The sequence below is a fragment of the Mesorhizobium sp. M0954 genome, assembly GCF_040319155.1.
Lineage (GTDB): Bacteria > Pseudomonadota > Alphaproteobacteria > Rhizobiales > Rhizobiaceae > Mesorhizobium.
The window spans coordinates 396,370-451,236 of record NZ_JAMYNR010000001.1 but is presented as its reverse complement, the minus strand read 5'-3'; the positions used below and the strand labels follow the sequence as shown (position 1 = coordinate 451,236).

Genomic DNA, 54,867 nt, shown 5'->3' with positions numbered 1-54,867 from the left:
GATTACGGGGTGACGCTGTCCGGTCCCGTCGGCGTAAACTACAAGGCGATCAAGGCGCGCAAGGACAAGGTCTCCAACGGCGCCCGCGGCAATCTCGAAGACTGGATTGCCGGCATGGACAAATGCACGCTCTATCGCGGCCATGCGCGCTTCGTAAGCGCCAACACGGTGCGCGTCGGCGACGATCTGCTGAGCGCCGAAAAGATATTCCTCAACACCGGCGGGCGCGCCTCGGTGCCCGACCTGCCTGGCATCGACGGCATTTCTTACCTGACCAATTCCTCGATGATGGATCTCGACGTGCTGCCGCGCCATCTCATCGTTGTCGGCGGCAGCTATGTCTCGCTCGAATTCGCGCAGATGTTCCGCCGCTTCGGTTCCGAAGTCACGGTCATCGAAAAAAGCCCGCGCCTGATCGGTCGCGAGGACGAGGATGTCTCGGACGCCATTTTGTCGATCCTCGAAAACGAAGCCATTGCCGTCCATCTCGGCGCCGACGACATCCGCTTCGCCAGGCGAGGCAACGAAATCGCCGTGACCTTCTCGCCAGGCAAGGCGGCTGCGGTCGGCTCGCATGTGCTGCTGGCGCTCGGCCGCACGCCAAACACCGACGATCTCGGCCTCGACAAAGCCGGCGTCGAGGTCGACAAACGCGGCTTCATCGTCGTCGACGACCAGTTGCGCACCAGCGTGCCCGGCATCTGGGCAATGGGCGACTGCAACGGCAAGGGCGCCTTCACCCACACCTCGTACAACGATTACGAGATCGTCGCCGCCAACCTGCTCGACAACGATCCGCGCAAGGTCAGCGACCGCATCGAGGCCTATGCGCTCTATATCGACCCACCACTCGGCCGCTGCGGCATGACCGAAGCCGCGGTAAGGAAATCCGGCCGCCGCGCCCTGGTCGGCCAGCGGCCAATGACCCGCGTCAGCCGTGCCGTCGAAAAAGGTGAGACGCAAGGCTTCATGAAGATCCTGGTCGATGCCGACACCAAGGAGATCCTCGGTTGTTCGGTGCTCGGCCCGGGCGGCGACGAGGCGGTGCACTGCGTGCTCGACCTGATGTATGCCAAGGCGCCGGTCAGCACGCTGGCGCGCGCCGTGCACATCCACCCGAACGTCTCGGAGCTTCTGCCGACCATCGCCCAGGAACTCAAGCCGCTGGTGTAACGGCCGGGTAGAATCGTGCGCCCATAGCGGCAGCGACTGGACCAATCGACAGCCCAGCGGCAAAAGGGCATGTGTTCCGCCTCTTCTCCCGGAGGCATCCCATGCAGAAGTCCATCGAACGCGTCGCCGGCGACAGCGAAGGCGTTTCCTACGAATTCCCCGTTTTCCGCTTCGCCGGAACGGACAAGACGGCGCCTTCCGCCTATCTGCAGGCGGCACTTCATGCCGGCGAATTGCCGGGTGTCGTCGCCATCGACACGCTGATGCCGATGCTCAGCAAGGCGGAAGCCGAAGGCCGCATCACCGGCAACATGACCATCGTGCCCTGGGCCAATCCGATCGGCCGCGCGCAATATCTCTACGGCGACCATCAGGGCCGCTTTCATCTGGGCACGCGCACCAATTTCAACCGTGGCTTTCCGCGGCTCGCCGCGCCCGACCTCACGCTGCTGCCGGCGCACGGCACGGTCGACCAGCGGCTGAAGACGCGGCTGCTGCAGCTCTCCATTGGCCACGACATCGTGCTCGACCTGCATTGCGACGATGAAGGCCTCGCCTATCTCTACGTCCACACCAGCCTGTGGCCGGCCATGGCGGATTGTGCAGCGGCCATGGGCGTCGATGCGGTGATGCTGTGGGACGAAGACCCCGACGGCACCTTCGAAGGCGCTTCGATCATGCCGTATCAGAATGTCCCGGCCGACGTGGCGCGCCTCCACCGGCGCGTCGCCACCACCGTCGAATATCGCGGCATACTCGATGTCGACGGCGCCCTCGCCGGCGCCGATGCCGAAGGGCTCTATCGGCTGCTGGTGGCGCGCGGCGTAATCCAGGACCAGGCGCTGCGCGCGCCTGGCAGCTTCGTTGGGCTCGTCGCGCCGCTCGAAAACATCGAGATGATGCCGGCGCCCCGCTCGGGCGCGATCCTCTACGACGTGAAGCCGGGCGACCGCGTCACCAAGGGTGCGCGCCTTGCCACCATCGTCCACGCGCCCGGCGATCCCGACGGCCGCACGGAAGTGTTGGCGCCGCAGGCGGGCCTCATCCTGACGCGGCGTTCCCGCCGCATCATCCGCGCCGGCGAAGACCTCTTGAAGCTGGTCGGCGACGGGACGAGCGCCGATGCAAGGTCGGGAACGCTGGAGGACTGACGCACCCCGCCAGGCTACCCCGAAATCGCCTGTCGCGCCCTGGCCTCCAGCCATTCGGCCATCTGCCGGTACGGCACCGGACCATGGCTCACGCGGGCGACGCCGAGTTCGGCAAGCCTCTGGCGCGGCGGCACATGCGCCAGGGCAACACAGAGTCTAGGCAGGACTGCCGGTCTTGGCCATGTGCTGGGTTGCGAAAGCGGCAGCCACCCCACAGACTTTCAAACCTGTTGCGCATACCGCTTTTCGCGGCTATGGATTTCGCCATGAACATGCGCTCGATCAAGACCATTTGGTGGTGGGCTCGCTGACAGCGGCCTGTTCGAACGCGTTCGCGTGACAATAGAGGGTGGCCGCAGCGGAATGTCCGGGCGGCCATTTGTTTTTTCAAGCCATTCCCGGGTCCGTTGCCCCAAAGACGCTGATGGAGACGGCAATGACGACGAAAATTCTGGAGAATGGCGCCGAGCGCTTCGTCACGGCGGGTGGCGTGGCGATTACCCGCCAGCGCCATGACCGGCCTTACGAGGGGGCGATCGACGGCTATGTCGATGGCCTGAATTCGCGCCGCGGCGCCGTGTTTTCCTCGAATTACGAATATCCCGGCCGCTATACGCGCTGGGACACCGCCATCATCGATCCGCCGCTGGTGATCTCGGCACACGGCCGCGCCATGCGCATCGAGGCCTTGAACAGCCGTGGCCAGGTGCTTTTGCCGGTGATCGGCAAGGCGCTTGCCGGTCTTGACGACGTAACGATCGCGGAGACAACGCAGAAACTCATCCGCCTCGAGGTCGCCAAGCCCGGCCGTGTCTTCACCGAGGAGGAACGCAGCCGCGTACCCTCCGTCTTCACCGTGCTGCGCGCCATCACGGCTTTGTTCAAGACCGAGGAAGACGCCAATCTCGGCCTCTATGGCGCCTTCGGCTATGACCTCGCCTTCCAGTTCGATCCGGTCGACTACAAGCTCGAGCGCAAGCCAAGCCAGCGCGATCTCGTGCTGTTCCTGCCCGACGAGATCCTCGTCGTCGACCACTATTCGACCAAGGCCTGGACCGACCGCTACGACTATTCCGGCGATGGCTTCTCGACCGAAGGCCTGCCGCGCGACGAAATCGTCGAGCCGTTCAGGACCGCCGACCGCATCCCGCCGCGCGGCGACCACGAGCCCGGCGAATATGCCAAGCTGGTGCGCAAGGCGATGAAGAGCTTCGAGCGCGGCGACCTGTTCGAAGTGGTGCCGGGGCAGATGTTCTACGAACGCTGCGAAACCCAGCCCTCCGAGATTTCCCGCAAGCTGAAGAGCATCAACCCTTCGCCCTATTCCTTCTTCATCAATCTCGGCGAGGGCGAATATCTGATCGGCGCCTCGCCGGAAATGTTCGTGCGCGTCAACGGCCGCCGCGTCGAGACCTGCCCGATCTCCGGTACCATCAAGCGCGGTGACGACGCCATCTCCGACAGCGAGCAGATCCTGAAGCTGCTCAATTCGAAGAAGGACGAATCCGAACTCACCATGTGCTCGGACGTCGACCGCAACGACAAGTCGAGGGTCTGTGAGCCGGGCTCGGTGCGCGTCATCGGCCGCCGCCAGATCGAAATGTACTCCCGCCTGATCCACACCGTCGACCACATCGAGGGGCGGCTGCGCGAAGGCATGGACGCCTTCGACGCCTTTCTGTCGCATGCCTGGGCGGTCACCGTCACCGGCGCGCCGAAATTATGGGCCATGCGCTTCATCGAGCAGAACGAGAAGAGCCCGCGCGCCTGGTATGGCGGGGCGATCGGCATGGTCAATTTCAACGGTGACATGAACACCGGCCTGACGCTTCGCACCATTCGCATCAAGGACGGCATCGCCGAGGTGCGCGCCGGCGCCACGCTGCTCTTCGACAGCATTCCCGAGGAAGAAGAAGCCGAAACCGAACTGAAGGCATCCGCCATGCTCTCCGCCATCCGCGACGCCAAATCAGGCAATGCCGCCAGCACCGAACGCAGCACCGCGCGTGTCGGCGACGGCGTCAACATCCTGCTGGTCGACCACGAGGACTCCTTCGTCCATACGCTCGCCAACTATTTCCGCCAGACCGGCGCCAATGTCTCGACGGTGCGCACACCAGTGCCGGACGAGATCTTCGACCGGCTGAAGCCAAACCTGGTCGTGCTCTCGCCCGGCCCCGGCACGCCGAAGGACTTCGACTGCGCCGCCACCATCAAGCGGGCCCGTGCGCGCGACCTGCCGATCTTCGGCGTCTGCCTCGGGCTGCAGGCGCTGGCCGAGGCCTATGGCGGCGAGCTGCGCCAACTGCACATCCCGATGCATGGCAAGCCGTCGCGCATCCGCGTGTCGAAGCCGGGCATCATCTTCTCCGGCCTGCCCAAGGAGGTGACGGTCGGCCGCTATCATTCGATCTTTGCAGATCCGGTGCGGCTGCCCGATGGTTTTGTCGTCACCGCCGAGACCGAGGACGGCATCATCATGGCCTTCGAGCACCGCAAGGAGCCGATCGCCGCAGTGCAGTTCCACCCGGAGTCGATCATGACGCTCGGCCACAATGCCGGCATGCGCATCATCGAGAACATCGTCGCGCACCTGCCGCGCAAGGCCAAGGAAAAGGCCGCTTAATTCGAGGGCTCAGTGTTGGGATCTTTTCCCCAGTGACCGCGGCGGAAATCAAAGCCGCCGCCAGGCAGAAGGTCGCCAGCCTCGCCTTCTGGTCGATCGTCGTCGCCTGCGTCGTGCTCGGCCTGAAGCTGGTGGCCTGGTACGTCACCGGTTCGGTCGCGCTTTATTCGGACGCGCTGGAATCGATCGTCAACGTCATTGCCTCTGCCGCCGCCTATTGGGCGATCCAGGTCAGCTACAAGCCAGCCGACCAGGACCATCCGTTCGGTCACCACAAGGCCGAGTATTTCTCGGCCGTCCTCGAAGGCGTGCTGATCGTGCTTGCCGCCTTGCTGATCCTCAACGAGGTCTGGTGGTCCTGGCAGCATCCCGCCCTGCTGGAAAAGCCATGGACCGGCCTTGCCGTCAATGGCGTCGCAACGGTCATCAACGCCGTCTGGGCCTTGACGCTGATCCGCACCGGCCGAAGCGAAAAATCGCCGGCTCTCGTTGCCGACGGCAGGCACATCATGACCGACGTGGCGACCTCGCTCGGTGTGTTCATCGGCCTGGTCGGCGCCGTGCTGACCGGCTGGCAGGTTCTCGATCCGGCTCTTGCGGTAATCGTGGCGCTGAACATCCTGTGGCAGGGCTGGCACGTCATCGGCTCGTCGATGAACGGGCTGATGGACCGCGCCGTCGACACCCAGGAACATATCCGCATACGCGACATCATCTCGGCCAATTGCAAGGGCGCGCTCGAGGTCCACGACCTGAAGACGCGCATCGCCGGCCGCGCCACCTTCATCGAGTTCCACCTGGTCGTCGACGCCGACATGTCGGTCGGCGCCAGCCACGTCATCTGCGACCGCATCGAGGACGCGCTGCAGGCCGAAATCCCTTCCGTGCGGGTCATCATCCATGTCGAACCCGACGACGAAGCGAAACTGCCCAAAGGCACGACAGCCGTGCCGTTCGCGTGAGGCGATAGCGGGACGCCGCCATCCAAAACCTTGAGGTCGGCGGGACAGCACCCCCTCTGTCCCGCCGGCATCGCGTCTCTGAACTGCTACAGCCCGCAGGCAGCCTGCGGCATCGGCTCCAGCCGGTAGACCTTGTCGTCGGAGCTGGTGTCGCCTTCCGCCACTTTCGAGCACAGATCGATGATCGGCAGGCCGCTGTTCGGGTTGGCCAGCATCATCGTGCCGTTGGCGCCGCGGCGAAGGAAGACCTCCCTTTGCGCGATGTCACAGGACGCAGCACCCGTCTTCGCGCTCGCCGCGCAGCGCCACTGGTCGCCCTCGCCCTGACAATTATAGACCTGCGTGACCTTGGCCGATTTCTGCCGCGTGGTAACCGAAACGGCGATATCGGCGCCGCTTGGCCAATTGGCCGGATCGCCCTCCTTGGCGAAAGACGCCAGCTCGACCGCTCCGCGGAAAACCCTGATCGACTGGGTCAGCTGGTCGGGATGCGAGCCGAGATGCCCGGCGTCGTAGTCGCGTCCGTAGCAGAAGGGCTGGTCCGGCTTCAGCCGCTCGCGCAATGGCGGGCCAAGTGCCGGGTCGATCGGGTCGATGCGCGCGAACTCCGCCTTGCAGGTGGCGGCCGGCATCGGGTCGAGCCTGAAGCCGGTATCGTCCTTGCCCAGCGCCTGCCTTTCGTACTCCGCCTTGCCGAGCTCGTCTTCCGAGCCGGCGTCGAGATAGAGGTCGGGCTGCACGTCCGAGACGATCAGCCGGCCTTTGTCGTCGACCTTCAGCGAAGCCATGGTGCGGTCGCAGTCCATGCCGCAACGGATCGGGCCGGTCTTGCCGTCCTCCGACTCATGACTGCACCAGCCTCCAAGCCATTCAGGCGCCTTGGCGCCGCGCACCGTCGTCGCCATGAAGCCATTGTAGGAGGAATCGACGCCGGTGCTTGGCTCCTCGTTCGGCCGGCTGACCGGATCGCGGCCGTAATAGAAGAAGATGCGCGTCACCTTCTGCTGCGGATGCGACTTGAGATGCGCGGCGTCATAGACGCGGCCGAAGCAGGCGTCCTTGCCGTCGGGGCTGAGCTCGGTGAGTTTGAGCCTGTCATCGGCGAAAGCAGAGCCGGCGACGGCAGCAAGCAAGGCAACCCCAACTCCGGCGCCCATCACGATCCTTGATATCATGCTGGCTCCCCCTGCCCCGACAAGACGTCGCTTCAATTTATGCTAGGATCGAGGCCGAGGCCACGCAATTTGCGCCGGCCGGATAAATGGAGATAAAGCCATGCGACGCCGCGATATTTTCCGCGTCGGTCTTGCCGGGGCCGCCGGGCTTTTCGGGCTGCGCCCCACCAAGGCGGTAGCCATTGAAGTCAAGGCCGTCGAAGAGGAAAGGCAAAAGGTCGCCTATCACCTCAGCGATCTCGACAAGGTCAATTTCGTGCTCGGCAACATCAAGAACCACTTCGAAGGCACCGACGGCAAGGTCGACATCGCGCTTGTCGTGCACGGCCCGGCACTTGCCGCCTTCAAGTCGAAGGGCATATCGGCCGCCATTTCCGGGCGGTTCGCCGGCCTTGTCCAGGATGGGCTCAGCCCGCACGCCTGCGCCAACACCATGCACGGCATGGATATCGGCCTGGCCGACCTGCTCGACGGCTTCCATGCAGCCGACAGGGGCGGCGTCGTCAAGCTCGCCGAATTGCAACGCCAGGGCTACGCCTATCTCAGGCCATAGGGCAATTCCAGGAAAAGCGTGAAACGGTTTTCCGTCCGGAATTGCGTCAAGACAAAGAGGGAGCGGTTCGCCGTTTCCGTGAAACGGTGAACCGCTCTAGACTTTTACGGACTTGAACGCGAGGACTGCGAAGGCTTACGAAGAGCAGGCAGAGTCCCCGGAGGAATAGACGTGCCAGCCACCACCACCCTTGTCAGCCCCTCTCTGGTCATCCCCGACCTTGCCGGAAAGGCGGTCCTGGTCACCGGCGCCTCGACCGGCATCGGCGCGGCGCTTGCACTTGCCTATGCCGCGCAGAAATGCCGCGTCGCGCTGCATTACAATTCGAGCCGCGCGGCTGCCGAAAACCTGGCCGCGACCATTCGCAACGGCGGCGGCGACGTGTTCCTCGCCCAGGGCGATTTCTCGATCCCCGCCGATGTCGAGCGCGTCGTCGAGGACAGTGCGCAACATTTCGGCCGGCTCGACGGCCTCGTCAACAATGCCGGCGGCATGCTCGGCCGCGTGGCCTATGCCGAGCAGACCGAGGCGCATTACGACGCGGTGATGGACCTCAACGCGCGTTCCGTGCTGACAGCTTCGCGCAAGGCAATCCCATGGCTGAAGCGGCAGGGTGGCTTCATCGTCAACACCTCCTCGATCGCCGCGCGCAACGGCGCCGGTGGCGGCGCCGGCCTTTACGGCTCGGCCAAGGCCTTCGTCTCCAACGTCACGCGCGGCATGGCCAAGGAGCTGATCGGGTTCAACATCCGCGTCAACGCGGTGGCGCCCGGCACGATCGCGACACCTTTCCACGAGCGCTACTCGACCGACGACCAGATGAAGGGCATGATCGCCACCATCCCGCAGGGCCGCGCCGGCACCGCCGAGGACTGCGTTGGCGCCTATCTGTTCCTCTCCTCCGATCTGTTGAGCGGCTACATCACCGGCCAGGTGATCGAGGTGAATGGCGGGCAGTTGATGCCGTAGACGGCGAACTGCATACTCCTGGTTGCGTCATCTCAACGGAGCAAAGCGAATGTACGGACTGATCGGCAAGATGCGGGCGATGCGCGGCCAGCGTGACGCAATGATGGATATCCTGCTCGCCAGCACCGGCGCCATGCCCGGCTGCCTGAACTACATCATCGCCACCGACCCGGCCGATGCCGACGCGATCTGGGTGACCGAAGTGTGGACCGACGCCGAAAGCCACAAGGCTTCGCTGCAGCTGCCCGAAGTCCAGGCGGCAATCGCCAAGGCACGGCCGATCATCGCCGGCTTCGAGTTCCAGGTGGAGACGCATCCTGTTGGCGGGTTCGGGTTGCCGGCGGTGAAGGCGGGATAGAGGGAGAGGCCTATGGGACAGCGCCCCCTCTGGCCTGCCGGCCATCTCCCCCTCAAGTGGGGAGATTGGCAGCTTCGCCGACAGCGCTCTTTTTTGGAGATTGGCGAAGGCCGACGTGACATCCAATCTCCCCACTAGAGGGAGAGGCCGGCAGGCCAGAGGGGGGCGCGAAGGATCGCTGCGGATGGTTGGTGCCATTACCACCCAAGCCCTTTTCCGCGCAAAAAGGGTTCGCATTTTTTCGCGACCGGTCTAAGAGCCCATCTATGGATTCTTCCCCGAACCCGCCGGCCATCGAGCACCTGGCGCGGATCCACAAGGCCTGGCAGTGGCCCGTCCTGGTGGTGGTCTCGGTGCTGTTTGCCGGCGCGCTGGAGCTCGCCGCCCTGCCCGCCGCGCTCTTGATCGGACCGATGCTGGCGGCCATAGCTGCCGGCACCAACGGCGCCACGGTGCGTGTGCCGCGGGTTCTGTTCGGCTCAGCCCAGGCGGTCGTCGGCTGCCTGGTCGCCAGTTCCATCTCGGCCGATATCTTTCCCGTCTTCTACAGGGAATGGCCGCTGTTCCTTGGCGTCGTGATGGCGACGGTCGCGGCATCCAGCCTGCTCGGCTGGCTGATCAGCCGCTGGCGCATCCTGCCCGGCACCACCGCGGTCTGGGGCTCGTCGCCGGGCGCCGCCACCGCCATGGTGCTGATGGCCGGTGCCTTCGGCGCCGACCAGCGCCTCGTCGCCTTTATGCTGTATCTGCGCGTCATCTGCGTCTCGATGACGGCAGCCCTGGTGGCCAAGCTCTGGGTCGACACCTCGGGCATCGAGGTGCCGGGCATCGTCTGGTTTCCGCCGATCGACCCGCAAGGCTTGGCCGCAACATTCGGCGTGGCGCTGGTTGGCGGCCTCGCCGGAAAGCTTTTCCGGCTGCCGTCGCCGTTATTCCTCGGCACCTTCATTTTCGGCACCGTGATCCATCTCGGGCTCGGCGTGACCATGCAGTTGCCGCCCTGGCTGCTTGCCTTGAGCTATACGATGATCGGCTGGAGCATCGGCCTGAATTTCACCAGGGCCATTCTGCGCCACGCGGCCCGCGCGCTGCCGCAGATCGTCGGCTCGATCATTGCCCTGATCGTCTTTTGCGGCGGCCTCGCCTTCCTGATCAGCCGCCTGCTCGGCATCAATCCGCTGACCGCCTATCTGGCAACCAGCCCCGGCGGCATGGACAGCGTCGCCATCATCGCCGCCGCCGCACAGCATGTCGACATCTCCTTCGTCATGGCGCTGCAATCGGCACGCTTCCTGATCGTGCTTCTGGTCGGCCCAAGCGTGGCGCGGCTGGTGGCGAGAAGCCTCAAACCATAGCAGCTCGCCTCTCCCTGATTGGCAGCTGGTTTTCCTGAAACCGGTCGCACTTTGCTGTCGCCGACCGTATCGGGCCAGCACCCGCACGAGCTCAAAAAATAACTTGACTCAAATACTCAGATTTGAGAGCCCCTTCCGTCAATGTACGGAAGAGTGGAGACGAGTTGATGCGGAAACGGACGATGACATGGCTCCTGGGGTTATCACTGCCGGGCAGCGTTGCCCTGCTCGGCCTGTCCGGGCCGGCTCACGCCCAGGATCAGGGCGGCGTCACGGTTCTCAACAAGATCGAGGTCGATGCCGAGAGCGACGAGATCCTCGTGCAGGACGGCTATGTCGCCCAGAAGGACCGCATCGGCACCAAGACCGATACGCCGATGGTCAAGATTCCGCAAGCCGTTTCGGTTGTGACGCAAAAGCAGATCGAGGACCAGAAGCCACGCACGCTGAACGAATCCCTCGGCTATGTCGCAAGCGCCAATCCCAACAGCTTCGGCTTCGACACCCGCTACGACGCCTTCTTCCTGCGCGGCTTCCAGGCCTTTTACAACGGCATGTTCCGCGACGGGCTGCGCCAGTACAACGGCCCCTCGGCCTGGTTCAAGACCGAGCCCTACGGCATCGAGGGCGTCACCATCCTGAAGGGTCCGGCCTCCTCGCTTTACGGCATCAGCGGTCCGGGCGGCATCGTCAATCTGGTCACCAAGCGCCCCAAGGAAGAACAGTTCCGCGAAATCGAAATGCTGCTCGGCGCACACAATCGCTTCCAGGCCGCACTCGACGCTTCCGGCCCGGTGAACGACGACGGCAGCATCCTCTACCGCTTCACCAGCCTCGGCCGCACCAGCGATACCGACCTGCCCGGTTATCCCGACGACAAGATCTATCTGGCGCCGGCAGTCACCTTCAAGCCGGATGAGGACACCAAGCTGACCATCCTCGGCGAATATTCGAAATCCGTCACCGGCGGCACCGCTGCCTTCTACAATTCAGGCGGCGCTCTGACGAACCTCTACGAGGGCGATCCCGCCTGGAACGACTTCGACCAGACCCAGGGCCGCATCGGCTACGAGTTCGAGCACCGTTTCAACGACGTGCTGACGGTCCGGCAGAACCTTCGCTACAGCGCCGTCGACAGCGACATCGAATATAGCGGTCATTACCCGGACGGCGTGGATCTGAAACGCTATTGGGGTCACTACACCGAGACCATGAAGAACTTCGTCGTCGACAACATGGCGCAGTTCGAATTCGATACCGGCCAGGTCAGGCATACGGCGGTAGCCGGCATCGACTACGCCTGGTCGAATTATGACGCCGGCAGCGGTATCTCCTACGTTTCCGTCGGTGACATCAAGGCCGCTCCGGTTCCTTACTCTGGCGGGCAGGAGATGAACCAGCTCGGCGCTTATCTGCATGACCAGATGGAGTGGAACGATTTCACCCTGTTCGCCAGCGGTCGCTACGACTGGGCCGACACCACCTCGACCGCCGCCGACTTCACCAGGTCCAAGCAGGACGACAGTGCCCTTTCCGGCCGGCTCGGCCTGTCCTACCAGACCGAATGGGGCATCACGCCCTATGTCAACTATTCGACGTCGTTCTCGCCCAATATCGGCTTCGTCTATGACGATGTCAGCAGTCCGATCGGTCGCGTCGCCCGTCCGACCATCGCGACGCAAAAGGAAATCGGCGTCAAATACGAGTTTGCCGATTACAACGCCGCCGTCAGCGCCGCTCTGTTCGACATCGACCAGAAGGATGGCGTCGTCTTCGACGCCTCGACCGGGATCAACAAGCAGCGCCAGCTCGACCTGAACTCGCGCGGCGTCGAACTGGAAGCCAGCGCCTCGCTCGACAACGGCCTCAGCATACTCGCCTCCTACACCTATCTGCGCGTGAAAATCGAACGCGGCGCCACGGGAACCGCAGGCAAGGAACTGTCGGCGACGCCAAATCACATCCTGTCGCTCTGGGGGCAGTACCAGTTCGAGGACGGCACGCTGCAGGGGCTCGGGCTGGGCAGCGGCGTTCGCGTTGCCGGCTCGAGCTATGGCGACGACACCAACACCTTCAAGAACGACGCGCGCGCCTTCGTCGACGCCTCGCTCTCCTACGATTTCGGCTACCGCAACCCCAAGCTCGAGGGCGTGAAGCTGCAGGTCAACGCCAAGAACCTGTTCGACACTCAAAAACCCATCTGCTCGGCCGGCTATTGCTACCGCGACGAGGGCCGCTCGCTGTTCGCCAGCCTGCGCTACCGCTTCTGATGTCGATCGCCGTTTCCAGCCGGGCATCGACGCCTGCCGCGATCGTCCTGGCGATCGGCGGGCTCTACGTCGCGCAGAGTGTGATCGGCGGCATCACCTGGGCGGGGCTGCCGGCGGTGATGCGCGACCAGGGCCTGCCGCTCGACCGGATCGGCCTGGTTTCGCTGATCGCGCTGCCCTGGGCGCTCAAGTTTCTATGGGCGCCGGCCGTCGAGCGCTATCGGCTGCCGCCGGTCGGCAAGAACCGCACCGGCACGATCGTCGCCGCCGGTGGACTTGCGTCCATCGCCGGGCTGTGGGCCGTCGGCGCGCTCGGCCCGGAGGCCTGGTGGCCGGTCCTGGCCTGCCTGACCATCGTCGCCTTCGCCGCCTCGACGGTCGACATTGCCTGCGATGGTTTCGCCGTGCAGAGCCTGGCCAGGGAAAACCACGGTTGGGGCAATGCCGCGCAGGTCGGCGGCGCCTATCTCGGCTCGGCCATCGGCGCCGGCCTGTTTCTGCTTCTGGTCGACGCTTATGGCTGGCGCATCGCCGTTTGGGCGATGGCCTTGCTGCTCCTGCCGCTCGGCCTCCCCTTCCTGCTCGGCGCGGCCGGCCGCGCGCGCGAGGAGACGCGCGAGCATGTTCCCAGCCTCCTCGACGCGTTGAAGCGTCCCGAAATTCGGCGCGGCCTGGCAGCGTCGGCCATCTATGTCCTGGCCCAGAAGGCGGCACTCGCCATGCTCGGACCATTCCTGATCGACGCCGGGCTCGACCTCTCGATGGTCGGACTTGTCAACGGCGTCGGCAGCATGTTCGTCGGCCTGGCTGCCGCACTCGCCGGCGGCGCTCTCGTCAAATGGTTCGGCCCGCGCAACGTGCTCGTCCTGGCGCTTTTCCTGCAGGCCGGATCGCTGTTCTTCCTTTCGGTCTTCGATTTTCTTGGTGGCTTCTCGACCACCGCTTTGATGGCCATCGCGGTGCTCAGCTCGTCCGGCTTCATGGCTCTCGGTTTCGTCGCGCTTTACGCGCAGTTCATGCGCTGGTCAGATCCAAGACAGGCGGGCGTCGACTTCACGCTGTTCCAGTGCATGGACGCACTGATGAGCATGGCCGGCGGGATCGCGGCCGGCTACGCCGCGCAGTATTTCGGCTATGGCGCGTTCTTCGCAGGCGCCGGCCTCGTCGCGCTTCTGGCCGCACCGGCGATCGCCTTCGTATCCGACCGCGGCTGACCGCGGAGCATCGTCGCGCGCTATTCTTCGCTGCCGTCCGCCGCTTGCGCCCCGCGGCGCCAGTAGGCGGTGACCAGGTGCCGGTCGCGCGGCACACCCCATTCCTTGCGGACGATCCTGCGGATCTCGCGGAAATCGCCGAACTCGCATCCGGCCCAGACATAGAGATTGTCGGCAAGCGCGGTCCGGCTCCGCTGCTGCAGCACCGCCGGTAACAGCCTGGCTGTACCGGCCTCGCGCCCATGCCGATAGAACCAGGTGACGGCAACGGCCTCGCCCGCGGCCAGCGGCATCCGATCGTCGGGACCATCGACCTCGATGAACGCTTCGGCGCGGGTTGACGGCGAAAGCTGCTCCAGGATCCTGCCGATCGCCGGAAGCGCGGTGTCGTCGCCGAGCAGCAGCAGGTTTTGCGCCTCGGGCACGCCGCCTCCGCCCGGTCCGATCATGCCGATGATCTCGCCGGCAACTGCCTTTTCGGCGAAAGCGGCCGCCGGCGTCTCCATACCGGGGTGGAGGACGAAATCGACATCCAGCCAGCCGCTTGCGGCGTCCAGTGCCCGGATCGTGTAGACCCGCACGACGAGCGCGTCCTTGCCCGACGGCCAGACCATCAGGCCGTCGGCGCCCATCGACGGCCACACCGGCAGCCTGCCGCGCGGCGGCAGCAGCAGCCGCACATGCAGGCCGCCACGGCCAAAGCGGCCGAGATCGTTGCCGGTGAAGCGGACGCGCTGCATATGCGGAGAAATCCGCGTCGAGGACAGCACCGTGATCTCGCGGAAGAACACCGGCGTGCCGGCATCGCTGCCGTCGCCCTGCCAGGCGATGCCCCTGGTCGTGCCGAGATGTTGCGAAAAATGGCCGGCGACCGCCATCTTCATGTAGGACAGGCAGGCTTCATCCTCGGCCGCGACGCGGATCAGCACGTTGTCGTCACCGAGCGTCGCCTTCAACGAGCCGTAATGCGTGCGAAATTCCCAATGATCGGCAAGGCCGGTATCGATCTCGGATTCGCCATGCTCGGCGCGCAGCCTGTCCATCACCGACCGGATGGCGGCACCGCTGATCCGGGTTTGCGCACTCAATTGCTCCATCGCTAAGCCTTTCGATGCCGTTGAATTCGAGATCGCCCTGGACGTCGGCGCCTTTGCGGCATGCCACAGCCGGCCTGGCGTTTCCACTAAAAGATGATAAACATAGTCATGTTTTTGGCATCAAGCCAATGAGTCCCGCGCGAGCAACGGCGGCCGTGGCGGCGAGGTGGCCTAAAGGGCCCTCAAAATATCCTTCAGCTGATCACCAGGCTGGAGATGCGGTTGCCGTCCACGGTGAATGCCATGTCGCCCTCGCCGTTGAAGCCGTTGCCTGTGACAGCGATGCGCACCTTGTAGGTATCGCCCGCCGGTTCGATACGAATGATGCTAAGTTTGGACTGCACGCCGATATTGTCCGACTGGTTCCAGCGCGCAATCTGCTCGCGGCCCTTGAAGGACCGGCCCCAGTCGCTCAGGAAGGCATCGGGCGTGAACGTCTCGAGGAAAGCTTTGGTGTCGCCGGCGTTGGTAGCTTCGACAAAGCGGCGGATGGCATCGGGCGTGGTCATTTCCTTCCTCCAGGTGGCCTAATCCAGCCGGTGCATCAGGTCGTCGTCCAGCCAGCGAGCGAAGAAATAGACCAGTTGCTTGTGCCACCACGGCCAGTCATGGGCGGCATCGCCGCCCCAGTAGTCGACCCAGGCCGGAATCGACTTGTCACGCAGGATCTGTTCCAGCGCCTGCGTATCGGCCAGCATCCGTTCCTCCCAGGCACCCTGCCCGCAGCAGAAGATCAGCCGCAGCGCCTTCAGCCTGCCAAGCAGCCCCGGATCGACGATACCCGGCAGGTAGTCGAGCGGCGAGTTGAAGAAAATCTGTCCGTCGAGCGCATTGCCGAAGAAATCGTGGGTCGAGTAAACCCCCGACAGCGCGATGACGCCGCTGGCCAGTTCCGGAAAGCGGAAGACGAAATTCGACGAATGGTAGCCGCCCATCGAGCAGCCGCAAAACAGCGGCTTCAGCGTACGCCCGCCATTGGCCTCGGCTGCGACAGACAGGAGTTCCGGCAGCGCCTCCTCGCGCACATAGCGGAAATACGCTTCATGCCGGGCGATGCGATGGGCCGGCTCGGCATGGCGGTCGAAGAAGGATTCCGCATCGATGCCGTCCAGCGTGAACAACTGGATGCGACCGGTGTCGACGAACTCGGCGAGAGCCGAGACGGCGCCGGAATCCTCGAACTGGTAGAACCGCCCTTGCGAAGTCGGGAACACAACCACGGGTCGGCCGGCATGGCCGTAGCGCTTGTATTCCATGTCGCGGCCGAGGTTGCGGCCAAAACCCTTGTGGTAGGAAACGTCCATCGCCTCACGCCTTTTCCGCATGGATGTAGTCGACCGCCCGGCGCAGCGCCTTCGGGTCGGTGGAGCGCAGCTGATAGGCGTAGTTTCCCATGGCGCGGCTGAAAACCTCCTCGATGGCGTGATGATGGACGATCATGCCGCCATGGGCGGCCAGCACGTCGGCATGGCTGTGCACATAGTTGAGGTGCCGCTTGCGGCTGGCATAGGCGGTGAAATACTTGCCCCTGTAAGGGCCGCCGGCGGCGTCCTTGACCACCATGTCGGCCCATGCGGCATAAACATCGATATCGAAGGTGTAATTGATGGCATCGGTCATCCAGGCGCCAGGCGGCCGCATGTTGACCTCCAGCGCGATGACCCTGTCGTCCCTGGTTTCGAACAGCTCGATGTGGAAGAAGCGCTCGCGCACGTCGAACGCCTTGAGGATTTTCCTGCCGGCCTCCTCGACCGCCCGGCTGATCTCGGGAAAACAGACATAGCTCATATGGCGGTCGCGGTTGACCACCTCCATGACGCTCTGGTCGTAGCGGTGGCTGGCGGCCAGCACCACCTCGCCGTCGCGGTTGACCAGCCCGTCATAGGTCACCACCAGCCCTTCGATGAATTGCTCCATGACGAAGCTGACGCCTTCCGGCTTGTCCCTGAAGAAGCTGTCGAGTTCGCCGGCGTTGGAGATTTTGAAAGTGTTCGAGGCGCCAGAGCCCGAATCCGGCTTCACCACCACGGGATAGCCGACACGGCGGATGAAGGTCATGGCGCCGGCGCGGTCGGAGCACTTGCGTTGCGGGATGGTTTCGACGCCGCTCTTGCGGAAGAACGCCCGCATGCGGCTCTTGCGTTTCAAATTCTTCACGAAGTCGAGCTTGGTGCCGAAGATGTTGAAGTCGGTGCGGATATTGGCTTCCAGCTCCAGCCAATGCTCGTTGAGCGATTCGAACCGGTCGACGCGGCCCCATTTGTGGATGAAATGGCCGATCGCCCGGAACACCGGCTCGTACTCCTCCATGTCGTCGATGCGGTAATATTCCGAAAGGGCTGCCTTCAATTTGCCGTCCAGCGCATCGAACGGCGCGTCGCCAATGCCGAGCACGGTGGCGCCGGCCTTCTTCAGCCGGTCGCAGAAATCGGCGCCATTGGCTGGAAAATGCGGCGAGAAGAACACGAAGTTCATGGACGATCCCTCCCGGCGGCGAGCCATTACACCCCCGCCGACAATCGACTCTGGCGCATTTGCCGGGCTCGGGGAAGAGCAACTGGATCAGGTGAGCGGCTGGGTCCGCGAAAGGTGACGCCAAAACCGTGAAATAAAAAACCCGCCACGACAGCGGGTCCTCGGCGCCAGTCAGCACCATACCCAAATTACTAGCATAGCTGCCGGCACAAAGCAAGAACAAAGTTGCTATAATCAGGAAAAATCGCTTCATGTCGGCGCCGCGCCTTCATTGCAGCTTGGGTTCCTCTCCCCCGTTTCGCGACGGCGAGGAACCCAGGTCTTGCGAGGCTGGAATAAGCAGCTTCACCCATCTCCCATGCCCCCACTTGCCTCGCTTTGCCCGCTCCTGTATGAAAACCGCATGAGCCCGCGCGCCACCTCTTTTGCGTCTCGTCCGACCGGCATTGCCGGCCAGACCGTCCGCGCGTTTGCCTCCACCCTGCTGCTTCTCGGCCTTATCGGCGATCGCCGGGTTCGCTGAAGGAGCGCCCGGCGGTCGAATTCGCCGCTCACGCGCACGCTCCTTGGCCAGTCACAAAATTGGCACGTCACATCAAGCGAACGAAATTCTGGTAAAGGCGCCGCTCGCCACCAATCCGCCTGAAGCTGGATCCGCGAGCCGCCGGGAGAAAAGACGATGAACGCACGAGAAGATATCCGTCTGAATGTAGAGGAAACCGCCAAGCCCGCGAGGGGCATGCCGGACGCTGCCCGCAAGTACCAGCCCTATCCGACCGTCGGTCTTGCCGATCGCACCTGGCCTTCGAAAGTGATCGACAAGGCGCCGATCTGGTGCTCGGTCGACCTGCGCGACGGCAACCAGGCGCTGATCGATCCGATGGGCCAGGAACGCAAGGCGCGCATGTTCGCCCTGCTGCTCGACATGGGCTTCAAGGAGATCGAGATCGGCTTCCCGTCGGCCTCGCAGACCGACTTCGATTTCGCCCGCTGGTGCATCGAACAAGGCAACGTGCCCGCCGACGTCTCGCTGCAGGTGCTGGTGCAGTGCCGGCCCGAACTGATCACCCGCACTTTCGAGGCGCTGAAGGGCGCCACCAATCCGATCGTCCATTTCTATAACTCGACCAGCGAGCTGCAGCGCCGCGTCGTCTTCGAGAAGGACGTCGCCGGCATCAAGCGCATCGCCACCGACGCGGCCAAGATGATCACCGACATGGCGGCCAAGGCCGGCGGCGGCTACCGTTTCGAATATTCGCCGGAGAGCTTTACCGGCACCGAGCTCGAAGTGGCGCTGGAGATCTGCAACGCCGTCACCGAGATCGTCAAGCCGACGGCGGAGAACAAGCTGATCATCAACCTGCCCTCCACGGTCGAGATGTCGACGCCCAACATCTACGCCGACCGCATCGAATGGATGTGCCGCAATCTCGACAACCGCGAGAACCTGTTGATCTCGCTGCATCCGCACAATGACCGCGGCACCGGCATCGCCACCACCGAACTCGGCCTGATGGCGGGCGCCGACCGCGTCGAAGGCACGCTGTTCGGCAACGGCGAGCGCACCGGCAATGTCGACATCGTGACGCTGGCGCTCAACATGTACACGCAAGGCGTCGATCCCGGGCTCGACTGCTCCGACATCAACCGCATGAAGGACGTCTACGAATACTCCAACCAGCTGAAGATCCCCGAGCGCCATCCCTATGTCGGCGAGCTCGTCTACACCGCCTTTTCCGGCTCGCACCAGGACGCTATCAACAAGGGCATGAAGGCGCTGCGCAAGGCCAACACGCCGCATTGGGAGGTGCCCTATCTGCCGATCGACCCGGCCGATGTCGGCCGCAGCTATGAAGCCATCATCCGCATCAACTCGCAGTCCGGCAAGGGCGGCATCGCCTATGTGCTGCATGCGGATTACGGCCTCAACCTGCCGCGCAACCTGCAGATCGAGTTCAGCCAGGCCATCCAGGCGATCACCGACGCCGAAGGCAAGGAGGTGCCGGCCAGGCGCATCTACGAGCGCTTCCTCGACACCTATGTCGACCAGCCCGGCGCGCGGCTGAAGTTCCTCGACCACCACACCTACCCCGACACCGAGGTCAAGGGCCGGCGCGTGGTTGAAGCGGTGATCCTCGACAGGGGCAAGGAGGTGACCATATCAGGCACCGGCACCGGCCCGATCGACGGCTTCGTCGATGCGCTGTCGCGCCATGTCGGGGTGCCGATGTCGGTGCTCGATTATTCCGAGCATTCCATGCAGCGCGGCTCGAATGCCTCGGCCATTTCCTATGTCGAGATGGAACATCCGGGCGGCAAGCTGTTCGGCGCCGGCATCAACACCAACATCGTCGCCGCCTCGCTCGAAGCCGTGGTTTCGGCGGCCAACCGCATCGTCGGCCGAAAGGGCGGCTAGCCGGGACTGCCAGGCTCGCGCCATCAGCCCACCGGAAATTTTATCCGGTGGTTACGCTATCGCACCATAAGCAGATGCTTGTATGGCGGCGCCAGCGCGATATGATTGTACCTCAACCTGTGCCGAATTCGAAGGGATCGACACTTGCAGCATACCACGCCTGCCGCCCCCGCAGTGCGCGAAACGCTGGAGCGATTGCTTGCCAGCGAAACGTTCGGACGATCCGAGCGCGCGCGCAAGCTGCTCCGCTACCTGGTCGAGCGCGAGCAGGCAGGCGAAGCCGACAGGCTCAAGGGCTTCTCCATCGCGATGGACGTCTTCGGCAAGGACGGCGATTTCGACCCGTCGACCGATGCGGTGGTGCGGGTGCAGGCCGGCAGGCTGCGCGAGCTTCTGCAGCAGTATTTCGCCAATGAGGGCGTTGCCGAACCGGTCCGCATCGCCATTCCGCGTGGCGGCTATGTTCCGTCGTACGAACTCAACGCCATTCGCTTGCCGGCAGAGGCTGAGGCAGAGAGCAAGCCGCAGCCGGCGACAGAGGAGGCGACAAACGCCCCGCCCGGATCGCCGGAAGATGCCCGCAACCGGGCACATCCGGCTGCATTGCTGAGCGTTCCAGCCGTCGCCCCTGCTGCACCTTCGCTGCAGCGGCATTTGCAGTTCTTCTGGCTGGCGATCGCGCTGGTCATTCTCATGCTGGGTGTGCTGATCCTTCGCCAGGGTAGCGTGGTGTTGCTGACCGGCGGCGACACGGCGGTCGAGACCGCGGTGGCGACCGGCAGCATTGCAGCGCCTCCCGTCGAAAACCTCCCCCGGGTCTACATCGCCGTCAAGGCCGACAGCGACCTGGCTCGCCGTGTCGCCGCATCGCTGCGCGCCGGCCTCAGCGGCTTCGATACCATCAATTTCATCGGCCGTGATGCCGACAGCCCGCCCGATCCAGTAACCGACGCCGCCAGCTTCGTATTCGATGTCCTGCCCGGGCCGCGTAGCGGCGACATCATGCTCGAGCTGCAAAGCGTGGCGACCGGCCGCGTGCTGCTCTCACGCAACCTGACCGCCAGCGACAGCGCGAACACCGCCATCGAGGACCAGATCTCCGGCATTTTGACCTCGGCTCTTCCCGCCTCGGGCACGATCTACAACTACATCGAGCAGAGCGGCATCCAGACCGGGCTGACGGCGTGTCTGGTGCTCAACGGCAAATATTATCTCGACCAGAATGCCCAGACGCATGAAGCCGCCTACCGCTGCCTCGAAGATCTTGCCAACCGGGAGGCGAAGTCGTCGCTCGTCTATTCGGAACTCGCGTCCTTGCATCTCGAAGCGGTCACCGACCACTATCCCTACCCCGCCGACGCGACGATCGACAAAGCCATGACGTTTGCCCATCGCGCCATCCAGATGGGCCCGACCAGCCCCTACGCGCACCGCGCCCTTGGTTACCTCAATTCGCGCATGGGCAATTCCGCGGAATCGATCCGCTGGATGCGCAAGGCCTATGAGCTCAATCCCTACGATCTCGCAATGGCCGCCGCCTACGGCTACGGGCTGGTTTTCGCCGGCAAGTACAGCGAGGGCGCCCCGATCCTTGCTCACGCGGTGGACATCGCCAGCGCCCATCCGACATGGTGGGATTACGGGCTGTTCGCCGGAGAGTTCATGATGGGCGACATGAACAGGGCCACGCTTGCCAGCGACGGCTTGCGAACGACTGAAATGAAATCGCATTATCTGGCGGCGCGGCTGATCGGCGCCAAGGCTGCCGGCCGCGAGAAGCTGGCGAGCAGGCTGCTGCAGGAACTGACCACCAAATTTCCGAAATTCGCAGCCGATCCGCGCACAACCTTCGTCGAGCGAAGATATCCCGCCGATCTGACCAACCGGCTGGTGGAGGCCCTGCGTGCCGCCGGGCTTGGCGGCGCCAGCTGACGTCTCCCGGCGCGTGCACGACGTCAGGTGATCGCGAAGATTTTACTGGCCATCCGGACGGCCAAAGCGCAATTCAGACACAATTTGAACCGGCCAATCTGATGCCCCATAGGTCTGATCCCGCATAGGCTGATCTCCACATAAGTCTGACCCCCGCAAAAGACTGATCCCCGCATAAGACCGCCCCGGCATCCTGATTGATTCCGGCACCAAGCCATAAAGTTTGCATGATCCCTTCCCTTTACGCCGCCGAACGGGGCACCGGCCCGACAACGATTGCCTTCCTGCATGGTTTCGGTGGCTGCCACGACGACTGGCGCGATGTGGCCGAGTCTCTGGCGCCCGGCGCGCGGACCCTGGCCTATGATCTGCCGGGACATGGGCTGTCGCTCGATTTTCCGGGCGGCGGTCCGGCCAGGATTGCAGCCAGTGCCGTCCTTGCCGATCTTTCCGCTCGCGGGATAAAGCGGGCTCATCTCGTCGGTCATTCGATGGGCGGCGCCGTGGCCGCCCTGATGGCATTGAGCGAGCCCGAAAGAATGGCGTCGCTGACGCTGCTGGCGCCGGGCGGTTTCGGTCCTGAGATCAATGGTCCGCTGCTGCGTCGCTACGCCGCCGCTGCCGGCACGGATGAAATCCGCGCCTGTCTTGCCGCCATGTCAGGACCGCAAAGCCGGCTGCCGCAGCATAGAGTCGAACTCGTCAACGAGATGCGCCAACGTCCCGGCCAGTTGCGTACACTTGTCGAGCTCGCAGCCGCCATGACCAGGGATGATCGGCAAGGCGTCATCCCGAACGAGCGGCTTGAAACGCTGAATATGCCAATCATGGTGGTTTGGGGAACCGACGACGCGATGCTGCCCGTCAGCCAGGCGGACAGCCTGCCGAAGCATTTTCATCTGCACCACGTGCTGGAAGCCGGCCATATGCTGGTCGCGGAGGCGCCCGGCCTGGTCGTCGAGGCCGTCCGTCGCAATATGCGACGCCGCAGCAGGCGGCTTCGTCCGGGATTCGCCGCTGCGGCGAGCTGATCGGTCTTCGCGCAGGCACGGCGGCGGCGCTGGTGCTGCTCCAGCGAACCCTTGCCCGCTCATCGATCTCGCAAGTGCAATTTGCCGGCGGCTGTGTTAATTCGGTGTTAACCAAACCCCGCGAGGCAACGCCGATGAAGGACGCAGGCGAGAACATCACCCAGATCGATCAGTCGCGAAAACTGTCCGATGCCATTCGCGACGTCAAGAACGCCTTCGCCGACCGCGACGACGTCGTCGTCGACATGCGCGAAGCGCATCGCATGCGGCTCGATCTGCTTGCCGCCGAACTCGCGTCGGTTTTCGGCGACGTACCCACCGACATGGACAGTTTCGACTTCGCCGTCTCGTCCGGCCTGCAGCCACGGCTGTGGATCGACGCCGTCAGCCATGTCGCCATGGGACGCGACCGTCGCACCTACCGCTTTCTCAAGGACACGCGCATTGGCCGCGTCGTCCTCGCCGAATCGACCGACATGAAGGTCGTTGCCGACCAGGTGACGCGCTATGTCGCCGAGCGCGTCGTCGAACGCCAGAGGATGATGGAAGGCGGCATCGAGCAGGCCGTCGCCGGCCTGAAACGCGCCCTGGTGGCGGAGGCTGAGCCGCCGCTGCATGTCCCTGCGCGCAGCAACGGCTGGTCGGCGTTCTTCTCGGGCCTCGGCCTGATCGCCGCCGGCGCCCTGGTCGGCCTGGCGATTTCGCTCGTGCTGTTCTGGGACCGCATCGTCGCGATGAAAATCAGCTTTTAAAGCATTTGCAGCCAAGTGATGTCACTTGGCGTCGCAGAGTGCGGCTGACGACCGGCGAGACGCTCCCATCTGAGTTCACCGCGCCCCGGCAAGCGTGGCCTCGGCCCCCACGCCAAGCTCCATTGTCTGCAGGTCGCTGGGCGGCAATGCCGGCCCGGTCAGGCCGCGGCGCGTCAGCCTGATCCGCCAATTGTCCTTTTCACCGTCGATGTCGAGCAGATTGTATTGCGCCGGCGCATGCGAACTGCCGGGCGCCTGCCCCGCGGCGGCGACCCCGACCACCGGAATTTTGATCTTGCGGGCGCCGATGAAGAACAGCGACGGCACATGCGAATGGCCGTGCAGCACAAGCTCGGCGCCGTGCCGGTGAAGAACCTTGTGGAAGCGCGAGATGCCGAACAGCCGCTTGTTCTGCGAAACGGCGCCGCGCACCGGCGGGTGGTGGATCATGATCACCCGGAACAGGCCCTGCTTGCTCGTGGCGTCGAGGATGCCGCGCAGCCTTTCCGCCTGGCCTTCCAGAAAGAAGCCGTTGGCCATGAATGGAGCCGTGGCGCGCGCCGTCGTGACGCCGACCAGCGCAACATTGCCGCGTACGCGCAAATAGGGAAAGGTGTTGCGGTCGACCGGCGTATTGACGCCGTCGCCGGTCATCCACGCCGCCCACGACCGGCAGGTCTTGTCGAAGGCGCCCGGCACATAGGCGTCATGGTTTCCAGGCACCACCGACACGTCATTGGGCGAGCCCAGCGTCTCCAGCCAATGCTTGGCCATCTCGAGCTCACCGTCGAGCGCCAGATTGACCAGGTCACCGGTGATGGTGAGATGGTCCGGCCCGCTGGCCTTCATGTCGGCGACGATCGTGTCGATGACTGCATCATGCATGTAGCGGCGGCGGTTGCGCTGCCAATTGACGTAACCGACCACGCGCTTGGAGGCGAGATCGCGATAGGTTACATCGGGAAGCGGCCCCAGATGGACATCGGAAATATGCGCGAGCCTGAACATCTTTTCTTCATAAGCGAGGCGCGCGCGGCTTTCCACTCACGGTTTCGCGGACGATGACGACGCCGGATCCGGAGCAAGCCCTGCGTCAGACCGGCTGGCCGGGCTTCAGGGCAAGGCTGTTTCACCTGTACTTCGTGCTGCGGCGGCCGATGACGCTCGGCGTGCGCGGCTTGATCCACGACCGCCGCTCCAATTCCGTCTTCCTCATCCGCCACACCTATGTCCCGGGCTGGCACCTTCCGGGCGGTGGCGTCGAGTTGGGCGAGACGATGATCGAAGCGCTGACACGCGAAGTCTTCGAGGAAGGCAACATCGCGCTGACCGGACCGCCGGTGCTGAAGTCGCTGCATTTCAACCGCCGCGCCAGCCGCCGCGACCATGTCGGCCTCTATCTGGTCGAGGAGTTCAACCAGACAGCGCCCAAGCTGCCCGACCGCGAGATCGCCGAAGCCGGCTTCTTCCCGCTCGACCGCTTGCCCCAGGGCACGACACCGGCGACGCTGCGGCGGATTGCCGAAGTTTTTGGGGGGAATTCGGCATCGCCTTACTGGTAGATCATCTCTTCAACAGCTTTGGCTGCGTCGGTATAGACCGGCAGCATTCATTGTTCTCAGAGAGATAAATGCTGAGCGATGAGGAGAAAAAATGCAACACTGCCAAAACGATAGATTTAGAATCGCGCTCTATGTATCACTTTACACGGGAATTAATGTGATATCATTTTCCGTTATAGCGTTAATTTCGACAATAGTTCTTGGATAGATCCATACATGTTAGCAAAAGTTGGAATATTCATCCAATTCACAATACAATTAGTTGCGGCATTCGTGACATATTTCGTTTTTATAAAGCGACATGCTCAGCTTTTTACTCGCACTGAATTCTGGAAAATGGTCGGCTTCTCAACCCTGATAGAAATGATTTTGGGAATGGCTGTGCTTCTGCCGTCGGGATTGTTACGCGCAATCCCGCCCCAGATGTCGGTCGTGATCGTCATGATCAGCGGCATCGTTGCGTTCCTTGCAACGTCGCTCGGCTACTCCAATCGATTTGGAAATACCATATTGAAAGCTGAACTCGTTAGAAGGGCAAAGATGGACTCCGAGACCTTCCGCTAGATCGCTGATTTCACGCCGCCTTCCTGAACCTGTCCCGGTCATGCGGCGCGCCGTAGTCCAGCTCCGGCCCGACCGGCACGATGCGCGTCGGGTTGATGGTCTCGTGGCTGCCGTAATAATGCGCCTTGATGTGGTGCAAATTCACCGTGCCGGCGACGCCCGGCACCTGGTAGAGATCGCGCAGGTAATTCGACAGGTTCGGATAGTCGGCGATGCGGCGCAGATTGCACTTGAAATGGCCGATATAGACCGGGTCGAAGCGGACCAGTGTCGTGAACAGCCGCCAGTCCGCCTCGGTGATGCGGCCGCCGACGAGATAGCGCTGCCTTGACAGACGGTCCTCCAGCGTGTCGAGCGCCGAGAACAATTCGCCGAACGCCTCCTCGTAGGCTGCCTGCGTGGTGGCGAAGCCGGCACGGTAGACGCCATTGTTGACCGCGGGATAGACCAGCGCATTGATCGCATCGATCTCGCCGCGCAACGGTTGCGGATAAAAATCGAGCCTGGCATCGCCCCATTCGTCGAAGGCCGAATTGAGCATGCGGATGATCTCGGAGGATTCGTTGGAAACGATGGTCTGCTCGCGTTTGTCCCACAGCACCGGAACGGTGACCCGGCCCGAATAGCCGGGATCGGCCCTGGTGTAGATCTGGTGCAGGAAATCGAGGCCGTAGAGCGTGTCGCCGGTGGCGCCGTCCTCGGCCAGGAACGTCCAGCCGTCGGCGCCCATGAAATGATGGACGACCGAGACGGAAATCACGTCCTCGAGTTTTTTGAGCACGCGAAAGATCAGCGTCCGATGCGCCCACGGGCAGGCGAGCGAGACATAGAGGTGATAGCGGCCGGGCTCGGCCTTGAAGCCGCGTTTTCGCCCTTCGACCGGCGTGCCGTCGCGGGTCACCCAGTCGCGCCACTGCGACTGTGCCCGCACGAACCTGCCGCCGCTCTCCCCGCTATCGTGCCAGCGGTCCTGCCATTGGCCTTCGACTAGCAATCCCATGCAATATCCTTTCGCGTTCCTGCTCGATGTAGGGCACCAAGCGGCGCCGCGGAAATCCCCGATGCTGAACAGATCGTCAACGGCTGCGTCGTCGAGTGCGCGTCGGCTGCGCGGGCCGATTGCGGCGGCTGAAAATTGGTGCTAGCGGACATCCGCATGTTCGACTTTGCCATGATCCGGTTCGACCGACGACGAAAGAGCGCCCGCGCTTGATGAAGCGCTGACTGGCGAACGCTGCCGCTTGCAGCAAACCTTTCCTCGCATACCGGAACGCAAAGACCATGAGCCTTGCCGACTTGAAATACCTGGCCGACGTGAAATACCTGCCGGAAACTCCGGCGCACGATCCTGAAATCGAAGCCATCAATGACGAGGCCTTCGGGCCAGGTCGTTTCGTGCTCGCCGCCTACAAGATCCGCCAAGGTGGCCCGCATGAACGGGCTTTGTCCTTCGTGGCCGTCGATGGCACAATCGTCGTCGCCTCGGTACGGATGACGCGCATCGCCGCCGGCGCTGGCCGCGCGCTGATGCTCGGGCCGCTCGCTGTGCGGCCGGCCTTCAAGAATTTCGGCATCGGCCGCCGGCTGGTGGCAATCGCGCTGGAAGCCGCCGCCAAGGCCGGCGCGCCGGCGGTGATGCTGGTCGGCGACGAACCCTACTACGGCCCGCTCGGCTTCAGGAGGCTGCCGCGGGGGCAGATCTCGATGCCGCGTCCGGTCGACCCCGACCGGCTTTTGGCGCACGAGATCGTGCCGGGCGCGTTGGCGAGGCTGGCGGGCGAGGTTTGCCACGCCGACCAGGCAAGGATTGCCGCGCACATCGCCGCGATGGCATGACCGTGCCGGTGCTGTCGCACGGTGGCTTGGCGGCATAGTCTGGGCACGGAGGAGGACGTCGAGATGAACCCGAACGGCCAGATTGCGATCGTCACCGGTGGCGGCTCCGGCCTTGGCGAGGCGACGGCGCGCGCTCTTGCCGCCGGCGGCGCCAGGGTAGCCGTTCTCGATCTCGGTATCGAGCGTGCGGCCAAGGTGGCGGCTGACATCGGCGGCATCGCCGTCCGATGCGATGTGAGCGACGCCGAGAGCGGTGCCGCCGCAGTCGCGGAAGCGGCAGAGACGCTCGGCGCACCGCGCATCCTGGTCAATTGCGCCGGCATCGTTGTCGGCATGAAGACGATCGGCAAGGACGGACCGCATCCGCTCGATCAATACCGCAAGGTGATCGAGGTCAATCTGATCGGCACCTTCAACATGATCCGCCTGGTCGCCGACCGCGCCGCCAGGCTCGAGCCGCTGCAGGGCGGCGAGCGCGGCGTCATCGTCAACACCGCGTCGGTCGCAGCCTATGACGGCCAGATCGGCCAGGCCGCCTATTCCGCGTCCAAGGCCGGCGTCGTCGGCATGACGCTGCCGGTGGCGCGCGATCTCGCCCGCTCCGGCATTCGCGTCTGCACCATCGCACCCGGCATCTTCAGGACGCCGATGATGGCCGGCATGCCGCAGGAGGTGCAGGATTCGCTCGGCGCCGCTGTGCCCTTCCCTTCCCGTTTGGGCGAGCCTTCGGAATACGCGGCACTTGCCTTGCACATCATCGAGAACCAGATGCTCAACGGCGAGACCATTCGCCTCGACGGCGCCATCCGCATGGCGCCGAAATAAATGCGACGGTGATGCCTTGGACGAACCCAGGAAAGACGTGATCCGCGCGACCGATACCGAGGCGATCAGGCTGGCAAAGACGCTGATCCGCAGCGCCCGTTTCGGCGCGTTGGCAGTGCTCGAACCAGGAACCGGTTCGCCGCTGGCCAGCCGGGTCGGCGTCGCCACAGACATCGACGGCACGCCATTGATCCTGGTATCGATGCTGTCCACCCATACCGGCGCCATCCTTGCCGACCCGCGCTGCTCGTTGCTCGTCGGCGAACCCGGCAAGGGCGATCCGCTGGCGCATCCGCGATTGACGCTCGTCTGCCGCGCCGTGCGGCTCGAACGCGGAGCGAACGAACACGCCCGTGCCGAGCGGCGCTACCTCAACCGCAACCCCAAGGCAAAACTCTATGCCGGGCTCGGCGACTTCTCGATTTTCCGGCTCGAACCGGAGCGCGCCAGCCTGAACGGCGGCTTCGGCAAGGCCTATCTGCTCGACCGCACCGATCTGGTCGTGACGGGAGCGATCGTCGAAGAGCTTGCCGCCGGCGAGCAATCGGCGCTCGACCACATCAACGCCGACCATCTCGATGCGATTGCCCTCTACGCAAGTCATTTCGGCGGGGCCGAGAGTGACGGCTGGATCGTCACCGGGTTCGACGCCGACGGGATGGATCTCGTATCGGGCGACAATGTCTGCCGGGTCTTTTTCCCCGAGCCGCTGAGAGCGGCGCGCGACCTCAGGCCTGTCCTGGTTGACATGGCCAAGGCTGCCCGATCGGCAAATTAATCACAGCCGCACAGTTAATCGGCTTGCGTGGAAAGCAAGCCTTGAGATTTGAGCGAAATGTTCTACCTTTGCGAGTGACGCTGAATCGCTGGCGTGCATCTATAGGGAAAGTCTATGGAATCCGACGCTATTGCCCCCATAGCGGCGGATGAGCAAGAAGGCATGGGGGATCTATGGTCTCGAACAAACTAGTCGCCAACGCCGGAACCGCGGCTGCGTTTCTGACGCTGATGGGCAACGAAAAACGTTTGTTGATCATGAGCTATCTGGCCGAGGGCGAGATGTCGGTCGGCGCCATAGCCGAGAAGGTATCGCTCAGCCAATCCGCCCTGTCACAGCATCTGGCCAAGCTCAGGGCTTCCGACCTTGTCGAGACCCGCCGCGACCGGCAAATGATCTATTATTCCTGCAAGTCCGCGGCGGTGCGCGAATTGCTGCACATGCTGGACGGCATTTTCGGCGAAGGTGAACTGTCGCAGATGGCGCACCGGCTGCGTCGCGCCGGGACCTGAGCGGCCGAGGCGGAGAATGCCCCGCCAAATCCGCTTTGCTGCCAAGTCCGCTTTGCTACTGAACGCGCTCGTCGGCGGCCTGCGCAATCTCGTCCTTGAACTCGACCTTCGTGCCCGGCTGCACCATGGAGGCAAGGTCTTCGGCATCCCAATTGGTCAACCGGATGCAGCCATGCGAAAAGGTCGTGCCGATCTTGCCCGGTTCGGGCGTGCCGTGGATGCCGTAGCTTTCGATGGAGAGATCGATCCAGATCGATCCCACGGGGTTGTTCGGCCCGGCAGCGATGGTGAAGGGCCGCTTGGTCTTGACTCCCTTGAAAGCGAAGTCCGGATCGTAATGATAGGTAGGGTTGTGCACCACGCGCCTGACCTCCGCCATGCCGCTTGGCGCCGGCTTCTCGTCGCTCCCAATCGAGGCGGGGTAGACCGCCAGCCATTTGCCGGCACGGTCGAGCACACGCACCAGGCGAGCGCCCTTGTCGACCTCGACGGTGGCGACGCCGGCGGGAGGGTCGCCTCTGCCGACATCAGGCACCACCAAGGTCCTGCCTGGTTTCCTGAGGCTGGTGCCCGGATTGAGCATTCGCAGCAATTGGTCGCTGACGTGGAAGCGCTCGGCCAACCTCTCCACCGCATTGCGGTAGCCGAGCCGCCGCAAGCGGGCCATCCTCTCCAAGCGAGCCGGAATACGCCTGGTGAAAGGTCCGCGCACATCCTTGCGCATCACCTCATAGGTCACCAGCACCGGCTTGGCGGAGGTTGCGATGAGTTTGCTCCAGGTTTGTGGACTGAGCTTGCCATCGGGCGGAAGTCCGTTTGCCGCCTGAAACGCGGCGACGGCTTTGGCGAAGTTCCGGGAAAGGCGACCGTCGATGAGGCCCGGCGAGAAGCGGGCGCGATCCAGAAGGATCTGCGCCTTCAGCAGCATCGGATCGACACCCTTCGGTTCGCCGATAGTGAATTGGGACTGATTGACGGTGGCTGGATCGAGCTTGGCCGCGCGGGCCACGCCGCATGCGAGGGCAAGTGTGGCGGCAAAGACGAGGAGGAGCCTGATCATCGATGTCGTCCCAGGACCGCAGCAGGAGCCCGCCTCTATGACGCGGCATGGCCCCGTGGGGTTCCTTCGCCCCATCGAAATTCTGCATTGAAGCGGCTTGGCCGAAGTGCCGTGCCGCGGGAATCAATATCTCCATGCCGCCAGGAGGCCAGGCAAGGCGTCTCGGCCCGGCGCCTTGTGATTGGATTTGACCGTTAGAACGGCGTGCATCCATTTGGACGCTGAGATACGGTCAGAGCTTCGGATCCGGCATCATGCCTTCCGAAGCCGAATCCCGATTCGCGGCCGACGCCAAGATCCGCCGAGGAAGCCATGAATCCGATCCGCATAGACGACCCGCAGGATCCTCGCGTCGCCGCCTATCTCGACATCCGGGAACGCGATCTTGCCGGCCGGCAGGGCCGTTTCGTCGCCGAAGGCAAGGTGGTGCTCGACACGCTGCTTGCCGCCCGTCGCTTCGAGGCAGAATCGGTGCTGGTGCTCGAGAACCGGCTGGCCGGCCTCGATGACGTCCTGCGCAAGGCGCCTGCCGGGCTTCCGATCTATGTCGCATCCGGCGAAGTCATGGACAGGATTGCCGGATTCCACATGCATCGCGGCATATTGGCGATCGGCCGCAAGGGCGCGGCCGTCTCCGCTGAAGCTTTGCTCGGCGCACTGCCCGCCCGCGCGCTGATCGTGGTGCTGGTCGGCATCGCCAATCATGACAATATGGGATCGATCTTCCGCAATGCCGCCGCCTTTGGCGCGGATGCCGCGCTTCTCGATCCGACCTGCTGCGATCCGTTGTACCGCAAGGCAATCCGCGTCTCGGTGGGCGCGGCCTTGAAAGTCCCCTTCGCCTGCTTTGCCGATACCGCCGGCTGCACCGCAATGCTCGACCGGCAAGGCTTCAGCCAATTCGCCTTGTCGCCGCGCGGGCAGATCGACATTCGCGATGCCAAGAGAAACGAGCGGCTGGCGCTCTATCTCGGCACCGAGGGCGAAGGCCTGCCGGAAAGCCTGCTTGCCCGCCTGCAGACTCTGCGGATCGGTATGGCGCAGGGCTTCGACAGCCTGAACGTCGCCGCCGCATCAGCCATCGCGCTGCATCATTTTTCCGGAGCCTAATTTAGAGCCGGGGCGTCCCGCTCGCGCTTGTGGAATCTTAGTCGGTCGAAGCGGCCTTCTGCAGCGCCCGCACCCGATCGGCAAGGCTGCGTCCGCCGCTCCCCGGCCGCGTATCCTCAGGCGCTGCAAGCGCCCGGGCGATCGGCGAATCCGGCCCGTCGAGCTTTGCCGTCAAGGCCACGACTTGCGCCGCCAGATCGTTCATCTCTTCGCGCAATGCCGCGCTGGCGCTGCCGGTATCGTCTCCGGTCCGCGATTTCGACGTTTCGACGGCAGCAAGATCTGTCTTCAGCCGTCTGTTCTCGCGTGCCAGCGACGTCAGCCTGGCCTCCAGCCGCTCGCGGTCGGCGTCGAGCTTGGCGGTTGTCTGTTCGATGTCGCCGTTGGCGGCCACATTGACCTGGGTGCCTGGCACGCCGGCAAGACCCACCGCAGGCGCCCTTTCAGCGCCTTTCGGCTTTTCGCGAAGGCGCACCAGTTCCTTCTCGCGGCGCTCGAGCCTGTCCTCGCGATCGGCCAGCGAGGCGAGCAGGCGTTCGACCTTCTTTTCCAGGTCGCCGGTTCTTTTCTTCTCGGCCTTCAGCGCGTCCCGCAAAACCTTGCTTTCGGCTGCCAATTCCTGGCTGCGCCTGTCCGCCTCCTTGCGCTGGCCGCGCAGCAGCGAAATGTCGCTTGCCAACTTCTGCAGCTCGGATTCGCGCGCCACCAGCTCGATCTGCCTGCTGCTGGATGAAAAACTGGCGTCGTCATACATGTGCTCCAGTTTCCGCAGTTCGAGCCCGCGCTTTTCGAGGGCGCGCTCGGTCTCCGCAAGCCGTTCCGACAGCTGCTGCAGTTGCTCATCGCGCTTGCGAAGCTCCTCGCCGCTGGCTGTAAGATCGGCGACGACCCGGTTCTTGTCCTGTCGCTCGGCCGCCAATTCCTTCAGGGCTTCGCGGTCGCGGCCGATCTCGACCAGCTGTTCGGCGGCTTTCTCGCGCAATGACTTGACGGTCATTTCAAGCCGGCGCACCGAAACCGCGAACTCGGCGCGAATGCGATCCTTGTCCGCCTGGATCTCGGCCAGCGTCAACGGCATCGAGCCCTCGACGCGCTTGCGCGTCAGCGCCACCGCCCGCCGCCACACGGCCGGAGCAATCATCAGCGCCAGGAAGCCGGCGCAGAGAAAGCCGAGAACAAAGAACAGGATCGACTGGACCAAGATGACTATCCGTTGTGCATGGCAACCGCCAAAGGTCGACTTTGCCATCTTCGCATGACGGAAATCCGGCGCCACGGCAAGAGTATGCCGCGGCAAAGCTCAGACCGTGGGATCACAGCTCCAATCGCAGTGGCGCCATCATGCAGGTGTCAGAACGGATTCCAGGTCGCGCGCTGGGTGAGCTTGAGGTAGCCGAGATTGACGCCGAGACGGGCGCCGACGCCGGTACGGATCGGCACGAGCAGCACATTGTTGTTCTTCAGCACGTTGAAGCCGACGCCGGCGACGACATAGGCGGAGCCGGCGACGCCGCCAAAACGATTATAGAGGCTGCTCACATCGTCGAGATTGTAGACCAGCATCATGACGCGCGAGCCCTCGCCGCCGAAATCCCAGCCGAGCGAAGGGCCTTGCCAGAACACTTTGTGGTCGCCGGCATTCTTGGTGTAGAGCGTGCCTTCGCCATAGGTCAGGCCACCGATCAGCGCCCCGGACCCCTCTTCGCCGAGCAGATAGCCGTTCGGCAGGCCATAGGTGGCGAAAATCTTCTCGACGACGGTGGCGAGCCCGCCCGATGTAGCGCCGAAGAATTTATGACCGGAATCGACGATCTCCTGCGCGGTGTATTCCTGCGCCCGCGCCGCCGATGCCGAAAAGGCGACAAGGCCGATGAGCGCGATCGTCATTGAGATGACACGGAAAAAAGTCCGGTCGTAGAATCGGGAAACCATGCTTCCAATCTCCGTCAGGGAGCACTTTCGCCGACGCCTCGCACCCGTACGGCTCTTTGGCGGCCGTTAAGGATGACTGTTAGGGGCAAACTATGCCGTAATCCTTTTTCAACCATTAAACTCCCACATGAAGATGGCGGTTCGAAGGCTGTTTTCACATCGCCCGCGCAGCACCCTGCTGCGTGAACACGCCATTTTCGACAATCATGATTTCGGATTTGTTGCTGCACGCACAAGCGCTGTGTATTCAGAATGCTTGGGAGAGAGCGTGATTCGTGTGGACAGGCGTGATCATGATCGCCCGGTCATTGTGTTGTGAAATTTGCAGGGATTTTTGCCGATGGCCGAGCTTTTCACCCTTTCCGCACCCGATCTGGCAGCGCTGCTGTGCAGCCGGGTCTGCCACGACATCATTTCGCCGGTCGGCGCCATAAACAACGGGCTTGAGCTGCTCGACGAAGGCGGCGCCGACGAAGACGCCATGAAGCTGATCCGCCAAAGCGCCAAAAACGCCTCCGCCCGCCTGCAATTCGCCCGCATCGCCTTCGGCGCCGCCGGTTCCGCCGGCATGCTGATCGACACCGGGGACGCCGAGGCCGTGGCCATCGCCTTCCTGAAGAACGAGAAGCCGGAACTGATCTGGAACGGAACCCGCGCACTGTTGCCCAAGAACAAGGTCAAGCTGCTGCTCAATCTCATCCTCGTCGCTAACGCCGCCATTCCGCGCGGCGGCAGGCTGGTGGTCACGCTGGAGAACCTCGAGACCGAGCCGCGCTTTGCGCTCGCGGCGAGCGGCCCGATGCTCCGCGTGCCGCCCAAATTCCTGGAATTGCATTCCGGCCACAGGCCGGAAGAGCCGATCGACGCGCATTCGGTGCAGCCCTATTACACGCTGCTCCTGGCCCGCGAAGCCAACATGACGATTTCGATCCATGCGACCGCCGACGAGATCGTCCTTTCCGCAGCCTGAAGTTCTCCTAAAGAGCGGGGAAAGTATTTTTCTCAAGTCATATTTGCGGCGTTGTCCTAACATCTGTGGGCGGGCTTGCGGATTGATTGCGTGAAGCATTGCGAAAGAAGATTTCACTTAAAACACCTTCAGGAAAATTTTACCTAACGGCTTTTCGGCTTCTTTACCAGATCGGCCTATGTTCCCCGGCAGATGCCACGACGCTGCCGGTTCGCCGCATGGCAAAGAGGGTCCCGGAATGAAACGCTGCATGTTCGTCGACAATTCGAGCGTCATCAGGAAGGTCGCAAGGCGTATCCTGGGCGGTTCCGGCATGATGGTGATCGAAGCCGCCAGCGGCCACGAGGCGATCGAGATGTGCGCGGCCGACATGCCTGATATCATCGTCGTCGACGGCGCCTTGCCGGACATGCAGGCGCAGGACCTCATCCGCCGCCTGCGCGCCATGGAAAGCCCGGTATTGCCGCAGGTTTTGATTTCGCTGGTCGAGGTCGATGTCGGGGCGATCATGCGGGCAAAACGAGCCGGCGCCCAGGGCTACCTGCTGAAGCCGTTCAACCGGCCGCAACTGCTCGAGTGCTTCCGCGCCTTGAAGATTGCCGCCTGATCAGAGCTGTTCCATTCCGACGAAAATCGGATCGGCTCTATCTTGTTGTTTTGCCGGGTTCTTTTCCGAAAAAATCGGCGCCCACCTTGGGATCACGCCCCTAGTTCAGGCGCTGACGCGGATATCTTCGGGCTCACGCAGCACATAGCCGCGGCCCCAGACGGTCTCGATGTAATTCTGCCCGCCAGACGCGGCGTCAAGCTTCTTGCGCAGCTTGCAGATGAAGACGTCGATGATCTTCAGTTCTGGCTCATCCATGCCGCCATAGAGATGGTTAAGGAACATTTCCTTGGTCAGCGTGGTGCCCTTGCGCAGCGAGAGCAGTTCCAGCATCTGATATTCCTTGCCGGTCAGATGCACGCGCTGGCCACCGACCTCAACGGTCTTGGCATCGAGATTGACCACCAGGTCGCCGGTGGTGATGACCGACTGGGCGTGGCCCTTGGAACGCCGCACGATGGCATGGATGCGGGCGACCAGTTCGTCCTTGTGAAAGGGCTTAGTCATGTAATCGTCGGCGCCGAAGCCGAGGCCGCGCACCTTGTCCTCGATGCCGGCCATGCCGGAGAGGATGAGGATCGGCGTCTTCACCTTGGACAGGCGAAGTGTTCTCAAAACTTCATAGCCCGACATGTCGGGGAGATTGAGGTCGAGGAGAATGATGTCGTAATCGTAAAGCTTGCCTAGATCGACGCCCTCTTCGCCAAGGTCGGTCGTATAGACATTGAAACTTTCCGATTTCAGCATCAGCTCGATGCTTTGTGCGGTTGCACTGTCGTCTTCTATCAGCAGAACGCGCATTTCATTCCCCTTTTCTGCTGCCGGACCATTTCACGACCCGTCCAGGACCGGAGCAGTGATTGCCTGAGCAGAGGCTGCCATCGAATGGTTAATAAAACCTAATTCCCCGTCCATGACGGTATCAGATTTTTTAACCCCTTTCTACACCTTGTTGAATCCAATAACGAATCACAGACCCAAACCGTTAATGCAGCACATTAATAAGCCAGACTAAGCGACTCTTCGGACTCGTTGGCCGGGTTTCCCGACGAGAAGCAGAATTTTTACCCGCCCTTAAGTCCTGAGCCGTATGATTAACAATGCCCGTAAACGAATGGTTACCGCCGGCAAAAAACTTTAGGAGTTTGTTTCCCATAGTTCGGGGAAAGCCGGTGGAAACGGGTCAAGCCTGGGCCTTGCCGGGTGAATTGGACGATATGTGCAGGTGTGCGTTTCCGGGAGTACCGAATCATGAAGTCACGTGAAAACCTCGTTCGGCTGAAGCAATTTCAGGTGAGCGAGAAGCGGCGGCAGCTGCTGCAGCTCGACATGATGATCGCCGAATTCGAGCGCATGGCCGTCGAGCTGGAACTTCAGATTGCTGCCGAAGAGAAGAAGGCCGGCATCACCGACATCAATCACTTTGCTTATCCGACCTTCGCCAAGGCGGCACGTCTGCGCCGCGACAACCTTAGAAATTCGCAAAGCGACCTCGCCCAGCAGCGAAATGTCGCCGAATCATTGCTGAGCGAAGCCGAAGCGGAGCTTTCCAAGGCCGAGATGCTGGAATCGCGCGACACCAAGGCGCGCGACACGGAAGCCGGCGGCCGCAGCGCCATGATCGGCTGAAAACAAGACTCTAACGCGCGTCGCGCTTGTGCGCTATTGCTGCGCACCGACTGTGCCCGCCTCAGGCATCCAGATCTACTTGCTGTTCCGCCGCCCGTGCGCGCGCATTTTTGATGTCGGGCACATGCTGCTCCGACCAGGCTCTGATCTGATTGAGCAGTCCTGCCAGGTTCTGGCCAAGTTCGGTCAGCTCATATTCGACACGCGGCGGAATGACCGGGAAAACCTCGCGCCGCACAAGCCCGTCGCGTTCCAGGATACGCAGCGTCTGCGTCAGCATTTTCGGCGTGATGCCTTCGAGCTTGCGCGCCAATTCGCCGTTGCGGAGCCGGCCCCGGCGCAGCGCACAGATCACCAGGTAGACCCATTTGCTGGCGAGCGTCTCGAGCACGGCGTGTGACGGGCACGACCGCCGAAAGGCGTCATAGCCAAAAGGGGAAACATCTTCACTATCCATGAGGTGTGTATATATCAACAAGGTACATACTAGACAAGAGAAAATAACTATCCAAATGATAGTGGCACATCAAAACCAGCAGGAGAGCCTTCCATGCGTGCCATTATCCAGAATTCCTTCGGCGGACCCGATGTCCTCGTCATTGCCGATCGCCCCGCGCCATCACCCGAAGCCGGCGAAGTGCTCGTCCGCATCGAAGCGGCCGGCATCAATCCGGTCGATGGTGCGGTGCGCGGCGGCCACTATCCGCTGCTTGGCGAGCCGCCTTTTGTCCTTGGCTGGGATGTTTCGGGGACTGTCGAGGCGCTGGGCTCCGGCGTCTCCGGCCTCAAGGTCGGCGATGCCGTGTTCGGCATGCCGCGCTTTCCCAAACAGGCGGCAGCCTACGCCGAACTCGCCGCTGTCCCGGCTGATGAGCTTGCGCCGAAACCTGAAGGCATAGATCACGCGCAAGCCGCCGCGCTGCCGCTGGCCGGCCTGACGGCCTGGCAAGGCCTTGTCCGCCATGGCCGGCTCGATTCTGCCAAGCGCGTGCTGATCCACGCCGGAGCCGGCGGCGTCGGCCACCTGGCGGTGCAGATCGCCAAGGCGCACAGCGCTTACGTCGTCGCGACCGCCAGCCCGGAAAAGCTCGATTTCGTCCGCTCGCTCGGCGCCGACGAGGTGATCGACTACACAAGGGATGATTTCACCGCGAAGGCCCGCGACATCGATCTGGTTCTGGACCCGTTCGGCGGCGTGCATGCGGAGCAATCACTGAAAGTGCTCACTGCCGGCGGCGTTCTGGTGTCGCTGCTCGATGTCAGCGATGCCACCAAGGCAAAGGCCAGGACGCGAGGCATCCACGTCGAGCGCATGTCCGTAGTGCCCGACCGTGCCGCTCTGGTGGAGCTCGGCAAATTGATCGACGCGAAAAAGCTGGCCGTCCACGTGGCAAAGGCGTTTCCCCTCGAACAGGCCGGTGCCGCCCATGCCTTTCTCGCCACCAGGCCGATCGGCAAGGTGGTGCTGACGGTCTGAAATTGCAGATCGTCGCCCCTCGCAGACGTAAGGGCGCTGATCAGCGCCCTTATCGGCCTAATGCCGGTATTGCTGGATGCGCGTGGTGCGCAGGCCGGCAAGGCCGTATTCGTCGATCGACGCTTGCCAGGACAGGAATTCCTCGGTGGTGAGCTTGTAGCGCTGGCATGCCTCTTCGAGGCTCAAAAGCCCGCCACGCACCGCCGCCACCACTTCCGCCTTGCGCCGGATAACCCAGCGACGTGTGTTCGTCGGCGGCAGATCGGCGATGGTAAGTGGGCTGCCGTCCGGCCCGATAACATATTTGACTCGCGGTCTAATTAGATCGGTCATCGTACTCTCTACAAAAAACTCAAAGACCCAATCCCCACCACATTACCGCCACAGCTTTAAAATTTGCCTAAGCAGACCCTAATGGTTAGGTAAGGATCATGAACGCGGCGTTAGCCTTTTCATCGGCATTTGAAACATCTGCCGGCAAGCGCATTGAACCCGGCAGGAAAAATGAGCCGGCCCGGCAAAGCTGGCGCAGCCGAGACGCTTGACCTATATTCCGGCCATTGGCATTGAAGCGCCGCGCAGAACGAAAGAACCATGAACAGCCTCGATCTTCCCGGACGCCCCGAAAACACCCGCGTCGTCGTCGCCATGTCGGGCGGTGTCGATTCGTCGGTCGTTGCCGGCCTCCTGAAGCGCGAGGGCTACGACGTCGTCGGTGTCACGCTGCAGCTTTATGACCACGGCGCGGCAACGCACCGGGCCGGCTCATGCTGCGCCGGCCAGGACATCGACGATGCCCGCCGCGTCTCCGAGACGCTCGCCATCCCGCATTACGTCCTCGATTACGAGGAGCGCTTCCGCAAGGCGGTGATCGACCCGTTCGCCGAGAGCTATGTCGCCGGCGAAACGCCGATCCCTTGCGTTTCCTGCAATCAGACGGTGAAATTCGCCGACCTTCTTGCGACCGCCAAGGAACTCGGCGCCGACGCGCTGGCGACCGGCCACTACATCCGTTCCGGCGCCAATGGCGCCCACCGCGCGCTTTACCGGCCGGTCGACGCCGACCGCGACCAGAGCTACTTCCTGTTCGCCACCACCCAGGCACAGATCGACTATCTGCGTTTTCCGCTCGGCGGCCTGTCGAAGCCTGAGGTTCGCGCCATCGCCGAGGAGATGGGACTGACGGTTGCGGCCAAGCAGGACAGCCAGGACATCTGCTTCGTGCCGCAGGGCAAGTATTCCGACATCATCGCCAAGCTGAAGCCGGCTGCCGCCAATCCAGGCGACATCGTCCATATAGACGGGCGCGTGCTTGGCCGCCACGAGGGCATTTTGCGCTACACCGTCGGTCAGCGCCGCGGCATCGGCATCGCCTCGGGCGAGCCGCTCTACGTCGTTCATCTCGACGCCGACCGGGCCCGCGTCGTCGTCGGCCCTCGCGAGGCGCTGGAGACCCACAAGATCTTCTTGCGCAACATGAACTGGCTGGGCGATGGCCCGCTGACCGCTATCCCGGCGGCCGGGCTTGAGCTTTTCGCCAAGGTGCGCTCGACGCGGCCGCCGCGCCCGGCCGTGCTGCATCACCGCGCCGGTGTCACTTCGGTGGAACTGGTCGACGGCGAATCCGGCATCGCGCCCGGTCAGGCTTGCGTGCTCTATTCCGACGATGGCAACGAGGCGCGCGTGTTCGGCGGCGGCTTCATCGAGCGCTCCGAGCGCGGCGCCGAGGCCGAGGCGATGCTGACGCGGCTTGCCGTCCAGCCGGCGCGGGTTCCCGCCGAATAGACGGCGTTTTCTCTTAGGGCCTTGTATGGGCGGGCCTTGTATGGGCGACGGTGCCGGCGGTCAGGATGCGCAGCACGCGGATGGCCTCCTCGCCGCTGGTGCGCGGTTCGGCCCGCGTCTCGATGCAGTGGATGAAATGCTCCAGCTCGCGCGTCAGCGGCATGCCTTCACCGACCGCGACATAGGACGGCTCGTTGGCGGTGAACGCCCATTGGCCGCTGTCCTGCCACACCGCGTGGCGATAGACGGCAAGCTTGCGCTCCCACGGCTCGACATCGTCGAACACCGCCATCGCCTTGGTGCCGACAACGGTCAGCCGCCGTTCGCGGTAAGGGTTGAGCCGCGAGGCGAACAGATGGCCGCGCAGGCCGTTGGGAAAGCGCATGTGCAGATGCGCAAAGTCGCTGAGATTGTCGAGAAGAGCAGCGCCTTCGCCGCGCACTTCGACCGGTTCGGTGCCGGTGATGGCCAGGATCATCGACAGATCGTGCGGCGCCAGATCCCATAGCGCGTCGTTTTCGGTGTGGAACTTGCCGAGGCCGAGCCGATGCGAATGGATGTAGCGGACTTCGCCGAGTTCGCCATTGTCGATCAGCGCCTTCAGCGTCTCGAAGGCGGGATGAAAGCGCAGCACGTGGCCGACCATGAAGACACGGCCATTATCGGCGGCCGCCTGCACCGAGCGTTCGGCATCGGCCACCGTCAGCGCGATCGGCTTCTCCACCAGCACGTCCTTGCCGCCGAGCACGGCGCGCACCGCCATGTCGGCATGGAACTGCGGCGGCAGCGCCATGACAATGGCGTCGACATCGTCGCGGGCAAACAGCGCCTCCGGCTCTATCGCAAGGCAATCCTGCTCGCTGGCAAAACCCTCCGCACGCGCGGGGTTGACGTCCGAAACCGCATGCAGCGCGCCGAGCGCCTTTAGGGTGCGGATGTGGTTGCTGCCCCAGTATCCGCAACCGAGGACTGCAATGCGCGGTTTCATCAATTCATGACCATGACTTTCGTGGCCGAGACATAGCGACGTGCCTCGCTGAACTCAACCCCGGCCTGTGCGCCCAAATGTCTGCCCGGCAAAGCTTTCGGGGCCAGCAATATGCCGGCGCGGCAGCCACTTCGATGCTTGACAGGCTTGGCCTCGCAACCTTATATCCGCGCGACCTTGGCGAACGCGCCGATATGCCTGCCGATTTAAGCTGGATTTCGGGCCTTCGCCGCCCTGGCGGGGTAGCTCAGTTGGTTAGAGCACGGGAATCATAATCCTGGGGTCGGGGGTTCAAGTCCCTCTCCCGCTACCATAACTACCTTTGTCCAACCCGGAGACATAGGTAACAGATTGTACCTAAGACATGGGTGACAACCTCGTGCCGAACGGGTTGTCGATGGTCTGCAAGGTCCTCTGTTCCAAGTCGATATACCCGAGATCGTAATGCATGAAGCTGACGAGCCAAATGCCGTCGTCGACCTCCTTGATTCCCAGCCTCTGACCGGCGAGCACGGTCGAGACGTTGATCTTCTTCCTGTGCATGCAGATGCGGCCGCAAGCGGTAACTAGGCCAAAGGATTGGGCAAGGAAATTCAGCTCCCTCAGCCTCTGACGATCATCCGCTCTACAGCCGTCCCTCCTGCGGCCAGCTTCATCAGATCGGTGTCGAAATTGACATCGGCAGCGCTGCGCTCCGCGCGCGCCGCATTGCCTGCGAACTGGTGTTGATAGCCTTTCCATGCCGCGTCCGCGATGGATCGGCTGGTGCCACTCAACAGGAACTGGGTGAGCTCGGTAGCAGCTCGATCGATGCGACCGCCGAGCTCCGGCGACCCCCAATCTTCCGGGGCAGCAAAGATCGACGTCGGCACGGGAAAAGTGCGCAGAAACGCGAAAAGTGGGCGCATCTGCGCGTCCGCGACCATCGCATGGCGGGCGGTGCCGGCCGTCGCGGCGAGGATCACCGGTTTGGCAATGAGCAAGTCGTTGTCGAGGATATCGATGAACGACTTGAACAGCCCGCTGACACCGGCCTTGTAGACTGGCGTGGCGGCAACGACGGCATCCGCGCCGGCAAGCGTTTCGATTACGGACTGCACCTTGGCCTCGGGAAATCCGGCCACCACGGCACGCGCAATATCGACTGCAAGCGGAGCCAGGTCGATGACGCTAAGGACGGCGGTCTTTCCCGTACCAGTGATACGTTCGATGCTCTTCTGTGCGATGCGGTCAGCCAGCATCCGCGTTGTCGAGGGATCGTTTACGCCTGCGTTCACCACGACGAGCCGTATGGGCTCGTTAACGCACTCGATCGCCTTCGTCATCACTCGAATCCTTTCCTGAATGTACCCGCCAGTCGACCTACAGCTCCGCGGGTGGAACGTCGGCTTTGCCGGACCGGGCGGCCTGCCCCGCGACCAGCGGGGCGCGCGCTGTAACGTTTTCGTCAGTATCGTGATACGGCCGGACATCCGTCAGGTTGTCTCCGCGATTGGCGTTCGGACGCGGCTGGCGCGGCGGCTGGTCTCCATACTTGACCTCCACCAAGCTCCGGTGCGTCGGGGCTATGGCGGCGCCCGGCGAGCGTCGCGCCGCCATCTCCTTGCGGAGCACGGGCACCACCTCGGTGCCCAGCAGCTCGACCTGCTCGAGAGCCATCTCGAGCGGCAATCCCATGGCGTCGAGAACCCACAGCTGCCGCTGGTAGTCGCCGAAGGCTTCCCTGAAAGTCAGCGTCCTGTCGATGACCTCCTGCGGGCTGCCAACACTGAGCGGCGTATCGCGCGAATATTCTTCCAGCTGATAGGTCTTTCCGTAAATGGGGCTGCCTTCGAAATAGGGCCGGAATCGGTCGAATGCGTCCTGCGAGCGCTTCGCGATGAAGGCATAGCCACCAAGCCCGACGACGGCCTGCTCCTTGGTGCCGTGTCCGTGATGCTCGAACCGCTCGCGGTAGAAGTTCACCAGCGGCAGGAAGTGCAAGTTGGGCGCAAGGATGTTGTTGGCGAAATAGCCGTTCCCGTAAAAAGCCGCCTGCTCGGCGATCTCCGGAGTGCGGATCGAGCCGTGCCAGACAAAGGGAGGAACATCGTCGAGCGGACGCGGGATCGACGTGAAGCCTTGCAGCGGGGTCCGGAATTTGCCTTGCCAATCGACAACGTCCTCGCGCCACAGCTTGTGGAGCAGATTGTAGTTCTCGAGCGCCAGTGCGACGCCGTCACGCATGTCCTGCCCAAACCAGGGATAGACCGGCACTGTATTCCCGCGGCCGAGCATCAGGTCCATCCGCCCCTTCGAGAGATGCTGCAGCATCGCGTAGTCTTCCGCGATCTTCACCGGGTCATTGGTCGTGATGAGCGTCACGGCGGTGCTGAGGATGATGCGCTGCGTCTGCGCGGCGATATGGGCGAGCAGAGTCGTCGGCGAGGACGAGAAAAAGGGTGGGTTGTGGTGCTCGCCGATGGCGAAGACATCGAGCCCGACCTCGTCCGCCCGCTTCGCGATCTTGACGATCGCATCGATCCGCTGCGCCTCGCTCGGCGTGACGCCTGTGATCGGGTTGCGCGTGACGTCGCTGACAGAGAAGATTCCGAATTGCATTTTGAAGCTCCAGGGGCTCGATGTCGGTAGATGTCTGCATCGACGGGTCGTGATCCGCGAGTGGCGGGCCGGCCTACCCTCTTCGTGACTCGCCATGCTCAGCGAGCCGGGATCTTGGCTTTCCGCAGCCGGGCCCAAGCAATGAACAAGGACAAGGCGAGCAGCGTCAGGTTGATGGGCAGCATCCTGGCCGTCTCGCCGAGCAGCGCATGCGTGATGATCGCCCCCACCTGTATGAGTGAAAGCCCGACAGCCGCCAGCGGCGTCAGCCAGGGCTTGATCCGCGTCGCGGCCGGCAGGATGAGACCGACAGCGCCCAGCACTTCGAGAGTGCCGATCAGCCGTGTGACGGCTTCCGGTACATGGGTGACGAAGCTCATGCTCGCGGCGAGCGCGTCGATGGGCTGTGTCAGTTTCGCGCCACCGGCTGCCAGATAGAGGAGAGCCAGGAGCGCCTGTGCGATCCACAGCGCCAGGCTCCAACGATTGATGGGGCCGCGAACGGCGCCGGTTTGAGTGTTCATTTTGATCGTCCTTTTCGAAAATAGGGAAATTGGCGGCGGGAGAGCCGACTATGCGGGGCTCGTCGGTGCTGCCGGTGGAACAGGCGGGAAAAATCGGCCCTGTCAGAGGCTTCCCCGCCGCTCCAACCGTGCTCGGCCTGGCGCTTCAGGCGGCCTTTGCGGCCCGACCCTGCAGCTTCGCAAGCTCCTCGTAATACCAGTACACCAGCGCGCGGGCCTTGTCGGCCACCGGCCCCGCCCAGTCGCGGAAGAGTTCGGTAACGACAGCCAAGGCCGTACTGGGGACCGCCCCGGCATGAGTGAGCCGCTGGATCGCCGTGCTGTGGGCAAGCTGCGACCGACCGCCGACGGCGTCGACCGGGAAAGCCACGTCATGGCCGTCCTTGAGCGCATCGATGACCGGGAAAGCAAGGCAGATCTCGGTCCAGAGGGCGCCGATGATCAGCCGTTTGCGGCCGGTCTTCTCGACCGCGGCGCGAAAGGCCGGATCTTCCCACGAGTTCATTGTCGAGCGATCGATCACCTCGATTCCGGGCAGTTCGGCGAGGATCGCCGGAACCGTGGGGCCGTTGACACCCATGTTCGCACCGACCGTCGAGAGAATAATGGGCATGTCGAAAGCCCGTGCAGCCCTGATCAGTAGCCGCACGTTGAGCTCGACCAGGTTGGCCGGCGTTTCGGATCGGATCTGGCTGAACATTTCCGGCTGGTAGTCGATCAGCACCAGCGCAGATTCTTCGTATTTCCACACGTCTTGCACGCTCATCTATTTCTCCATGGGGTTGATCCGGCGCGGCTATGCCGGATGAACTGACCCACAAAGGATGGCGTTCCTTGTCGGCTTAAGATAGCCTTCGGTTTTGCGATTGATTGTTGCTGAAAGCGGAACGCTATGGAGATTGAGGACGTCAGGACTTTCGTGGAGATCGCGGAGGGGCGAGGCATATCGCCTGCCGCGCGGCGGCTGGGCGTCGCAAAATCCGTCGTCAGCCGCCGACTGGCTCGGCTGGAGGAAACGCTCGGAAGCCAGTTGCTCTCTCGCACGACTCGCGGCGCCGCCTTGACGGAGGCCGGCGCGACGTTCCGCGACCACGCCACTCGCATCCTCGGCGAGTTCGAGGCGGCACAGGATGCGATAGCACCCGATGGCGCGGTGCGCGGGCTTCTGCGTATCGCCGCGCCCCTGTCTGGCGGGCCGAGGCTTGTCGCCCCGGTTCTTGCCGAACTCGCTCGACGCCATCCCTTGCTGCATGTTCATGCAGCCTACAGCGATCGTTTCGTGGATCTGATTTCCGAGGGCTTCGACGCGGGAATCAGGGCGGGATTTCTGCCTGACTCGAGCCTGATCGCCAGACGCATTCGGCCCATATCCGGGATGCTTGTCGCCAGCCCCGCCTATATCGCCGGGCATGGGGCACCGCAAACGCTTGGCCAACTGGCGGATCACGAGTGCCTGTTGCAGGGGACCGAAGCATGGCGGTTCGTCGAAGGAGGCAAAACGATCGCGGTCCATCCTCACGGTCGTTTCAAGGCGGATAACGGCGAAGCGCTCCTTTCGGCGGCGCTGGCCGGACTCGGCGTGGCGGCCCTGCCGGATTTCCTGATCGAGCCCCACATCGCCTCCGGTGCGCTCATCCCCCTGCTTGCCGACCACACGGTGGTCGCGGCAGGGCTTTATGTGGTGCGTCCTCCCGGCGACTTCCCGCCACGCAAAGTCAGAGCGCTGATCGACATCATGCTCGAATATCACGCCGGCTGAGGACGGGCGCCCGACGGCCAATGGAGATCGGCGGCTGTGCACTCTGCGGACCCGGCCGAAGGCTATGGTTAGTATTCGATCGAGACACTGGCAGAACTCGCCTTCAAGCGGCTCAAGAGCGGCATGGGCACCCATAAGCTTCCTGCACGCGATGAGCGGCTCGTCCGAAGCTGGCTCATGGCCCATCTGATCCTGGCGCTGATGATCGACGAGCCCGATCACGCGCCGCTACAAGGTCGCCGTCGGCCGACCGCTTTTCCGCCTGGCCGAAAAGCACCGTACGGATAAGGCCACAAATACGAAATTGGAGACGCCGGAAGGCCATTAGGTGTCTCTCCAGCGAGACAGACTGTCTTATTTCGATGACTTATGGCGCGGATTTCGAACGCATACCTTCTGCCAAGAAGGAGAACCTACATGATCCAATCCGCTGATCTCAAGCGCGGGGCCTCCACATCCGAACCGCTTGCCCCCGGCCGAGCCTTACGTCTTCAAGCCTATGGCGGCCCCGAATCGCTGACAGTCGATAGCGTATCCGCGCCCGAGCCGGGTCCGGGCGAGGTCTTGGTGTCGGTCAAGGCCGCCGCGGTAAACGGTATCGACTGGAAAATCCGTGAAGGCTACCTCCGCGAGCGCTTCAAGCTGACCCTGCCCGCGACACTTGGCATCGAAATGGCCGGCGTCGTGCTTCGGACCGGCCCCGGCGTCACAGGCGTGAAGCCCGGGGATCGGGTTATGGCCGCCATCGGTGGCGTCGGAGCCTACGCCGACCATCTGGTCATCAACGCCGAGAAGCTCGTCCTGACGCCGGCATCACTGTCCGACGTGGAGGCGGCGGCCATTCCGGTCGCGGCGATGACAGCCTGGCATGTCATTCAGGCGGCGGATTTCGACCTCTCCGGACGGCGGGTGCTGATCCATGGCGCAGCCGGCGGCGTGGGCGGCTTTGCCGTCCAGTTCGCCAAGGCGGCCAGAGCGACGGTCTTTGCCACGGCCTCGACCAATAGCCTGCCACATGTCCGGGCGCTCGGCGCGGACGAGGTGATCGACTATCGGCAGCAGAACTTCGAGCTGCTTGCGCGCGACATCGATTTCGTCGTCGACCTCGTCGGTGGTGAGGTCGTGAACCGCTCCTGGGCAGTCCTGTCGCCCGATGGCCTTCTCGTAAGCATCGCCGCCACGGACCTCGCATCACGTACGCCGCCAGGCCGCCGCGGCGTCTTTTTATCGAACAAACCTGATACCGCGCGCCTGACCGCGATCGCCCAGCAGGTCGCCGTCGGCGCCCTGCGATCGACGATCGCCGACGTGGTGGGCTTCGATGATTTGGCTTCCGCAATCGAGCGCAATCGCACCGGCCACGCACCCGGCAAGATCGTCGCTGATTTCACCCGCTGATCACCAAGTTTTCAACTTTCAAGGAGTTTATCATGACGACTATCTGGAGTCCGGTCCGCGTGGGCCAAATGGACCTGCCCCACCGCCTGGCCTTGGCCCCGATGACTCGCAGCCGTGCCGAGTTCAACGGCGTACCGGGCGAGCACGCCGCTGAATACTACGCCCAGCGCGCCTCCCTTGGCCTGCTGATAACCGAGGGTGTGCAACCCTCGGCCGATGGCCAGGGCTATTTCGCGACGCCGGGGATCCACGCACCCGAACATGTCGCCGGCTGGCGCAAGGTCACCGATGCGGTTCACGCAAAAGGCGCGAAGATCTTCCTGCAGCTCATGCATGTCGGCCGCATGTCGCACCCGGACAACACGCCGCATCACCGTCAGCCCGTCGCCCCATCGGCCGTCGCGCCCGGTGAGCAGATGTTCACTGCGAGCGGCATGCAGCCGATCCCCGAGCCGCGCGCGCTGACGACCGAGGAAGTCGCCGCCACGGTGCAGGACTTTCGGCGGGCCGCGCGGCTGGCTATCGATGCCGGCGCCGACGGCGTCGAGATTCACGGCGCCAACGGCTATATCGTCCATCAGTTCTTTGCGCCGAACGCCAATCACCGGACCGACGCCTATGGCGGGCCGATCGCTAACCGCATTCGGTTCGCCGTCGAAGTGGCGCAGGCTGTCGCCGATGAGATCGGCGCCGATCGCACCGCTATCCGCCTTTCGCCAGGCCTGCCTTTGGGCGGGCTTGATGAAGGTCCGGAGAGTCCTGCGCTCTATCGCGAACTGGTCGCCGCGCTGGCACCACTGAAGCTGGCCTATCTCCATCTGATGTATGGCGGGGGCGACGAGTTCCTCGCCGACATCCGCCGTGCGTGGCCCACGACCCTGATGGTGCTGCGGCTTGGCCGCACACGCGAAGCCCTGGACCAGGACATCGTCTCGGGCCAGGCAGACATGACCTCGATCGGCCGTTGGGCTTTGGCCAATCCCGACTTCGTCGAGCGTCTGCGGTTGGGCGCGCCCGTCAACGAGCCCGATCCATCCACCTTCTATGGCGGTGGCGCGGCCGGCTACACGGACTATCCGCGGCTTGCGGGCTGATGCGTCGGCTGCTGTAGTTCATCGGACTGCAGCAGCCACCTTCTGGCGGTCGTCGCTTGCGTTATTGGATCAAGCTGGCCCGCGACGTGGGTGATGGCGTTGGCCGACAGAAGGTAACCGTGGCGGCTTCAAATCCGAATGAACGCTGCCAATTCGTCGGGAGTTCCTTTTGGGAACGCTCCTCTCAGATGGTCGAGAAAGGCGGAAACGCGGGCATTCAACAGGCGCCGCGACGGGTAGAGCGTCCACAGGGCCGTATCCGGACCATCCACGTCCCCCCAATGCACCAATGTGCCGGCGGCCAGATCATGACTCACGAGCGATACCGGCAACCGTGCCGCACCCACGCCCATGACGACCGCATCGCGAACCATGATGAGCGACGACAGGCTGAGCACCGGGGTGAACGCGATCGTCGTCGGCCCCGTGTCCGGTTTGATATTCCACAACGAGAGTCCTCTGTCCGAGCTCCGCACGACAGCGGGAGCGGCGTCTCCGTCTCGCGGTCTCGCCACTTGCGGGCTCGCCACGATCACAAGCCGATCACGCATGAAGACCCGTCCCACCAGGCTTTCATCGGAACGCGGATTGACGCGAATGGCCAGGTCATACCCTTCTTCGACCATGTCGACTGCACGGTCTTCGGTCGTGACTTCAAGGATAACGTCGGGATATTTGAGCGAGAAGCCTGCCGCCAGCTTACCCATCGCAAGTTGAGAGAAGAGCAACGGTGCACTGATCCGCAAATTTCCACGCGGTTCCCGGTCTCCCGACGCAATCGCTGCGGCCGTCTCCTCCACTTCCGTCAGCAAGCGACTGGTTCGCTCATGCAGGTCCTTTCCCTCCTGCGTGAGCTTCAGGGTACGCGCCCCGCGCTCGAACAAGCGTAGGCCCAAGCTATTCTCCAGTTCTGCGGCGCGCCGCGAGAGCGTCGCCTTGGGGCGCCCTGTGGCGCGCGCGGCTCGCCCGAATCCACCATGACGTGCAACCAGATTGAAGTCGGCTAGGGCGAGCAGGTCCATGTGTTCCACCAGTGAGACAGGGTGTCTACAAATGGCAGCTTCCGGTGCGGTTGTGGACTCCTAAATAGCGCTAACGATCTGATAAAAGCAGGAGTGACCACATGACTATCCTCGTCACCGGTGCAACCGGAACCGTCGGCCGCAATGTCGTCGATCAGCTCATCAAGCGCGGCGCTAATGTGCGCGCGCTCGTCCGCGATCCCTCGAAGGCCAATTTACCAGCCGCCGTTGCCCTCGCCGAAGGCGATCTGCTTGACGTCGATGCGCTGCGCACGGCCTTCTCGGGCGTGTCCACCCTGTTCTTGCTCAACGCCGTGGTGCCCGACGAGTTTACCCAGGCGCTGATCGCCCTCAATCTGGCCCATGAGGCCGGGATCAAGCGGATCGTCTATCTGTCCGTGCTTCACAGCGACATCTACGTGAACGTGCCGCATTTCGCCGGTAAGTTCAGTGTCGAACGCATGCTGGAGCAGCTGGGCTTCAACGCCACCATCCTGCGGCCTGCATACTTCATCAACAACGACTATTCGGTGAAGGACGTGGTGCTCGGTCACGGTGTCTATCCGATGCCGATCGGTGACAAAGGCATCGCGATGGTCGACGCGCGCGATCTCGGTGAGATCGCAGCCATCGAGCTGGTTCGCCGTGAGCAGGCAAGCGAGCCGCTTCCTCTCAAGCGGATCAATGTCGTTGGTCCCGACACGCTGACCGGTGCCGATGTCGCCGCCATCTGGTCGAATGTTCTTGGGCGGACGATCCACTATGGCGGCGACGATACCGCTGGGTTCGAGCAAAACCTCCGAAATTACGCACCGAGCTGGATGGCGCTCGACATGCGTCTCATGGCCGAGCGCTTCCTTGTGGTTGGCATGGTCCCTGAGGCAGGGGATGTTGATCGATTGACCGGCATGCTGGGTCGCCCGCTGCGCTCCTATCGCGACTTCGCAGCGGAAATCGCTGTTTTGGCTTGATCTTTCCGCATGTCTGAATATCGGCCTGCCGGTGCGCTTGCAACGCCGGCGGCCGAACGGGGTCATGCGGCGGCATATTCGAGCGCGCATAGCCGCCCCACGGCCAACCCGCAGTGCATCCGGCAAAAGGCATTTGCCATGACCAATACCGTGTTCAAGCCCTCGTCTACCTGCTCCATGGCTGCCCGTTCTGCATGAAGGTTCGCGTGTTCCTGCTTGAGGCGAGACTGCTCGACCAGGTCGACATCCGGCTGGTCGAACAGGGCAGCAAAGAGAAGTGCCAGATCACAGAGAAGCTCGCCGCGCACCTGCCCAAGGTCGGCTTTCCAACTGTCGAGCTAACGCCGGGACAGTATATGACGGAATCCGACGAGATCATCGCCTGGTTTGCCAAGGGCGCCGCCATCGACATCGCGACGCTGCCGACCTTCCAGGATTATGTCGGCGGTATTTTCAAGGACCACATCAGCCTGTACCGCGAGAACATGCGGCTCAAGCAGCAGGCGGTCTGAGAGCCGGTTCGAAACTGGGTGTTTGACACCGGACCTTGATGGTGCAGTCTCTTCGCCAGTGGGAGAAGCGCTTTGGGTCGGGTTCACCACGGGAGCGTACTTGTTCACCTATGTGGGCGTCCGGAAGGCAGTCCGCGGCAATATTGTCGGATATGCTTTCTGTTCAGATGCCTCGATTACCGCGGAAGGCAAAGCGAAACGCGCGTTGTGCATGTATTCGCACGGCAATCCGCGCGACCATATCGACCATTCCTGCCATCGCCGCGCGTTCTGAGTGTTTATGAACGCGGGTGTAAAGCAAGTCCTGGCCTGTTCGACCGTTGGCGCCATCGTGGCTGCCTGAATTGCAGCCAAAAGCGCGGCGGGGCAAATCAACGCGGTCTTCCCTATCTGAATGTCGGTAGAGGCAGCAGCGTGAGACAAGTGGCGCCGCTTATCAGAGCGCCGGTATCCTGGCCATTCGCCTGTGACAAGCCTCACTGGTCAGGTCGCATCACACTGCCCTGTTTTGCGTTGGTGCACGGCCGCCGCCGTCGGCGACGAGCACAGCACCGGTGACGAAGGAGGCGGCATCGGAAGCCAGGAACAGACAGCAGTTGGCGATCTCAGACGGTTCGGCGACACGCCTGAGCGCAATACGGCCGGTGAGCGCGGTGAACTCCTCGTCGGGCGTCGAGCCGTTGGCCGCTGCCGCCACTTCCATTTCGTAGACGCTCATCGGCGTGCGCACCCAGCCAGGCGCCAACGCGTTGGCGCGGATGCCGTCGGGGCCATGTGCAAAGGCGAGCGAGCGGGTGTAGGAGACGAGTGCTGCCTTGCTGGCCGAATAGGCGGCATTTTGGCCGCTGGCGTTGAAGGCGCCGACGGAGGCGATGTTGACGATCGCGCCGCCGCGCTTTTTCATGAGCGGCAGTGCGGCGCGGCAGACCATCATGGCGCCCGTCACATTGACCGCAAAGCTGCGCGCCCAGGTCTCATCGCTCAGGCTCTCCGGCTCGTCGAGGATCATCACTCCGGCGGCGTTTACGACGATATCAAGACACCCGCCGCAGGCGTCGATAGCACGTGCGACATCGCCTGCGCTGGTGATGTCGCCGAGCACGGCGGCACCGTCGCTCGCCTTGACGGCGCCGTCCAGTCCCTCACCGCCGAGGCCGAAGGCGATGACTTCGGCGCCGTGCCGGCCGAACAATTCGGCAGTGGCGCGGCCCATTCCGGTGGCAGCACCGGTGATCAGCGCCTTGCGGCCTTCGAGGCATCGGCTCATGTCAGCCCCCAATGGCGCTCGACGGCGAAGCCGGTTTCCGGCAACGTTGAGCCGCCGTCGACGACGATCGTCTGGCCGGTGGTGTATTTGGCCTGCTCCGAGGCGAGATAGAGCATGGCATAGGCAATGTCGTCCGCCTCGCCGAGATGGCCAACGGGTATGTGTTGGCCGAGGCGCCCGGCGACTTCCGGCGCGCTCATCGTGCCCCTACCCGGCTTGGCTATGAAGCCCGGCTCGACACCGTTGACGGTAATGCCGTCGCGCGCGAATTCGAAGGCGGCACCCCGAATGAAGGCGTTGACGCCGGCCTTGGCGGCCGAGTAATGCGCGCCGCCGGCCATCGCCAAGCGCGCCGACACTGAAGAGGTGACAAGGATGCGGCCGAAGCCGTTCTTGCGCATCACCGGAATTGCTGCCTGCGCCAGCCAGAAGCAAGGCTTGAGGTTAAGCGCCAGCGCTTCATCGAGCTTGTCCTCGTCAAGATCCTCAATCGAGGCCCAGGGACAGCCGCCGGCATTGTGGACGACGATGTCGAGCCGGCTCGCCTGACGTACGATGTCGCCGACCAGTGCGTGCAGCCTGGCGCGGTCGAGCCCAGCAAGCGGAACCGCACGCACATCAAGCTTGCGGGCGGACAATTCGGAGGCCAGCGCTTTTGCCATATCGAACGTTCGATTGGCGATGACGACACTAGCACCGGCCACGGCGAAGCGGGTCACGATCGCAGCACCGATGCCGCGTCCGCCGCCGGTCACCAGCGCCACCTTGCCGCTGAGATCGAATGGTTTCGCCATCGCTCAGACGACTCCGGCGCCACGCACGAGATCAATGAAACGGGTGAAGACCTCGGCGTGGCGGTCGACATCGGCCTCGGTCGTCGCCGGACACATCAGGAACATGGTGTGGAAGGGCGTCACCAATATGCCCTCGTTCATGTAGAAGGCGTGCAGCAGCGTCTCGAGATCGCCGCGCCGGCCGGCGATGACGTCGGCGCCGTTCCGCGGCGGATCGGGCATGAACATGATCTCGGCGCGGGCGCCGATCTGCGTCACATGCCACGGCAACTTATTGGCGTTTATGATGCCACGTGCCATCTCCGCCAGCCGCGAGGCTCTGCCGATCATGATTTCGAAGTTGGCGGGCGTGAGCACCTCTTCCAGCACAGCGCGCATCGTGGCTACGGTGAGTGCGTTGCCGGCCAGCGTGCCGCCGATGCCGAGATGCCCCGACTGGCGCACGCGCGGATTGACCATCGGCACGATGGCCCACAACCGCTCGGCGATCGCCTGCGAGACGCCGAAGATGCCGGCCGGAATGCCGCCGGCGATGGCCTTCCCGGCGACCAGAATGTCCGGCTCCAGCCCATGCTCGGACGAATAACCGCCGGGTCCGCTGGAGATCGTATGCGTCTCGTCAATGATCAAGACCGTGCCGGTGCGGCGGGTGATCTCGCGAAGGGCTGCATGAAAGCCATCGGCGACCGGGATCATGCCGAAATTGGTCATCAGCGGCTCCGTCAGCACACAGGCGATGTCGCCGGCCGAGAGTGCCGTTTCGAGCGCAGCGACATCGTTGAACTCGACCACCCTCGATACGGCCGAATGGTCGACCCCGTTGGGATGGATCATGTTGCGCAGGCCGACACGGCCGTCGCGGATCTCGACATGCGCTTCCTCGACGCCGCCGTGATAGCAGCCGGAAAAGACCAGCACCTTGTCGCGGCCGGTGATCATGCGGGCGATGCGGATGGCGCCGCGATTGGCGTCGGTGGCCGAGGTGGTCAGCGTCCAGTAGGGCAGTCCGAAGCGACGATGCAGCTCAGTGCCAACCCACAGGCTGTCCTGCGTCGGCAGCATCATCGTTGTGCCGTTCTGCAACTGGCGGAGCGCGGCGCGCGTCACCGCCTCCGGCGCGTGGCCGCACATGCCGCCAGTGTCGCCAAGGGCGAAGTCGACATAGTCGTGACCGTCGATGTCTCCTATATGGGCGCCGCTGGCCGACGCGGCATAAACCGGGAAGCCGCCGGCCCAGCGCCGCATCCAGTGCGAGGGTCCGCCATAGAGGAAACGCTGCTTGCCCTCTTCCCAGGCCGCCGCTGAGCGCGGATGCGTGTCACTGAAGCGCGCCTGCTCGCGGTCAAGCAGCTCACCAATGGTCGTTGAATGCGAATCGCTTCTGCTGGCAGCCATCACAGCGCTTAACTCTCCCTGCCGCGCGATTATTTTGGGGCGCGCGCGCGTTCCAATCTGGTTCACTATTTGAACCAGCATTTTGTATGTTATAGACTGCAAGGTCGGTCGGCTGCTGTCAAGTTAATTCACATGCGAAGTATCTCGGAGAATCGATAATGAGCACAGTCGGCAAGGCGGTTTCGTTGCTCGAGCTGTTCACGCTCGGCGAACCGGAGATCGGCCTCTCCGACCTCGCCCGCAAGGCCGGTCTCGACAAAGCCACCGTAAGGCGCCTGCTGGTAGCGCTTTCCAACCACCGGCTGATCGAGCAGGAGCCGAAGAGTCGCCGCTACCGGCTGGGCGCCGGCCTGTCGCGGCTGGCCCGCATTCGCGACGCACATTTC

54 protein-coding genes, 1 tRNA gene and 1 pseudogene (2 of these 56 cut by a window edge) are annotated in these 54,867 nt (G+C 63.3%); 32 read left to right on the top strand and 24 right to left on the bottom strand.

The annotated features are described in order from the left end of the window. From NKH93_RS02145 to NKH93_RS02130, 4 genes are all read left to right on the top strand, one after another. On the top strand, nt 1-1,173 hold the 3' portion of the coding sequence (locus NKH93_RS02145) for an FAD-containing oxidoreductase (protein ID WP_352743322.1). Its footprint begins 204 nt before the window's first position; 1,173 of the gene's 1,377 nt are visible here — the last part of the coding sequence; the start codon falls outside the window, past its left edge; it ends in the stop codon at nt 1,171-1,173. 101 nt (nt 1,174-1,274) lie between these two features. Continuing rightward, nucleotides 1,275-2,324, top strand: a complete 1,050-nt coding sequence (locus tag NKH93_RS02140; RefSeq protein ID WP_352918109.1) for a M14 family metallopeptidase — start codon at nt 1,275-1,277, stop codon at nt 2,322-2,324. Between the two features lie 436 nt (nt 2,325-2,760). After that, nucleotides 2,761-4,950 carry an anthranilate synthase gene (locus NKH93_RS02135; protein ID WP_352540981.1) on the top strand — a complete coding sequence of 730 codons (2,190 nt, stop codon included), beginning with the start codon at nt 2,761-2,763 and terminating at the stop codon, nt 4,948-4,950. A 32-nt stretch (nt 4,951-4,982) separates the two neighbouring features. Next, a complete protein-coding gene (locus tag NKH93_RS02130) occupies nt 4,983-5,912 on the top strand; it encodes a cation diffusion facilitator family transporter (RefSeq protein WP_502896420.1) in 930 nt (309 codons plus the stop codon). An 86-nt stretch (nt 5,913-5,998) separates the two neighbouring features. On the opposite strand, the gene NKH93_RS02125 is transcribed toward NKH93_RS02130, so the two are convergent. Then, a complete protein-coding gene (locus NKH93_RS02125; protein ID WP_352918111.1) occupies nt 5,999-7,087 on the bottom strand; it encodes a hypothetical protein in 1,089 nt (362 codons plus the stop codon). Between the two features lie 100 nt (nt 7,088-7,187). Here NKH93_RS02125 and NKH93_RS02120 point away from each other — a divergent pair, with 100 nt between their 5' ends. The 6 genes from NKH93_RS02120 to NKH93_RS02095 all read left to right on the top strand — a co-directional run bounded on the left by NKH93_RS02120 (nt 7,188) and on the right by NKH93_RS02095 (nt 13,806). Then, nucleotides 7,188-7,640: a DsrE family protein gene (locus tag NKH93_RS02120; RefSeq protein WP_352770880.1), complete on the top strand. Its 453-nt coding sequence runs from the start codon at nt 7,188-7,190 to the stop codon at nt 7,638-7,640. Between the two features lie 171 nt (nt 7,641-7,811). Next, nucleotides 7,812-8,609 carry an SDR family NAD(P)-dependent oxidoreductase gene (locus NKH93_RS02115; protein ID WP_352450552.1) on the top strand — a complete coding sequence of 266 codons (798 nt, stop codon included), beginning with the start codon at nt 7,812-7,814 and terminating at the stop codon, nt 8,607-8,609. 49 nt (nt 8,610-8,658) lie between these two features. After that, nucleotides 8,659-8,967 (top strand): putative quinol monooxygenase, encoded by a 309-nt coding sequence (locus NKH93_RS02110; RefSeq protein WP_352450553.1) that lies wholly within the window; start codon nt 8,659-8,661, stop codon nt 8,965-8,967. A 266-nt stretch (nt 8,968-9,233) separates the two neighbouring features. Next, entirely contained in the window at nt 9,234-10,322 is a 1,089-nt protein-coding gene (locus NKH93_RS02105; RefSeq protein ID WP_352918113.1) for an AbrB family transcriptional regulator, read from the top strand. 182 nt (nt 10,323-10,504) lie between these two features. Next, nucleotides 10,505-12,592, top strand: coding sequence for a TonB-dependent siderophore receptor (locus NKH93_RS02100; RefSeq protein ID WP_352918115.1), 2,088 nt, complete (start codon nt 10,505-10,507; stop codon nt 12,590-12,592). Continuing rightward, nucleotides 12,592-13,806 carry an MFS transporter gene (locus NKH93_RS02095; protein ID WP_352918117.1) on the top strand — a complete coding sequence of 405 codons (1,215 nt, stop codon included), beginning with the start codon at nt 12,592-12,594 and terminating at the stop codon, nt 13,804-13,806. The genes NKH93_RS02100 and NKH93_RS02095 overlap by 1 nt, the downstream gene beginning before the upstream one ends. A 20-nt stretch (nt 13,807-13,826) precedes the next feature. On the opposite strand, the gene NKH93_RS02090 is transcribed toward NKH93_RS02095, so the two are convergent. The 4 genes from NKH93_RS02090 to NKH93_RS02075 form a co-directional block, all read right to left on the bottom strand. Next, nucleotides 13,827-14,903 carry a siderophore-interacting protein gene (locus tag NKH93_RS02090; RefSeq protein ID WP_352918119.1) on the bottom strand — a complete coding sequence of 359 codons (1,077 nt, stop codon included), beginning with the start codon at nt 14,901-14,903 and terminating at the stop codon, nt 13,827-13,829. 194 nt (nt 14,904-15,097) lie between these two features. Then, nucleotides 15,098-15,412, bottom strand: a complete 315-nt coding sequence (locus tag NKH93_RS02085) for a nuclear transport factor 2 family protein (protein ID WP_352770872.1) — start codon at nt 15,410-15,412, stop codon at nt 15,098-15,100. Between the two features lie 18 nt (nt 15,413-15,430). Then, nucleotides 15,431-16,207 (bottom strand): esterase family protein, encoded by a 777-nt coding sequence (locus NKH93_RS02080; protein ID WP_352770870.1) that lies wholly within the window; start codon nt 16,205-16,207, stop codon nt 15,431-15,433. Between the two features lie 4 nt (nt 16,208-16,211). Then, complete coding sequence (locus NKH93_RS02075; protein WP_023679540.1) at nt 16,212-17,378, bottom strand: ATP-grasp domain-containing protein; 1,167 nt, start codon at nt 17,376-17,378, stop codon at nt 16,212-16,214. Between the two features lie 679 nt (nt 17,379-18,057). On the opposite strand from NKH93_RS02075, the gene leuA reads away from it, so the two are divergent. The 4 genes from leuA (at nt 18,058) to NKH93_RS02055 (ending at nt 23,509) form a co-directional block, all read left to right on the top strand. Then, nucleotides 18,058-19,794, top strand: a complete 1,737-nt coding sequence (gene leuA / locus NKH93_RS02070; RefSeq protein ID WP_352918121.1) for a 2-isopropylmalate synthase — start codon at nt 18,058-18,060, stop codon at nt 19,792-19,794. A gap of 144 nt (nt 19,795-19,938) precedes the next feature. Further along, nucleotides 19,939-21,726, top strand: coding sequence for a tetratricopeptide repeat protein (locus NKH93_RS02065; protein ID WP_352918123.1), 1,788 nt, complete (start codon nt 19,939-19,941; stop codon nt 21,724-21,726). Between the two features lie 227 nt (nt 21,727-21,953). Then, nucleotides 21,954-22,757 carry an alpha/beta fold hydrolase gene (locus tag NKH93_RS02060; RefSeq protein ID WP_352918125.1) on the top strand — a complete coding sequence of 268 codons (804 nt, stop codon included), beginning with the start codon at nt 21,954-21,956 and terminating at the stop codon, nt 22,755-22,757. Nucleotides 22,758-22,891: 134 nt separating this feature from the next. Next, complete coding sequence (locus tag NKH93_RS02055; protein WP_352918127.1) at nt 22,892-23,509, top strand: hypothetical protein; 618 nt, start codon at nt 22,892-22,894, stop codon at nt 23,507-23,509. Nucleotides 23,510-23,584: 75 nt separating this feature from the next. Here NKH93_RS02055 and NKH93_RS02050 read toward each other — a convergent pair whose 3' ends face one another. After that, a complete protein-coding gene (locus tag NKH93_RS02050) occupies nt 23,585-24,517 on the bottom strand; it encodes a metallophosphoesterase family protein (RefSeq protein WP_352918128.1) in 933 nt (310 codons plus the stop codon). A 53-nt stretch (nt 24,518-24,570) separates the two neighbouring features. Here NKH93_RS02050 and NKH93_RS02045 point away from each other — a divergent pair, with 53 nt between their 5' ends. Further along, nucleotides 24,571-25,071: an NUDIX domain-containing protein gene (locus NKH93_RS02045; protein ID WP_352918130.1), complete on the top strand. Its 501-nt coding sequence runs from the start codon at nt 24,571-24,573 to the stop codon at nt 25,069-25,071. 305 nt (nt 25,072-25,376) lie between these two features. Here NKH93_RS02045 and NKH93_RS02040 read toward each other — a convergent pair whose 3' ends face one another. Both NKH93_RS02040 and NKH93_RS02035 read right to left on the bottom strand, forming a co-directional pair. After that, the gene (locus tag NKH93_RS02040) at nt 25,377-25,526 is read right to left on the bottom strand and encodes a hypothetical protein (RefSeq protein ID WP_352469691.1); all 150 of its coding nucleotides are present in this window, start codon (nt 25,524-25,526) and stop codon (nt 25,377-25,379) included. A 119-nt stretch (nt 25,527-25,645) separates the two neighbouring features. Then, nucleotides 25,646-26,635, bottom strand: a complete 990-nt coding sequence (locus NKH93_RS02035) for a glutathione S-transferase family protein (protein ID WP_352822365.1) — start codon at nt 26,633-26,635, stop codon at nt 25,646-25,648. A gap of 281 nt (nt 26,636-26,916) precedes the next feature. Between NKH93_RS02035 and NKH93_RS02030 the strand changes: the two genes are divergently transcribed. The 4 genes from NKH93_RS02030 to NKH93_RS02015 all read left to right on the top strand — a co-directional run bounded on the left by NKH93_RS02030 (nt 26,917) and on the right by NKH93_RS02015 (nt 29,586). Next, nucleotides 26,917-27,471, top strand: a complete 555-nt coding sequence (locus NKH93_RS02030; RefSeq protein WP_352815212.1) for a GNAT family N-acetyltransferase — start codon at nt 26,917-26,919, stop codon at nt 27,469-27,471. 63 nt (nt 27,472-27,534) lie between these two features. Then, nucleotides 27,535-28,296 carry a 3-hydroxyacyl-CoA dehydrogenase gene (locus NKH93_RS02025; RefSeq protein ID WP_352822361.1) on the top strand — a complete coding sequence of 254 codons (762 nt, stop codon included), beginning with the start codon at nt 27,535-27,537 and terminating at the stop codon, nt 28,294-28,296. 16 nt (nt 28,297-28,312) lie between these two features. Next, on the top strand, nt 28,313-29,074 hold the full coding sequence (locus NKH93_RS02020) for a HugZ family pyridoxamine 5'-phosphate oxidase (RefSeq protein ID WP_352822358.1): 762 nt from the start codon (nt 28,313-28,315) through the stop codon (nt 29,072-29,074). A gap of 173 nt (nt 29,075-29,247) precedes the next feature. Then, a complete protein-coding gene (locus NKH93_RS02015) occupies nt 29,248-29,586 on the top strand; it encodes an ArsR/SmtB family transcription factor (protein WP_023679553.1) in 339 nt (112 codons plus the stop codon). 55 nt (nt 29,587-29,641) lie between these two features. On the opposite strand, the gene NKH93_RS02010 is transcribed toward NKH93_RS02015, so the two are convergent. Further along, complete coding sequence (locus tag NKH93_RS02010; protein ID WP_352918134.1) at nt 29,642-30,646, bottom strand: L,D-transpeptidase; 1,005 nt, start codon at nt 30,644-30,646, stop codon at nt 29,642-29,644. A 312-nt stretch (nt 30,647-30,958) separates the two neighbouring features. On the opposite strand from NKH93_RS02010, the gene NKH93_RS02005 reads away from it, so the two are divergent. Continuing rightward, complete coding sequence (locus tag NKH93_RS02005; RefSeq protein ID WP_352502237.1) at nt 30,959-31,756, top strand: TrmH family RNA methyltransferase; 798 nt, start codon at nt 30,959-30,961, stop codon at nt 31,754-31,756. Between the two features lie 37 nt (nt 31,757-31,793). Here the strand turns inward: NKH93_RS02005 and NKH93_RS02000 are convergent, their stop codons facing one another. Both NKH93_RS02000 and NKH93_RS01995 read right to left on the bottom strand, forming a co-directional pair. Then, nucleotides 31,794-32,957, bottom strand: coding sequence for a coiled-coil domain-containing protein (locus tag NKH93_RS02000; RefSeq protein WP_352767289.1), 1,164 nt, complete (start codon nt 32,955-32,957; stop codon nt 31,794-31,796). A gap of 149 nt (nt 32,958-33,106) precedes the next feature. After that, a complete protein-coding gene (locus tag NKH93_RS01995; RefSeq protein ID WP_023679557.1) occupies nt 33,107-33,688 on the bottom strand; it encodes a DUF1134 domain-containing protein in 582 nt (193 codons plus the stop codon). A gap of 340 nt (nt 33,689-34,028) precedes the next feature. Between NKH93_RS01995 and chpT the strand changes: the two genes are divergently transcribed. Continuing rightward, complete coding sequence (gene chpT / locus NKH93_RS01990; protein ID WP_352452917.1) at nt 34,029-34,658, top strand: histidine phosphotransferase ChpT; 630 nt, start codon at nt 34,029-34,031, stop codon at nt 34,656-34,658. Between the two features lie 238 nt (nt 34,659-34,896). Then, the gene (locus NKH93_RS01985; RefSeq protein WP_352452918.1) at nt 34,897-35,265 is read left to right on the top strand and encodes a response regulator; all 369 of its coding nucleotides are present in this window, start codon (nt 34,897-34,899) and stop codon (nt 35,263-35,265) included. Nucleotides 35,266-35,370: 105 nt separating this feature from the next. Here NKH93_RS01985 and ctrA read toward each other — a convergent pair whose 3' ends face one another. After that, nucleotides 35,371-36,066, bottom strand: coding sequence for a response regulator transcription factor CtrA (ctrA, locus tag NKH93_RS01980; RefSeq protein ID WP_006203583.1), 696 nt, complete (start codon nt 36,064-36,066; stop codon nt 35,371-35,373). Between the two features lie 450 nt (nt 36,067-36,516). Here ctrA and NKH93_RS01975 point away from each other — a divergent pair, with 450 nt between their 5' ends. After that, on the top strand, nt 36,517-36,894 hold the full coding sequence (locus tag NKH93_RS01975; protein ID WP_023719275.1) for a flagellar export protein FliJ: 378 nt from the start codon (nt 36,517-36,519) through the stop codon (nt 36,892-36,894). 61 nt (nt 36,895-36,955) lie between these two features. On the opposite strand, the gene NKH93_RS01970 is transcribed toward NKH93_RS01975, so the two are convergent. Beyond that, the gene (locus tag NKH93_RS01970; protein ID WP_352683855.1) at nt 36,956-37,351 is read right to left on the bottom strand and encodes a winged helix-turn-helix transcriptional regulator; all 396 of its coding nucleotides are present in this window, start codon (nt 37,349-37,351) and stop codon (nt 36,956-36,958) included. 93 nt (nt 37,352-37,444) lie between these two features. Between NKH93_RS01970 and NKH93_RS01965 the strand changes: the two genes are divergently transcribed. Next, the gene (locus NKH93_RS01965) at nt 37,445-38,371 is read left to right on the top strand and encodes an NADP-dependent oxidoreductase (protein WP_352849939.1); all 927 of its coding nucleotides are present in this window, start codon (nt 37,445-37,447) and stop codon (nt 38,369-38,371) included. A gap of 57 nt (nt 38,372-38,428) precedes the next feature. On the opposite strand, the gene sciP is transcribed toward NKH93_RS01965, so the two are convergent. Further along, complete coding sequence (gene sciP / locus NKH93_RS01960) at nt 38,429-38,704, bottom strand: CtrA inhibitor SciP (protein ID WP_023679563.1); 276 nt, start codon at nt 38,702-38,704, stop codon at nt 38,429-38,431. Nucleotides 38,705-38,965: 261 nt separating this feature from the next. On the opposite strand from sciP, the gene mnmA reads away from it, so the two are divergent. Next, entirely contained in the window at nt 38,966-40,156 is a 1,191-nt protein-coding gene (gene mnmA, locus NKH93_RS01955) for a tRNA 2-thiouridine(34) synthase MnmA (RefSeq protein WP_352456412.1), read from the top strand. Between the two features lie 13 nt (nt 40,157-40,169). Here mnmA and NKH93_RS01950 read toward each other — a convergent pair whose 3' ends face one another. Then, nucleotides 40,170-41,144 (bottom strand): Gfo/Idh/MocA family protein, encoded by a 975-nt coding sequence (locus NKH93_RS01950; RefSeq protein ID WP_352452922.1) that lies wholly within the window; start codon nt 41,142-41,144, stop codon nt 40,170-40,172. A 236-nt stretch (nt 41,145-41,380) separates the two neighbouring features. Here NKH93_RS01950 and NKH93_RS01945 point away from each other — a divergent pair. Beyond that, nucleotides 41,381-41,457: transfer RNA gene (locus tag NKH93_RS01945), tRNA-Met, on the top strand. A gap of 44 nt (nt 41,458-41,501) precedes the next feature. Here NKH93_RS01945 and NKH93_RS01940 read toward each other — a convergent pair. From NKH93_RS01940 to NKH93_RS01920, 5 genes and pseudogenes are all read right to left on the bottom strand, one after another. Then, nucleotides 41,502-41,714, bottom strand: a pseudogene (locus tag NKH93_RS01940) (transposase); the annotation flags it as partial. Between the two features lie 32 nt (nt 41,715-41,746). Beyond that, nucleotides 41,747-42,469 carry a CE1759 family FMN reductase gene (locus NKH93_RS01935; protein WP_352814170.1) on the bottom strand — a complete coding sequence of 241 codons (723 nt, stop codon included), beginning with the start codon at nt 42,467-42,469 and terminating at the stop codon, nt 41,747-41,749. A 37-nt stretch (nt 42,470-42,506) separates the two neighbouring features. After that, nucleotides 42,507-43,883, bottom strand: coding sequence for a CE1758 family FMN-dependent luciferase-like monooxygenase (locus NKH93_RS01930; RefSeq protein ID WP_352918137.1), 1,377 nt, complete (start codon nt 43,881-43,883; stop codon nt 42,507-42,509). Further along, nucleotides 43,844-44,269 carry a DoxX family protein gene (locus tag NKH93_RS01925; protein ID WP_352918139.1) on the bottom strand — a complete coding sequence of 142 codons (426 nt, stop codon included), beginning with the start codon at nt 44,267-44,269 and terminating at the stop codon, nt 43,844-43,846. Before NKH93_RS01925 ends, NKH93_RS01930 begins: the two co-directional genes overlap by 40 nt. 145 nt (nt 44,270-44,414) lie before the next feature. Further along, nucleotides 44,415-45,035, bottom strand: a complete 621-nt coding sequence (locus NKH93_RS01920) for an isochorismatase family protein (protein ID WP_352918141.1) — start codon at nt 45,033-45,035, stop codon at nt 44,415-44,417. A 126-nt stretch (nt 45,036-45,161) separates the two neighbouring features. Here NKH93_RS01920 and NKH93_RS01915 point away from each other — a divergent pair, with 126 nt between their 5' ends. The 3 genes from NKH93_RS01915 (at nt 45,162) to NKH93_RS01905 (ending at nt 48,520) form a co-directional block, all read left to right on the top strand. Continuing rightward, nucleotides 45,162-46,028 carry a LysR family transcriptional regulator gene (locus NKH93_RS01915; RefSeq protein WP_352685390.1) on the top strand — a complete coding sequence of 289 codons (867 nt, stop codon included), beginning with the start codon at nt 45,162-45,164 and terminating at the stop codon, nt 46,026-46,028. Between the two features lie 369 nt (nt 46,029-46,397). Continuing rightward, nucleotides 46,398-47,426 carry an NADP-dependent oxidoreductase gene (locus NKH93_RS01910; protein ID WP_352918143.1) on the top strand — a complete coding sequence of 343 codons (1,029 nt, stop codon included), beginning with the start codon at nt 46,398-46,400 and terminating at the stop codon, nt 47,424-47,426. A gap of 32 nt (nt 47,427-47,458) precedes the next feature. Beyond that, a complete protein-coding gene (locus NKH93_RS01905; RefSeq protein WP_352469672.1) occupies nt 47,459-48,520 on the top strand; it encodes an alkene reductase in 1,062 nt (353 codons plus the stop codon). Nucleotides 48,521-48,648: 128 nt separating this feature from the next. On the opposite strand, the gene NKH93_RS01900 is transcribed toward NKH93_RS01905, so the two are convergent. After that, nucleotides 48,649-49,542: a LysR family transcriptional regulator gene (locus NKH93_RS01900; RefSeq protein ID WP_352918145.1), complete on the bottom strand. Its 894-nt coding sequence runs from the start codon at nt 49,540-49,542 to the stop codon at nt 48,649-48,651. 101 nt (nt 49,543-49,643) lie between these two features. Here NKH93_RS01900 and NKH93_RS01895 point away from each other — a divergent pair, with 101 nt between their 5' ends. Both NKH93_RS01895 and NKH93_RS01890 read left to right on the top strand, forming a co-directional pair. Beyond that, nucleotides 49,644-50,513: an NmrA/HSCARG family protein gene (locus NKH93_RS01895; protein ID WP_352469670.1), complete on the top strand. Its 870-nt coding sequence runs from the start codon at nt 49,644-49,646 to the stop codon at nt 50,511-50,513. A 194-nt stretch (nt 50,514-50,707) separates the two neighbouring features. Next, nucleotides 50,708-51,025 (top strand): glutathione S-transferase N-terminal domain-containing protein, encoded by a 318-nt coding sequence (locus tag NKH93_RS01890; protein WP_352817933.1) that lies wholly within the window; start codon nt 50,708-50,710, stop codon nt 51,023-51,025. Nucleotides 51,026-51,518: 493 nt separating this feature from the next. Here NKH93_RS01890 and NKH93_RS01885 read toward each other — a convergent pair whose 3' ends face one another. The 3 genes from NKH93_RS01885 to NKH93_RS01875 are packed head-to-tail and all read right to left on the bottom strand — an operon-like array spanning nt 51,519 to nt 54,481. Beyond that, nucleotides 51,519-52,292 (bottom strand): SDR family NAD(P)-dependent oxidoreductase, encoded by a 774-nt coding sequence (locus tag NKH93_RS01885; protein ID WP_352817935.1) that lies wholly within the window; start codon nt 52,290-52,292, stop codon nt 51,519-51,521. Then, nucleotides 52,289-53,086: an SDR family oxidoreductase gene (locus NKH93_RS01880; RefSeq protein WP_352918147.1), complete on the bottom strand. Its 798-nt coding sequence runs from the start codon at nt 53,084-53,086 to the stop codon at nt 52,289-52,291. The genes NKH93_RS01885 and NKH93_RS01880 overlap by 4 nt, the downstream gene beginning before the upstream one ends. A 3-nt stretch (nt 53,087-53,089) precedes the next feature. After that, nucleotides 53,090-54,481 carry a transaminase gene (locus tag NKH93_RS01875; protein WP_352817940.1) on the bottom strand — a complete coding sequence of 464 codons (1,392 nt, stop codon included), beginning with the start codon at nt 54,479-54,481 and terminating at the stop codon, nt 53,090-53,092. 158 nt (nt 54,482-54,639) lie between these two features. Here NKH93_RS01875 and NKH93_RS01870 point away from each other — a divergent pair, with 158 nt between their 5' ends. Further along, a protein-coding gene (locus NKH93_RS01870; protein ID WP_352817945.1) for an IclR family transcriptional regulator crosses the window boundary here: on the top strand, nt 54,640-54,867 show its start. 519 nt of this gene lie beyond the right edge of the window; only the first 228 of its 747 coding nucleotides appear in the window; the start codon lies at nt 54,640-54,642; its stop codon lies beyond the right edge, outside the window.

Excerpts from the sequence above, each read along its gene's own strand:
- NKH93_RS02140 (WP_352918109.1), top strand. The coding sequence starts at position 1,275 with ATGCAGAAGTCCATCGAACGCGTCGCCGGCGACAGCGAAGGCGTTTCC.
- NKH93_RS02135 (WP_352540981.1), top strand. The coding sequence starts at position 2,761 with ATGACGACGAAAATTCTGGAGAATGGCGCCGAGCGCTTCGTCACGGCG.
- NKH93_RS02125 (WP_352918111.1), bottom strand. The coding sequence starts at position 7,087 with ATGATATCAAGGATCGTGATGGGCGCCGGAGTTGGGGTTGCCTTGCTT.
- NKH93_RS02120 (WP_352770880.1), top strand. The coding sequence starts at position 7,188 with ATGCGACGCCGCGATATTTTCCGCGTCGGTCTTGCCGGGGCCGCCGGG.
- NKH93_RS02110 (WP_352450553.1), top strand. The coding sequence starts at position 8,659 with ATGTACGGACTGATCGGCAAGATGCGGGCGATGCGCGGCCAGCGTGAC.
- NKH93_RS02105 (WP_352918113.1), top strand. The coding sequence starts at position 9,234 with ATGGATTCTTCCCCGAACCCGCCGGCCATCGAGCACCTGGCGCGGATC.
- NKH93_RS02100 (WP_352918115.1), top strand. The coding sequence starts at position 10,505 with ATGACATGGCTCCTGGGGTTATCACTGCCGGGCAGCGTTGCCCTGCTC.
- NKH93_RS02095 (WP_352918117.1), top strand. The coding sequence starts at position 12,592 with ATGTCGATCGCCGTTTCCAGCCGGGCATCGACGCCTGCCGCGATCGTC.
- NKH93_RS02090 (WP_352918119.1), bottom strand. The coding sequence starts at position 14,903 with ATGGAGCAATTGAGTGCGCAAACCCGGATCAGCGGTGCCGCCATCCGG.
- NKH93_RS02085 (WP_352770872.1), bottom strand. The coding sequence starts at position 15,412 with ATGACCACGCCCGATGCCATCCGCCGCTTTGTCGAAGCTACCAACGCC.
- NKH93_RS02080 (WP_352770870.1), bottom strand. The coding sequence starts at position 16,207 with ATGGACGTTTCCTACCACAAGGGTTTTGGCCGCAACCTCGGCCGCGAC.
- NKH93_RS02075 (WP_023679540.1), bottom strand. The coding sequence starts at position 17,378 with ATGAACTTCGTGTTCTTCTCGCCGCATTTTCCAGCCAATGGCGCCGAT.
- leuA (WP_352918121.1), top strand. The coding sequence starts at position 18,058 with ATGAACGCACGAGAAGATATCCGTCTGAATGTAGAGGAAACCGCCAAG.
- NKH93_RS02060 (WP_352918125.1), top strand. The coding sequence starts at position 21,954 with ATGATCCCTTCCCTTTACGCCGCCGAACGGGGCACCGGCCCGACAACG.
- NKH93_RS02055 (WP_352918127.1), top strand. The coding sequence starts at position 22,892 with ATGAAGGACGCAGGCGAGAACATCACCCAGATCGATCAGTCGCGAAAA.
- NKH93_RS02050 (WP_352918128.1), bottom strand. The coding sequence starts at position 24,517 with ATGTTCAGGCTCGCGCATATTTCCGATGTCCATCTGGGGCCGCTTCCC.
- NKH93_RS02045 (WP_352918130.1), top strand. The coding sequence starts at position 24,571 with ATGACGACGCCGGATCCGGAGCAAGCCCTGCGTCAGACCGGCTGGCCG.
- NKH93_RS02040 (WP_352469691.1), bottom strand. The coding sequence starts at position 25,526 with ATGCCGCTGATCATGACGATCACGACCGACATCTGGGGCGGGATTGCG.
- NKH93_RS02035 (WP_352822365.1), bottom strand. The coding sequence starts at position 26,635 with ATGGGATTGCTAGTCGAAGGCCAATGGCAGGACCGCTGGCACGATAGC.
- NKH93_RS02030 (WP_352815212.1), top strand. The coding sequence starts at position 26,917 with ATGAGCCTTGCCGACTTGAAATACCTGGCCGACGTGAAATACCTGCCG.
- NKH93_RS02025 (WP_352822361.1), top strand. The coding sequence starts at position 27,535 with ATGAACCCGAACGGCCAGATTGCGATCGTCACCGGTGGCGGCTCCGGC.
- NKH93_RS02015 (WP_023679553.1), top strand. The coding sequence starts at position 29,248 with ATGGTCTCGAACAAACTAGTCGCCAACGCCGGAACCGCGGCTGCGTTT.
- NKH93_RS02010 (WP_352918134.1), bottom strand. The coding sequence starts at position 30,646 with ATGATCAGGCTCCTCCTCGTCTTTGCCGCCACACTTGCCCTCGCATGC.
- NKH93_RS02005 (WP_352502237.1), top strand. The coding sequence starts at position 30,959 with ATGAATCCGATCCGCATAGACGACCCGCAGGATCCTCGCGTCGCCGCC.
- NKH93_RS01995 (WP_023679557.1), bottom strand. The coding sequence starts at position 33,688 with ATGGTTTCCCGATTCTACGACCGGACTTTTTTCCGTGTCATCTCAATG.
- chpT (WP_352452917.1), top strand. The coding sequence starts at position 34,029 with ATGGCCGAGCTTTTCACCCTTTCCGCACCCGATCTGGCAGCGCTGCTG.
- NKH93_RS01985 (WP_352452918.1), top strand. The coding sequence starts at position 34,897 with ATGAAACGCTGCATGTTCGTCGACAATTCGAGCGTCATCAGGAAGGTC.
- ctrA (WP_006203583.1), bottom strand. The coding sequence starts at position 36,066 with ATGCGCGTTCTGCTGATAGAAGACGACAGTGCAACCGCACAAAGCATC.
- NKH93_RS01975 (WP_023719275.1), top strand. The coding sequence starts at position 36,517 with ATGAAGTCACGTGAAAACCTCGTTCGGCTGAAGCAATTTCAGGTGAGC.
- NKH93_RS01970 (WP_352683855.1), bottom strand. The coding sequence starts at position 37,351 with ATGGATAGTGAAGATGTTTCCCCTTTTGGCTATGACGCCTTTCGGCGG.
- NKH93_RS01965 (WP_352849939.1), top strand. The coding sequence starts at position 37,445 with ATGCGTGCCATTATCCAGAATTCCTTCGGCGGACCCGATGTCCTCGTC.
- sciP (WP_023679563.1), bottom strand. The coding sequence starts at position 38,704 with ATGACCGATCTAATTAGACCGCGAGTCAAATATGTTATCGGGCCGGAC.
- mnmA (WP_352456412.1), top strand. The coding sequence starts at position 38,966 with ATGAACAGCCTCGATCTTCCCGGACGCCCCGAAAACACCCGCGTCGTC.
- NKH93_RS01950 (WP_352452922.1), bottom strand. The coding sequence starts at position 41,144 with ATGAAACCGCGCATTGCAGTCCTCGGTTGCGGATACTGGGGCAGCAAC.
- NKH93_RS01935 (WP_352814170.1), bottom strand. The coding sequence starts at position 42,469 with ATGACGAAGGCGATCGAGTGCGTTAACGAGCCCATACGGCTCGTCGTG.
- NKH93_RS01925 (WP_352918139.1), bottom strand. The coding sequence starts at position 44,269 with ATGAACACTCAAACCGGCGCCGTTCGCGGCCCCATCAATCGTTGGAGC.
- NKH93_RS01920 (WP_352918141.1), bottom strand. The coding sequence starts at position 45,035 with ATGAGCGTGCAAGACGTGTGGAAATACGAAGAATCTGCGCTGGTGCTG.
- NKH93_RS01915 (WP_352685390.1), top strand. The coding sequence starts at position 45,162 with ATGGAGATTGAGGACGTCAGGACTTTCGTGGAGATCGCGGAGGGGCGA.
- NKH93_RS01910 (WP_352918143.1), top strand. The coding sequence starts at position 46,398 with ATGGCGCGGATTTCGAACGCATACCTTCTGCCAAGAAGGAGAACCTAC.
- NKH93_RS01905 (WP_352469672.1), top strand. The coding sequence starts at position 47,459 with ATGACGACTATCTGGAGTCCGGTCCGCGTGGGCCAAATGGACCTGCCC.
- NKH93_RS01900 (WP_352918145.1), bottom strand. The coding sequence starts at position 49,542 with ATGGACCTGCTCGCCCTAGCCGACTTCAATCTGGTTGCACGTCATGGT.
- NKH93_RS01895 (WP_352469670.1), top strand. The coding sequence starts at position 49,644 with ATGACTATCCTCGTCACCGGTGCAACCGGAACCGTCGGCCGCAATGTC.
- NKH93_RS01890 (WP_352817933.1), top strand. The coding sequence starts at position 50,708 with ATGAAGGTTCGCGTGTTCCTGCTTGAGGCGAGACTGCTCGACCAGGTC.
- NKH93_RS01885 (WP_352817935.1), bottom strand. The coding sequence starts at position 52,292 with ATGAGCCGATGCCTCGAAGGCCGCAAGGCGCTGATCACCGGTGCTGCC.
- NKH93_RS01880 (WP_352918147.1), bottom strand. The coding sequence starts at position 53,086 with ATGGCGAAACCATTCGATCTCAGCGGCAAGGTGGCGCTGGTGACCGGC.
- NKH93_RS01875 (WP_352817940.1), bottom strand. The coding sequence starts at position 54,481 with ATGGCTGCCAGCAGAAGCGATTCGCATTCAACGACCATTGGTGAGCTG.